This window comes from Rahnella sp. CG8, assembly GCF_023701875.1.
Lineage (GTDB): Bacteria > Pseudomonadota > Gammaproteobacteria > Enterobacterales > Enterobacteriaceae > Rahnella > Rahnella aceris.
Genome location: NZ_JABAED010000008.1, coordinates 57,672 through 115,342, shown reverse-complemented (window position 1 = coordinate 115,342; position 57,671 = coordinate 57,672). Strand labels below are relative to the sequence as shown.

Here is a 57,671-nt window from a genome sequence, read left to right as displayed (position 1 = left end):
CAGCGGTTCTATGAAGAATGGCTTGTCGGCGACGACCACGAAATCGATCCAGTCGCCCGGAATATCGACGCGCGGCAGATCGGTGTCTTCTTCAACCAGTTCGTTGACCTGCGCAATCACGATACCGTTTTTGAAGGCTGCGGCTTCGACCAGCGCCGGGGTGTCTTCGGTGCTTGCGCCGGTATACAGATTGCCTTTGCGGTCAGCTTTGAAACCGGCGATCAGTGCGATGTTCGGCACCAGATCGACGTAAAGACGGGAATACAGTTCGATATAGGTGTGGATCGCACCGATTTCCATCTGACCGTCTTCCAGCAACTGCGCGATGCGCAGGCTTTGCGGACCGGAGAACGCAAAATCGAGCTTACGGGCGATGCCACGTTCAAAGAGATCCAGATGTTCAGCGCGGCTGACGCTCGGCATGATCATATGTAAATCATGCAGCTTTTCAGGATTCACTTTCGCCAGTGATCGGGAAAGGAAGTCAGCTTGTTTTTGGTTGTTACCCTCCATCACCACGCGGTCGCCGGAGGCAATCAGCGTTTCGAGGATGGGGATAATTTTATCTGTGGGTAAAACTTTACCCTCTGCCACGGAACGGACACTGTCGATACGCCGTTGTTTTTCATTGCGGCGGGTGTCCCACACTTTCGTGGTCTGCGGATGTTGCGGCATGCCAAACCTCCCTGGGTTGAGCTTGCTGAATCTTTCCCGGCGTGATGAAACAAGAGGCATCGGGAAGTTCAGTCAAGTGGCGGTTGCATCACATTTGACCTGTTTTGATAGCCTGCTAAGTGTAAGCAGCGAAGAATATTGCATCAATTAAGCGTCCGGACACTTCGTTACGCTGAGAGTAACGATCTGACGTATTTCTTTAAAAACAAATTGATACAGAACAAAGAAAGAGAAGGAGCGCACAGAAAACGGGAATAAAAAAGGGATGCACAAAGGCATCCCGGGGTTCAGAGCAGCATAAAAGCGATTATTTGAAGACTTCAGCCGTTGCGGTGATTTTCTTCTTCTCCTGAGCCGCAATCACCACATAGTATTTGCCGCCCTTTTCATCAGCCAGTTTGGACAATTCTTCTTTCGCATCCATTGGCGCAGTGTATTCATTGCTGGTCGTGACCACGCCCAGACTGGTGTAACCCTTATCTTTGGCTTCTTCTTTCGAGATCATCTCTGCCGCCATCGCGTTGAGTGAGAATAACCCTGTCAGAATTGCCGCAACGATAATTTTGTTTGATTTCATGACATTACCTCTAAATTGGATGAATAGTTCTCAAAGAAAGCAGTCAGGATATGAACAGCGGGTGTATCTGCGCTGGCATGACCTTCATGGTTAAACGCCAGTAAACTCCCCAGAGACGCAAACAGGCTCGCGTAACAACTTACGCCCACCTTTCACCCCGTCATCATCGGCTTAAGTATTAGTCACCCTTGAGAATTAGCCAGAAAATTGAAAAAAATATTTACATTGGCTTGCAGTCTGCAATCAGGAAACGCTCGACAAGTTCACAAAACCTATCAGGGTGGGAGATAAACGGCGCATGTGCAGCCTTTTCAACGACTTCCGAACAGGAATCGGGCAGAATCGCATCCATCAGCGGCACCATTTTTCTCGGTACCAGCCCGTCGAGCGCACCGTAAATACGCAGGACTGGCAAGGTCAGTTGCGTCACCGGCTGGCGCAAATCCACGTTGCGTAAAATCTCCAGCCCGCCATTGAGCACGGCCACCGGCGGCATCGGCAGATTCAGGACGATCGATTTAAGCAGCCGCGCATCCTGACGGGCGCTGTCGCTGCCCAGCGTCTGCAGCGCCAGAAAACGCTCAACCGTGCGCTGGAAATCTTCACTTAACTGATGCTGAAAACCCTGTAATACGTCCGGGCGGATCCCCGGCCAGTTTTCATGGGCTGCAAAACAGGGCGATGATGCCACGGTAATCAGTTTTTCCACGCGCTGCGGCGCACTCAGGGCTATCTGGCTGGCCACCAGGCCGCCCAGCGACCAGCCAAGTAATGCGCTTTTCTCCGGCATTGCGGCAAGCACGGTTTCCGCCATCTCTTCCAGCGTCATCGCCCCGAAACCCTCACTGCGGCCATAGCCCGGCAGATCAATCAGATGCAGACAAAATTGCGGCGCAAGTCGCTCTGCCGTGTAACGCCACACTTCGGCATTCAGCCCCCATCCGTGAAGCAGCACAAGATGGCGATCTCCTTCGCCGATAGTCTCCCGGTAAAGCGTATTCATAGCGTATTGTCCGTGTCTGTCTGATTGGCAAAAGGAACCCGCCGCTATGCTAACAATTGCCAGCCGCTGTTGGCTATGCCAGTGTCCGCTGCATCTCCCGGTTCAGGGCATTTGCAGTTTGTGCATGAAACATCTGCCGGTCGCACCGCCCTGCTGCCTGCGCTGCGGATTGCCCTCTTCCGGGGGCCATGCCAATTGCGGACGTTGTCTGTTAAAACCCCCACAGTGGGACGCGATGATCTTCGCCAGCCCTTATGAAATGCCGGTGAGCGGGCTGGTTCTGCGGTTCAAATTCTCCAGGCAACCGGAACTCGACACCACACTTGCCCGTTTACTTTTTCTGCGCTGGCAGGAACGCTACCGGATGAGCAATCTGCCCAGACCCGACGTGCTTCTCAGCGTGCCGCTGCATCAGAAGCGCTATTTCTCGCGCGGGTATAATCAGAGTGAATTGCTCGCGAAGCCGCTGGCACGCTGGCTGCATTGCCAATATCTGCCCGATGCCCTGAGCCGCAACCGGCGCACGCCGCCGCAGCAAAGTCTGACCGAGCACGAGAGAAAGTGGAATCTGCGCAAAGCCTTCACCTGCCATGCCAGCCTGCGCGATAAGCACGTGATGTTGCTCGATGATGTGGTCACGACCGGCAGTACTGTCAGGGAAATCAGCAAGATTCTGCGTAATCAGGGCGTTGCTTCGCTGCAAATTGCCTGTATTTGCCGGACTTTACAGGCGTAAGCACGTGCTGCTAACACACTGGCAACGTGAAGGGTGACGGGTAAAAACAAAGGGCGTATTATAACCAACTAGAGTAGTCAACTATTGAGCGAATGTTATGATCCTTATTACCGATGCTGCCCAAGAGCACTTTGCCAAATTGCTGGCAAGCCAGGAAGAAGGCACCCAAATCCGCGTATTCGTGATCAATCCCGGTACGCCAACCGCAGAATGCGGTGTCTCCTATTGCCCACCTGACGCCGTAGAAGCGACGGATACCGAACTCAAGTTCGAGAAACTGTCTGCTTTCATTGATGAATTAAGCGCGCCTTATCTGCAAGACGCCGTGATCGACTTCGTCACCGATCAGCTCGGTTCCCAGCTCACGCTGAAAGCCCCGAACGCCAAAATGCGTAAAGTCTCTGACGATGCGCCGCTGATGGAACGTGTTGAATATCAGTTGCAGTCGCAGATTAACCCGCAGTTAGCCAGCCACGGTGGTCGTGTTTCCCTGATGGAAATCACCGACGACGGCATCGCTATCCTGCAATTCGGCGGCGGTTGCAACGGCTGTTCGATGATTGATGTCACCCTGAAAGACGGCATCGAGAAAGAACTGCTGCAAAACTTCCCTGAGCTGAAAGGCGTGCGCGACCTGACCGAGCACCAGCGCGGCGAACACTCCTTCTACTGATCACCTGCTGATCAGCCAGAACATAAAAAGCACCCTTCCGTTGGGTGCTTTTTTTATGCCTGCCTGCGCTGGTTTAAATCACTGAGCAGCGCATCAATATGCTCATCAGCAAACATGTCCTCCAGGGTTCGCGTCAGTTTGCGCCGCCAGTTGGGGTATTCGGTATTGGTGCCCGGCACATTCACCGGCAAATCCATGTCCAGCCAGTCTTCCGGTTGCAAACCCAGCAACGCGCTGGCACTGCCCGCCAGATAACGTTGCAAACCCAGGTTCAGCAGCGGCGTCATCGGCATGTTTTCAGCACTGCGGCTGATCGATTTCGGCACACACTGTGTCAGATGCAGCGCATTAAGAAGCCCCTGCTTGCTACGTTCACGTTCCCCGCGCAGTTTTTCCAGCACCTGCGGATCAGGATAAACGCCCAGCGACGCTCCGAGCGTTAAATCGCCCCCTTCCCAGTAGCCCCGCAACGTCGGTAAATCATGGGTGGTGACCGTTGCCATCGCTTGTGAAACATAATCTTCCGGCGGCCGGTAAAGGAAGTGTTTATCGTGCTCGAAATACAGCACTTTGTAGGAATACACCCCGCTGTCACGCAGGCTGGCGAGGATTTCTTTCGGCACGGTACCGAGATCTTCACCAATCACCATGCACTGATGCCGCTGACTTTCCAAAGCCAGCACACCGAGTAAATCCTCCAGCGGATAACGGACATACGCGCCGCTGCCCGCGTCCTGTTCGGCGGGTATCCACCACAAACGCAGCAACCCCATGACGTGATCGATACGCAGTGCACCGCATTCCGCCATGTTTGCACGCAGCAAATCTATGAACGGCTGATAGGCACGGGCTTTCATTTCGTGTGGATCAATGGGCGGAAGCCCCCAGTTTTGTCCCTGCGGCCCGAGAATATCTGGCGGCGCACCGATGGTAGCATTCAGGCAATACAGCGCCGGATCGGACCAGGTTTCCGCGCCGCCTTGCGCTACGCCAACCGCCAGATCACGATACACGCCGATCGGCATCTTCAGCTCAACACTGCGCTGATAACATGCGGAAAACTGCATCTGCGCCAGCCATTGCTGCCACTGATAAAATTCAATTTCACCGGCGTAACGCTCGCTGAATTCCCGCACTTGTGCACTTTTCGCATCACGATAGACTTCCGGCCATACCGGCCAGCCCCACTGGCCTAAATCCAGATCGCGCAGATGCGTATGCAGTGCGTCGAACAACGCCTGCTGTCGCAGGCTGTCGCCACCAAGTGCGACGAAACGGCGAAAATCCTGCTTACGCGGGCTGTCTTCCGGCAACTCGCAAAACAGCGGCCAGGCCAGTTTCAGCGCCGCCGATTTCAACGCCATCACCAGCGGATAATCGACAAACTCCGTGCTGCGTGCCTGCAATAACGCCTCGCGCGTCTCTGTCGAATGCCACCAGTCTTGCGCCTCGCGACTGGCGGTAAACTCCTCCACGGCATTCACATCAATGTAGGTCAGATTCAGCCAGCGGCGCGACGACGGACTGTAAGGGCTGGCACTTTGCGGATTCGCCGGATAGAGCGCGTGTATCGGATTCAGCCCGACGAACGCCCCGCCGCGTTTCCCAACTTCTTCGACCATTTTTTTCAGGTCACCGAAGTCGCCTGCGCCCCAGTTATTCTCCGAGCGCAGCGTGTAAAGCTGAACCGTCGCGCCCCACAGTTTTTCCCCTGCCAGCAATGCCTCCGGCTCATAACAGCGCGGCGGCGCGACGATGATCCGGCAAGGCCAGACGTTATCATTTTGCGATAACGTCAACTGGTGATAGCCGGCAGGCAGCGCAGCCCCGAGGTTCAACACGTTGCCTGTCAGGATTTCGCCCTGCGTCTGGCTGCCATTTTCCTGCGTCAGTTGCCATTGAAATGCGCCACTGCCTTCCGGCGTGAGCCACACTTTTTTGCCTTGTGTAAACACTTTGACCGGCGGCACGGGCGTAATTTCCGGCACGTCAGCCGGATCACGCCCCATCGCCGCCAGCAAGGCGACGCGCGTGCCATCTGACACCGTTTCCACGTCATCCGTCATATTAATGAAACTGTCTACAATGCCTGCCCGGCGCGCGGCCTCAGCAAGTTGCTTGTCCTCCATGTCGGCTCCTATCGTTTGGCCTGCCAGATGCGCTGCTGATAATCGCGGATGGAACGGTCAGCGCTGAACATGCCTACACGGGCCGTGTTGAGCAAGGTACGGCGGGTCCATTCATCGGCATTACGGTAAAGCGCATCGACCTGTTTTTGCGCCTCGCAATAGGTGGCAAAATCCGCCAGCACCAGATACGGATCACCGCCATCGAGCAGACTGTTGAGCATCAGATCGAAGGCCTTTTTGTCACCACTGGCATAAAAACCGCTGGCCAGTTCGTCGAGAATGGCTTTGAGATGTTTGTCCTTTTTCACCAGCGCTTTCGGCTTGTAGCCTTTTTTCAGCTGCGCTTTGACTTCATCGACGGTCAGTCCAAAGATAAAGATGTTGTCCTCGCCGACTTGTTCGGCAATTTCGACGTTGGCACCATCCAGCGTGCCGACGGTCAGTGCACCGTTCAGCGCCAGTTTCATATTGCCGGTACCGGAAGCCTCTTTCCCGGCGGTAGAAATCTGCTCCGACACATCCGCCGCCGGGATCATCAGTTCTGCCACCGACACACAATAATCGGGAATGAACACCACTTTGAGACGATCGGCGACGATCGGATCGTTGTTGATCTTCTCCGCCACCTGATTGATCGCATAAATAATATTTTTGGCGAGGTAATAACCGGGCGCGGCTTTGGCGCCGAACAGGAAAACACGCGGCACGATGTCGAGTTTCGGGTTATCGCGGATCTGGCGGTACAGGGAAAGAATATGCAGCAGATTGAGATGCTGACGTTTGTATTCATGCAGGCGTTTAATCTGTACATCGAAAATCGCGTCAGGATTAAGCCGGATCCCCATGCGCTGCCAGACGTATTCCGCCAGCCGCACTTTGTTATCGTGTTTGATTTTGCGGTACTGTTTGCAGAATTTTTTGTCTTTAACGCCGTCTTCCAGACCTTTCAGCAGGTCCAGATTATTGACCCAACTGTCGGTTTTCAGCCGTTCATCAATCAGTGCCGACAGCGCCGGATTACATTGTTTAAGCCAGCGGCGCGGCGTGATGCCGTTAGTCACGTTATGGAATTTTTCCGGCCACAACTGGTGATACTCCGGGAACAGATCTTTGACCACCAGATCGGAATGCAGCGCCGCCACGCCGTTAACCGCAAAACCCGCGACCACGCAGAGGTTCGCCATACGCACCTGTTTGTCGTGATGCACGGCAAGTTTCGCCCAGACCGCCTCATCACCCGGCCATTCTTTGCTGACCCGTTTCTTAAAGTTGGCGTTGATCTGTTTAATGATCTGGAAATGACGCGGCAACAGGCTGCGCACCAGTCGCTCGTCCCAGGTTTCCAGCGCTTCCGGCATTAACGTGTGGTTGGTGTACGCGAAGGTGCGGCTGGTGATGTGCCACGCGTCATCCCAGCTCAACTGATGCTCGTCGAGCAGCACGCGCAGCATTTCAGGAATAGCGATGGTCGGGTGCGTATCGTTGAGCTGGATGACTTCATAATCCGGCAGTTCGCTGATTTTGCGGCCAAGGAAATGATGACGCCGCAGGATATCGGCCACCGAGCAGGCGCACTGAAAATACTGCTGCATCAGGCGCAGGCGTTTACCGGCCTGATGGTTGTCGTTCGGATACAACACTTTGGTGAGTTTGGCGGCGTCGATACCCTGTTGTTCGGCTTTCAGAAACTCGCCGTCATTAAACTTTTCGAGATCAAACGGATGCGGATGCGTGGCTTCCCATAAGCGCAACGGTTGCGTGATACCGTTGCGGTAACCCATTACCGGTAAATCCCAGGCTTCGCCACGCAGGGTAAATTCCGGTTCCCAGCGTGAAACGCCCTGCTCATTTTTCACGATTTTACCGCCAATACCGACGCTGACCGCCAGCGAACTGTTGTGGCGGAACCACGGATATTCGCTGCGGTGCCAGTCGTCCGGCGACTCTTTCTGTTTGCCGTCAACAAAACGCTGGCGGAATAAACCGTACTGATAATTCAGGCCGTAACCGATGCCGGGCTGCCCGACGGAAGCCATCGCATCGAGATAACAGGCCGCCAGCCGTCCCAGCCCGCCATTGCCCAGCGCCGGATCAATTTCTTCTTCCAGCAGGTCGGTCAGGTTGATATCAAATTGTTCCAGCGCAGCGGCAATTTTTTCGTACCAGCCGAGATTAATCAGATTGTTACCGGTGAGACGCCCGACCAGAAATTCCATCGAGATATAGTTAACGTGGCGGATAATTTTTTTGCTTTTACTGCTGACCGGCTCATTTTGCGGGGGAATTTGTTCCGCGACGGCGGCGCTGACCGCATGCCACCACTGGTGCCGGGTCATATCTGAAGCTGAAGTGAGTCCGAACGCTTGCCACTGGCGGGTGAGCGCCGCCAAAAAAACATCCTGCTTGAACGTGATCTTCGACATAGGGCAGTCTCTTTTCAGTCTGAGGGGACGGAATGCTTCCGTGAGAAAAAGTGTGATCGCGATATCTATGTATAAACCCTATGCTGGAAAAATGCTCACTGCGGGGATGAGGAAAAATGCATGAAATCATGTCGAAGGGATGCCGGAGATGCCATTAAAACCCCGCCCCAACCCTCACCTTCGCAGGGGAGGGGTTTTAATGGCATCTCAATAGCTATTATTTCTGCCCGTAATACGCATCCGGCCCGTGCTTGCGGCTGAAGTGCTTGTGCAGCAAATAATCGTCCATCGGGGTTTGGTCACGCCGGATTGAACCGGTGATCCACGCCATTTTCGCGACTTCTTCCAGCACCACCGCGTTGTGTACCGCCTGTTCCGGCGTGATTCCCCAGCAGAACGGGCCATGCTGGGCGACCAGAATACCCGGCATATGCAGCGGATCGATGCCGGTCAGCGACGCGGCGATAACTTTGCCGGTTTCCAGTTCGTACTCTCCGCTGACTTCCTGACGCGATAAAGGCCGGGTGCAGGGAATGGCACCGGCAAAATAATCCGCGTGTGTGGTGCCGAGTGGCGGGATGGCGACGCCGGCCTGCGCCCATGAGGTCGCATAGGTCGAATGGGTATGCACGATGCCACCAAGCTGCGGGAAACGGGCGTAAAGTTCGAGATGCGTGGCGGTATCTGAAGAGGGTTTGTAATGCCCTTCCACGACGTCGCCTTGCAGGTTCAGCACGACCATATCGCTGACCTGCATTTTCTCGTATTCCACGCCGCTCGGTTTGATCACAACAATACCGCGCTCGCGATCAATACCGCTGACATTCCCCCACGTGAAGGTCACCAGACCAAAAGCGGGCAGCGCCATGTTGGCTTCAAATACGCGTTGTTTCAGTGCATCCGTCATCGGGTTTCCTCCATGTTAAGCCCGGCTTTCTGCATTTTATCGACCACCCAGGCGCGGGCGTTGCGCACTTCCTGCATCGGATCGGCGGCGGTTTCGCTCCACATTTCGATCAGGTACGGCCCGCGATAACCGCTTTTTTGCAGCGTGGCAAAGCAACGCTCGAACTCCACCACGCCGTTGCCAAAGGGGACGTTTTTGAATACGCCGGGCTGTGTGTCTTTAACATGCACAGCGACGATATGCCCTGCGCCGCTTGCCAGTTCCATCTGCACGTCGTTATCCCATGCCGATAAATTGCCGATATCCGGATAAAGCTGGAACCACGGATTGTTCAGGTAATGACTGTAACCCAGCGCTTTGCTGATCGAATTCATCAGCGGGTAATCCATGATTTCCATCGCCAGCGTGACCTGCGCACGACTGGCCATTTCGACGGACTCCTGCAAGCCATCGCGAAAACGCTCGCGGGTATTTTCATTGGCCTGCTGGTAATACACGTCATAACCGGCAAGCTGGATCACGCGAATGCCGAGATCCTGCGCCAGCACGATGGCCTTGCGCATGATTTCCAGACCCTGATTGCGGGTTTCATCATCTTCTGCACCAAGCGGGAACCGCCGGTGCGCGCTCAGGCACATGGACGGAATGCGGATGCCGGTGCGCGATATTGCATCAACTACCCGCAAACGTTGCTCGCGTGACCAGTCCAGCCGCGCCAGCCGGTTGTCGGTTTCATCCACCGACATTTCAACGAAATCGAAGCCCAGCTCTTTCGCCAGTGTCAGGCGCATCAGCCAGTCTTCGCCCGCAGGCAGGGCTTTTTCATAGATACCGAGTGGAACGGCTTTATGCATCATTCGGTGTTCCTTAGCCCCAGAGCTGGCGAATGGATTTTTTGAACTGACGTGCTGCGTCAACCGGATCTTTGGCGTCGCGGATACTACGTCCGGCGATAAAGACGTGCACCGGAATGTCTTTAAATAGCGGCAAATCTTCCAGCGCCAGTCCGCCGGTAATGGTCACTTTAAAACCCATGGCGGAAAGGCGTTTAATCGCCGAGATATCGGCATCGCTCCACGCCACCCCGGCGGCCTGCGCGTCGCGGCTGCGGTGATAAACCACCTGCCCGATGCCTGCGTCGTGCCATTCCTGCGCCTGTTCCCACGTCCAGTAACCGGTCAGCTCAATCTGCACGTCGCCGTTAAATTCTTTCGCCACTTCCAGCGCACCTTTGGTGGTGTTGATGTCGGCACAGCAAATCACCGTCACCCAGTCAGCATGGGCTTCGAAACACATGCGCGAGAGGATTTTTCCGGCATCGGCGATTTTGGCATCGGCCAGCACAATTTTTTCCGGATACAGCGCCTTAAGGTCACGCACCGCGCGCACACCTTCTGCGACACACAAAATAGTGCCGACTTCGATAATGTCGACTTCGCTGGCGATCAGACGCGTGGTTTTGTAAGCGTCGTCCATCGACTGGTTATCCAGCGCCACCTGCAACATCGGTAATGAATGAGACATAATATATTCCTTCTCTGCTAACGAATTAGTGAACCGCCGTGGCGGAGGTCAGGTCGATCAGATCCAGCACCTGTTGCGCCGTGGTGCAGGCACGCAGGCGGTCAAAATTGGCTTCATCATCAAACAGGTTCACCACCTGCATGATGCCGATTTCCTGATGCGCATTGGCATCCACCGCCGCCAGCGTGATGAGGATATCCACCGGATCGTTATCTTCATGATTGAACACCAGCGGTTTTTTCAGCGTCACCAGCGCAAAACCGGTTTTCAGCACACCTTCTTCCGGACGGCCATGCGGCATGGCAAGCCCGGGCGCGATCACGAAATACGGCCCGAAACGTTCGACGCCGTCCAGAATCGCCTGGTAATAACGCGGCTCTACCACTCCGGCTTCTACCAGCATATCGACGCCAATTTTCACTGCGCCCTGCCAGGTTTCTGCTTCTGCGTTGAGGCGAATCGAGTTGTTTTCAGCCAGCGAATCTCGCAGTTTCATACATCGCTCCTTACTTTTTCAGGTCTGCGGAAAAGTGCGCGTTAATCACTTCCATCACTTTCGGACCGAAGTCCGCCGCCGACAGCATGTTGCGCACGCCGACCACGTATTTGTTGCCGCTGACGGTGATTTCATCCGCCACGTGCGTGGAGGCGACAATAATGTCAGCCCCGCTCAGCTCGGATTTGTATTCCCCCACCGCGCAGCTATTCATGGTGTGATCCACGCCTTCCTGCGTCAGAAACTGGCCGATTTTCATCTTCATGATCATCGAACTGCCTTGCCCGCAACCGCATACCGCCAGAATTCGTACTGTCATGGGAACCTCTTTGTTTGGTGAGAAGTTATTTGTGAGAAGTCATTAGTGAACAGTCATTAGTGAACAGTCATTAGTGAGAAACGGACTGATTAAGCGCCTGTTTTTCAGCATCTTCTTCGGCCCGCAATGCGCGACCCGCGAAGAACATGTAGAGCAGCACAATCACCGCAATGACGCCCATAAAGGCCATACCGATGCTGAAGAAGCCCTGCATCATTGGCGGTGCCAGAATCGACCAGTCTGCCATGCCCATCCAGGCGCTCAGGCCGGTGAGTTTGATGGCCCAGACGCAGCCGAAGATTTCGATCATCCCCATTACCAGACAGATTTTCAGCGCCGCGCGCCAGCCGCCGAAGTGATTGGCAAACACGCCGATGGTGGCGTTAGAGAAGAACATCGGGATAAAGCCGGGGATGATCATGATGGAAGAGCCCATGCCAAACAGAATGGCGACAGCAATCAGCTGGCCGATGGTGCCCCACATAAAGCCCCAGACCACGGCGTTCGGCGCAAAGCTGTAAATAGCCGCGCAGTCGATGGCCAGCACGGCACCCGGGATCAGGCGTTGGGAGATGCCGTTAAAGGCTTCGGTCAGTTCAGCAACGAACATACGCACGCCCTGAATAATGATGAAAATCGCCACTGCAAACATCAGACCGGTTTGCAGGATGTAAATCGTCCAGTGGGTTTTTCCGGCCATTTGCTGCAGGGTGTCGAGGCCGAAGGAACACAGAATGATGCCGAAGAACACGGTCATCACGATGGCGGTAGACACGATATTGTCATGGAAAATATTCAGCCAGCCCGGCAGTTTGAGATCTTCAACACTGTCTTCTTTCTTGCCGAGATACGGCGCGATTTTATAAGCGATCCACGAGGCAAATTGCTGCTGGTGACCAATCGAGAAGCCGCTGTTTTCGGTCACGGCCTGCGTCGGTTTGTACATCATGTTCGAGGTAATGCCCCAGTACAGGGATACCAGAATTGCGGTTGACCAGATGGTGGTCCACATCGGATAGCCCATGATGAAGAAGAACACCGCAATCAGCCCCGCCTGCTGGAACATGATATGGCCGGTCAGCATGATGGTGCGAATGCCGGTAATGCGGCGAAATACCACCATCAGGATATTCAGCGCCAGGGCGATCAGCACCGCGTAACCGACCCAGCTATAGGCCTCGCCCATGCGCTCCACCGTGGCCATCATTGAGGCATAGGTATCTGATATTGCACCGTTAATGCCATACACTTCTGAAAGTTTTGCCACCACCGGTTTGAAGGTACCGGTCAGAATGCCGGACCCCGCCTGCAGTAACATAAAGCCGATAATGGTTTTGATGGTGCCCTTGATAATCACCGTCGCGCTCTTCCTGAGCAGGATGTAACCGAGCATGGTCACAATACCCAGCAGCAACGGTGCGTTAGTCATTACCTGATTAAAAAATACGGTGAAGATGGTGTAGAGGAATTCCATAAGACTCTCCGTCTGACCTTGTTTGATCTCTTCAACGCACTTGAACATAACCGCTGCGCTAAAAAGTGAGGAACAAACGCACTCTAATGCTCACATCGAATCAAATAAAGATTCGCAATGATTATTTGTGAGCAGTCTCGCAAGATATCGTCATCGGCAGAATGAGCTAACAAACTAAATCACTCTGTTTTTATGATAAATATCAGCCATATACTACAAAAAAAGGCATGTGAAAACCGCCTGAAATCCTCCCGTCCTCCTTTGTCACCCCCTGCTTAATGCTAAAAATCGCTCGTTTATAATCATTGTCATTATGAATTTTCGATGATAACTTCTCACAAACAAATCACATGTAATCACTAAATGATTTATTGTGACTCTATTTCAAAGCCAACTCAGATGAGGGAATACTATGAGCAAAGTAGAAACAATCAGCCGCGAATCCTGGATCCTCAGCACTTTCCCGGAATGGGGCACCTGGTTAAACGAAGAGATCGAGCAGGAAAAGGTCGCGCCGGGCACCTTTGCCATGTGGTGGCTGGGCTGTACGGGGATCTGGCTGAAGTCTGAGGGCGGCGCGAATATTTGTGTCGATTTCTGGTGTGGCGTCGGCAAGCAAAATCACAGCAGCCCGCTGATGAAAACCGGCCACCAGATGCAGCGCATGGCCGGTGTAAAGAAGCTCCAGCCGAATCTGCGCACCACACCGTTTGTGCTCGATCCCTTTGCGATCAGGGAGATCGACGCGGTGTTATCCACCCACGATCATAACGATCATATCGATGTGAACGTGGCCGCCGCGGTCATGCAAAACTGTGCTGCTGACGTGCCCTTTATCGGCCCGCAAACCTGTGTGGATTTGTGGATGAGCTGGGGCGTGCCCGCCAGTCGTTGCATCGTGATGACGCCGGGCAAAGTGGTGAGGATCAAAGACGTGGAAATTCACGCACTGGATTCTTTCGACCGCACGGTGCTGATCACCCTGCCCGCAGACCAGAAAGCCGCAGGGGTATTGCCGGATATGATGGATCAGCGCGCGGTGAATTATTTGTTCAAAACGCCGGGCGGTAACCTGTATCACAGCGGCGATTCGCACTATTCCAACTACTACGCCAAACACGGTAACGAATATCAGATAGACGTGGCGCTCGGCTCTTATGGCGAAAACCCGCGTGGTGTGACCGACAAAATGACCAGCGTCGATATGCTGCGCATGGCGGAATCCCTCAACACCAAAGTCGTTATTCCGTTCCACCATGATATCTGGTCGAATTTCCAGGCCGATCCGCAGGAAATCCGCGTGCTGTGGGAGATGAAAAAAGATCGCCTGAAATACGGCTTCAAGCCGTTTATCTGGCAGGTCGGCGGTAAATTCACGTATCCGGATGATAAGGATAATTTCGAATATCATTATCCGCGTGGCTTTGACGACTGCTTTACTACCGAGACTGATCTGCCATTCAAGTCTTTCTTATAAAGTATGTTATGAACAGGCGGAGGCAGCAAACTCCGCTTTTTTATAAACCATGTAATTGCCATTACTGCTCGTTTATAATCACGCGGTAATCACCTATTTACCTGCGGAGCCACCATGACTGAGCCACAACGCCACAACGCTATTCTCGATCTGCTGCAACGTCAGGGGCAGATTTCCGTCGCTGATGTGATTGATCAGTTTGATATTTCACCCGCTACGGCGCGTCGTGACATCACCAAGCTCAACGAACTGGGCAAACTGCGGAAAGTGCGCAATGGCGCTGAAGCCGTGAATCAGCCACGCCAGAACTGGACACCGCTGAATATCCATCAGACGCACAATCTCAACGAGAAAATGCGCATCGCCAAAGCGGCATCCGAACTGTGCCAGCCGGGTGAAAGCGTGGTGATAAACTGCGGTTCGACGGCGTTTCTGCTCGGCCGTGAAATGTGCGGAAAAGACATTCAGGTCATTACCAATTATCTGCCGCTGGCCAATTATCTGATTGAACAGGAGCACGACAGCGTGGTGATCATGGGCGGTCAGTACAATAAAAGTCAGTCAATTACGCTGGCACCACAAGACGGCGATGCCAGCCTGTATGCCGGGCACTGGATGTTCACCAGCGGCGCGGGGCTGACCGCCGATGGCCTGTACAAAACCGATATGCTGACCGCGATGGCCGAGCAGAAGATGTTGAATTATGTTGGGAATTTGGCGGTACTGGTCGACAGCAGCAAAATCGGCCAGCGCGCGGGCATGCTGTTCAGCCGCACCGAACAAATCGATGTGCTGATCACCGGCAAAGAAGCGAATGATGAAATCATCGGGCAATTACGTCAGAAAGGCGTGCAGGTGATCCTGGTTTAGCCTTTATCCCTGTATTTCGTCTGGTCTTAGTTGTGCAATTATTGGGTAGAATGGCGGCATAACCTTTTATGAGGCAAGACCAGAATGGAACAATTTGAAGCAATCAGCGTTGAACAAGCACATTCCCGCCTGACCTCAGGCGAAGCCGTGATGGTCGATATTCGTGACCCGCAAAGCTTCGGCGCAGCACATGCACCTGGCGCTTATCACCTGAGCAACGACAGCCTGCCTGCGTTTATCCAGCAGGCCGATGCCAAAACACCGGTACTGGTGATGTGCTATCACGGCATCAGCAGCCGCGGTGCCGCGCAATTTCTGATTTCTCAGGGTTTCGAATCGGTCTACAGCGTTGACGGCGGTTTCGAAGCCTGGTCGCAAACCTTCCCGCAAGATATTGAAGCCTGACCCCTCTTTATTGACGCCGGCGCACGCTATAGTCTTTATAACCAGGCTAATGAGTTTGCGCCGAAAATGTTCTTAAGCTGAAAAAGCTACCTTTCTCCAGTGTTGATATAATTTCCGCCTACTATCGACAGGATTCCAAGATGAAAAAACTGAACACTTCACGTTCTTTAGGGATGCGTACGCTCGCTGTTCATGGCGGACAGCAGCCCGATGCCCTGACCGGCGCGATTGCGACACCTATCACCGCCGCATCGGCATTTTCATACCCGGATTTTGACAGCGGCGCACGCCGTTTCAGTGGTGAAGAACCGGGTTATATTTACAGCCGTTTCGCCAATCCGACGGTGGCCGTTTTTGAACAGAAACTGGCGGCGCTTGAAGGCGCAGAAACCGCCGTTGCCTGCGCAAGTGGCATGGCAGCGATCAGCGCCACGTTGTTTGCCCTGCTGGTTCCCGGCGATGAAATCATTCATATCGGCACGCTGTATGGCGGCACTGAAGGCGTGGTGCGTAACCTGCTGCCACGTTATGGCATAAAACCGGTTCACGTTACCCATGTGAGCGAACTGGAAGCGGCATTCACAAAAAACACCAAAGTGGTGCTGGTGGAAACCCCGGCTAACCCGGGACTGGATATCGCCGATCTGGCTGAAGTCGCCCGTCTGTCGAAAGCCGCCGGTGCAGTCAGTGTGGCGGATAATACCTTTGCCACACCGTACCTGACGCGCCCGCTGGAACTGGGAATTGATATCGTTCTGCATTCCGCGACCAAATACATCAGCGGCCACGGCGATGCGACCGGTGGCGTAGTGGCCGGTTCGGCGGCATTAATCACGCCAATCCGCACCCTGAGTCTGAAGCAGTTCGGCGGCAACCTGAGCCCGTTCGAAGCCAGTTTGCTGATCCGCGGCCTGAAAACTCTGCCGCTGCGCGTCGAAGCCAGTTCGCTGAGCGCACAGGCGGTGGCGGAATTCCTCGACGGCCACAGCGCGGTAGACACCGTGTTCTATCCGGGGCTGAAGCAGCATCCGGGACATGCCACCGCCTCAAAACAAATGAAACTGTTTGGCGGGATTATGGCCATTGAGCTGAAAGGCGGCCTCAACGCCGCACGGACGTTCCTCGATAAGCTGAGCATCATCACGCAGGCGGTATCGCTCGGCGACACCGATTCGCTGGCCTGCCATCCGGCATCGACAACGCACAGCGCCGTCGCGCCGGAAGTTCGCCGCCAGAGCGGTATCACCGACGGACTGGTGCGCATCAGCATCGGTATCGAAGATACCGAAGACCTGATTGCTGATCTGCAACAGGCGCTGGAAGGGCTTTAAGCAGATCTGAAATCACGCTCAGCATCACATCTCCTGCATGCTAAAGTGTAATTATTATGGCGATATAGAGCATATATCGCCATAATACTTTCAGTTTACACTTCAAATTGGCTGCTACCATGCCCCGAAAAACATCGCCCTTGCTTCCGGCAACTGAATCGCTATTAACTGAGTTTGGCGATCGTCTTCGTCTGGCGAGGTTGCGCCGCAAACTGACGGCAGCACAGGTCGCAGAACGGGCAGGTATGGTTCCCATGACATTGCGCAATCTTGAACGCGGCAACACAGGCGTCACTCTCGGTGCCTGTCTGGCGGTAATGCAGGTTCTGGGCGTAGAACAAGATCTCAATTTGTTGCTCAAAGATGATCCGTTCGGCCGCCAGTTGCAGGACGCTACATTAATTCCCCGTAAACCCACCTCACGCAACTCCCGTTCAAAACGGACGCCTTCCTCTGTGTCCTCAGATAATACTCTTTTAAAACAAGATGAACCGGATACAGAAAGTGACTGGGCTAAGGATGATTTTTTAAGTGCGGGTTCATTAGCGTCACTGCTTCAAGGTGGTGAAAATACCGGTAAAAAAACCCATAAAAGGACGAAGAAATGACGGTAAGGATTGCCGTGTATGCCGACTGGGCGCCCCTCCCATCGCCTTTGCGCATCGGTTATCTCAATGTGCATCAGGCTGCAGGTCGCGAAATTTTTGCCTTTGAATATGATCAGGCTGCGCTGGAACATCCTGATTTTGCCCATCTTCAGCTTGATCCACGAATAGGGTTATTCACTGGCCCCCAATATCCGGCACAAAGGCAGGATATTTTTGGTGCCTTTGCGGATACCAGTCCGGATCGCTGGGGACGGTTGTTGATGAAAAGACGGCTGGAACGTGAAAAACGGGCAGGTGTGGCCTCTGCAAGCCAGCGTCTTTATGAATCTGATTACCTGCTGGGCGTGCATGACAGTTTTCGTATCGGCGCGCTGCGGTTTCGGCTCAATGATGAAGGCAATTTTCTGGATGACCGTCATGATGTCGCTGCTCCTCCTTTCATTCAAATTCGTGAACTCGAAGCCGCCAGCCGGGCGCTGGAAAAGGACCGTGAAAATCAGGATGCCGCAGGAGATGAATGGTTACGTTTACTGATTGCACCAGGCGGATCGCTTGGCGGCGCCCGCCCAAAAGCCAGCGTCAGCGCACCAGATGGTCATCTGTGGATAGCAAAATTTCCCAGCATTAATGACGAATATGATATCGGTGCATGGGAGCTGGTCGTCAATACGCTGGCAAAAGCCTGTGGTCTGAATGTGCCTGAAAGCCTTGCCCGCCGCTACGCCAATCCTCATCATTGTTTTTTAGTGAAGCGTTTTGACCGGACGACAGAGGGTCAGCGTAAACACTTTGCCTCGGCGATGACGCTGACCGGCCATCAGGATGGCGACGACGCCTCTTCAGGTATCAGCTACCTTGAGCTGGCGGCGGTAATTATTAATCAGGGCGCGCAGCCAAATCAGGATTTACGCGAACTCTGGTCGCGTATCGTGTTCAATTTGCTGGTATCCAATACCGACGATCATCTGCGCAATCACGGTTTTCTACTGGAACCGGGAAAAGGATGGCGTCTTTCACCCGCCTATGACATGAATCCGGTGGCGCAAAGCACAGGATTAAAACTGAATATCAGCGAATCCGATAATGCGATGGATCTCGATTTAGCGCTTTCTGTCGCGCCGGTGTTTAGGATTTCAAACAGCGATGCGCTGGATATCATCCGTCGCTGCCAGCAAATCGTCAGACAGTGGCCAACGATTGCCAGCAAAATTGGCCTCTCTGTACGCGAGCAAAATGCGATGTCATCAGCATTTAGGTTAGCATGACCCTGTTAACCAGAAGCCTGCTGACAGATAATCAGGCGATACCATTATCGCCTGTCTACATAACAATGAATTACCGCAGTCAAACAATTAGGGAAACCGCTAAACGCTATGGTGCGCATTCTTAACCTGAACAACCCCCGCCTGGCTCAGGCTTTTGTCGATTACATGGCAACCCAGGGTTTTACGCTGACGATGAAACACGAAAGTCAGGAAGTGCAGCTCTGGCTGGAAGATGAATCCCGTCTGGAAGAGGCCGAGAAGCAGGTGGCGCTGTTTGTGCGCGATCCCCTGCATCCACGCTATCAGGAAGCAAGCTGGAAAACCGGCAAGGCACAGCCACATTTAAAGATGTCGCACACGCCCTTCCTGAAAACCCTGCGCAGCCGCGCCGGGCCGCTGACGATAGGCATGATTGTGCTGAGTCTGGCGGTGTTTATCCTGCAACAGATGGTCGGCGACGAACTGGTGATGAGCTGGCTCGCCTGGCCGGACAGTTCGCGCGTTTTCCAGTTATGGCGCTGGTTCACCCCGGCTCTGATGAATTTCTCCTTTATTGCCTTGCTGATTAATCTGGCATGGTGGTGGTATCTCGCCAGCCAGATTGAGATGCATCTGGGCAGCGGCAAACTGTTCACCGTGACACTCATTTCGGCCCTGATCAGCGGCTGGGGCCAGTCGATGGTCAGCGGTTCGTGGTTCGGCGGATTATCCGGTGTGGTGTACGCGCTGATGGGTTACGCCTGGCTGACCGGCCAGCTGAAACCGGAAAGTCGTCTGTATGTGCCCGGCGGATTACTGGTCATTTCGCTGATTTTTATGTTCATTGGCTATGCTACGGGCGGCGCGGCCGTGTCGAATGCCGCGCATGCGTTTGGTCTGGGTCTCGGCCTGGTCATGGCATTTGTTGACACGCGCACTCCGCGCAACAAAAAAAATAAGTAGGGGATTCGGGTGAAACAAACACAACGCCATGATGCGATTATCGATTTAGTCCGCCAGCAGGGGTATGTCAGCACCGAAGAGCTGGTGGAGCATTTTGCAGTCAGCCCGCAAACTATCCGCCGTGATCTGAATGATCTGGCGGAACAGAATAAAATTCACCGTCACCATGGTGGGGCAGCCTTGCCGTCCAGCTCGGTGAATGCGGCATACAACGACCGTAAAGTGATGTGGTCGGAAGCGAAAGCGCGTATCGCCGAACGAGTCGCCAGCCAGATCCCTGACGGTTCAACGCTGTTTATTGATATCGGCACCACGCCGGAAGCCGTGGCGCATGCGCTGCTTAACCATAAAAATCTGCGCATCGTGACCAACAACCTGAACGTCGCGACGCTGCTGACAGCCAAAGAGGATTTTCGTTTGTTCCTCGCAGGCGGTGAAGTGCGCGCCCGCGACGGCGGCATCATGGGCGAGGCAACGCTCGATTTCATCTCTCAGTTCCGCCTTGATTACGGCATTCTCGGCATCAGCGGCATCGATATGGACGGTTCGCTGCTCGAATTCGACTATCACGAAGCCCGTACCAAACGCGCGATTATCGAAAACTCCCGCTGCGTGATGCTGGTGACGGACCACTCCAAATTTGGCCGAAACGCGATGGTCAACCTTGGCAAAATGGATCTGATTCATTATCTGTTCACTGATAAACAGCCGCCGGACAGCGTGAAGCAAATCATCGACAAGTACGACGTGCATCTCGAACTGTGCTGATTTGCCTGCATTTAAGGAGCGCTGCGGCTGGCGCTCCTGCTTTTCCTCCCTCCGCCCTGCCCGGCAAAACGAACAATTTCGAAAAATTCCACGCGTAGCAGCGTTCGGTTTCGTCCCCTCCTTGCTATTTTGCTCGAAACCGACACAAAAATGTTACCTTCATCACGCATAATTGTTTTTATTTGGTTAACTCTTGGCTTGTTTGTCGATTCTCGATTACAATCGTGAGCGAAAACGAACATAAAAGAGCTATTGCGAACATCTGGAGGAAGATGACGTGGAAACCAAAGACTTGATCGTAATTGGTGGCGGTATTAATGGTACCGGCATCGCAGTCGACGCAGCTGGCCGCGGGCTGTCTGTTCTGCTGCTTGAAGCGCAAGACTTGGCCTGCGCGACCTCTTCGGCCAGTTCTAAACTGATCCACGGTGGCCTGCGCTATCTGGAACATTACGAATTCCGTCTGGTCAGCGAAGCGCTGGCTGAACGTGAAGTGCTGTTGAAAATGGCACCGCATATTGCTTTCCCGATGCGTTTCCGTTTACCGCATCAGCCGCATTTGCGCCCGGCCTGGATGATCCGCGCCGGTTTGTTCCTGTACGACCATCTGGGCAAACGCACCAGCCTGCCGGCCAGTAAAGGTCTGAAATTCGGCAGCGAGTCCGTGCTGAAACCAGAACTGACCAAAGGTTTTGAATACTCGGATTGCTGGGTCGACGATGCGCGTTTAGTGGTCGTCAATGCACAGGAAGTGGAAGAACGTGGCGGCGAAGTTCGTACCCGCACCCGCGTGACCCGCGCATGGCGTGAGGACGGCATGTGGATGGTGGAAGCCGAAGATATCGACACCGGCAAAACCTTCACCTGGCGCGCCAAAGGTCTGGTGAACGCTACCGGTCCGTGGGTAAAACATTTCTTCGACGACGGCCTGAAGCTGAAATCGCCATACGGCATCCGTCTGATCAAAGGCAGCCATATTGTGGTGCCCCGTGCACACAATCAGCCGCAGGCCTACATTCTGCAAAACGAAGATCATCGCATTGTTTTCGTGATCCCGTGGATGGATGAATTCTCCATCATCGGCACCACCGACGTGGAATATCACGGCGATCCGAAAGACGTGAAAATCGATGATAAAGAAATCGGTTATCTGCTGAAAGTGTATAACGACCACTTTAAGAAACAGCTGACCACCGAAGACATCGTCTGGACTTATTCCGGCGTGCGCCCGCTGTGCGATGACGAATCAGATTCACCACAGGCGGTGACCCGCGATTACACGCTCGACGTTCACGATCAGGATGGCAAAGCGCCGCTGCTTTCTGTATTCGGCGGCAAGCTGACCACCTACCGTAAGCTGGCGGAACATGCGCTGGAAAAACTGGTGAAGTACTATCCGAAAGCCGGCCCGGCGTGGACCAAAACTGCCGTGCTGCCTGGCGGGAAACTGAACGGAGACCGTGATACCTACAGCGCCAATCTGCGTTCCCGCTTCAAATGGTTACCGGAATCACTGGCACGCCGTTATGCGCGTACGTACGGCAGCCAGACGGAGTTATTCCTGAATGACGCGACCAGCCTTGAATCGCTGGGCGAAGATTTCGGTCACGGATTCTACGAAGCTGAACTGCGTTATCTGGTGGAAAAAGAGTGGGTTTCACAGCTTGATGATGCCATCTGGCGTCGTACCAAACTCGGTATGTGGCTGGATAAAACCCAGCAACAACGCGTCACCGAGTGGCTGGAAACGCACAAACAGCAGAAGAAACATCTGTCGCTGGCGTCTTGATTTAGTTAGCTCCTCCCCCTGCGAAGGGGGAGGCCGGGAGGGGGTTTAACAGACAAAACAAGTGCTTATGCACACTTAACATCTTGTTTTTGACCTTAATACCCCACCCCAACCCTCCCCTTCGCAGGGGAGGGAGCGACTCCTCTACAACTTCACCGGCTTAATGTTCCAGATCTCATCGGCGTATTCCTGAATGGTACGGTCCGAGGAGAAATAGCCCATGTTGGCGATGTTATGCAGCGTGCGGCGCGTCCATTCTTCCGGCAGTTTATACAGCTCATCGACTTTATCCTGCGTATCGACATAACTGCGGTAATCCGCCAGCACCTGATAGTGATCGCCGAGATTGACCAGCGTATCGAACAGGTTGGTGTAGCGCTTCGGCTCGCCTGGGCTGAAGACCCCGGTGGCGATTTGCGTCAGCACCTGATGCAGCTCGGCGTCCTGCTCGAAGTAAGTATGCGGGTTGTAGCCTTTGCGGCGTAATTCCTCGACCTGCGGCGTGGTATTGCCAAAGATAAAGATATTCTCCTCGCCCACGTGTTCGAGCATTTCGACGTTGGCACCGTCAAGCGTACCGATAGTCAGCGCGCCATTGAGAGCAAATTTCATGTTACTGGTGCCGGAGGCTTCGGTACCGGCCAGAGAGATTTGCTCGGAAAGATCTGCCGCCGGAATGATCAGTTGCGCCAGGCTGACACTGTAGTTCGGAATGAAAACGATCTTCAGCTTGTTGCCAATACGCGGATCGTTGTTGATCACCGCCGCCACATCGTTGATCAGCCGGATGATCTGCTTCGCCGCATAATACGCCGAGGCCGCTTTGCCGGCGAAAATCACTGTGCGTGGCACCCATTCGGCATCTGGCTCTTCGAGAATGCGGTTATAACGGGTGATGACGTGCAGCACATTCATTAGCTGACGTTTATATTCGTGGATACGCTTAATCTGCACGTCGAACAGGCTTTTCGGATCCACCACAATATTCAGCTTCTGGGCGATATACAGCGCCAGCCGTTTTTTGTTGTCCAGCTTGGCCTTGCGGATTGCCTGCAGGAAGCTCAGGTAATCCAGATTCTGTTTCAGTTCCGCCAGCTGGCTGAGATCAGAACGCCAGGTCTGGCCGATGGCATCGTCAATTACCGCTGACAGCGGTTTGTTGGCCAGTGCCAGCCAGCGGCGCGGCGTCACGCCGTTGGTTTTATTACAGAAACGGTCCGGATAAATACGGGCGAAATCAGCAAACAACGACTGCACCATCAGCTCGGAATGCAGCTCAGACACACCGTTAACTTTGTGGCTGGCGATCACCGCAAGCCATGCCATCCGCACTTTGCGGCCATTGCCTTCATCGATAATCGAGACACGCGACAGCAGGCCATTATCATTGGGGATCTTTTCCGCCACTTCTTTCAGGAAGTGATCGTTAATCTGGAAAATAATCTCCAGATGACGCGGCAGGATTTTGCCGATCATGTCTACCGGCCAGGTTTCCAGCGCTTCGCTCATCAGCGTGTGGTTGGTGTAAGAGAACACGCTGCATACGGTTTGCCACGCGGCTTGCCACTCGAATTTATGCTCGTCGATTAACAGGCGCATCAGCTCAGGGATCGACAATACCGGGTGCGTGTCGTTGAGGTGGATGGCGATTTTATCGGCCAGATTGTCGTAAGTATGGTGCGTGGTGTAATGCCGGTTGAGAATATCCTGCACGGTCGCCGACACCAGAAAATATTCCTGACGCAACCGCAGCTCGCGGCCAGAATAAGTTGAGTCATCGGGATACAACACGCGGGACACGTTCTCAGAATGGTTTTTATCTTCCACCGCCGCGAAGTAATCGCCCTGATTAAATTTCCCCAGATTGATTTCGTTACTGGCCTGCGCGCCCCACAAGCGCAGCGTGTTGGTCGCGTCGGTGTCGTAGCCGGGAATGACCTGATCATAGGCGCAGGCGATGACCTCCTCGGTTTCCAGCCAGCGGGTTTTGATGCCTTCATGCTGCACCCGTCCGCCGAAACGCACTTTATAACGGGTATTGTAACGCTGGAATTCCCACGGGTTACCGTATTCCAGCCAGTAATCCGGCGCTTCTTTTTGCTCACCGTTGATGATGCTTTGCGCAAACATACCGTATTCATACCGGATGCCGTAACCGCGCCCCGGCAGCGCCAGCGTCGCCAGCGAATCAAGGAAACAGGCCGCCAGTCGTCCGAGACCGCCGTTGCCTAAACCAGGGTCATTTTCTTCACCGATCAGTTCTTCGAGATCAAAGCCCATTTCATCAAGCGCGCTTTTCAGGTCGTCGTAAATACCCATCGCCAGCAACGCATTGGAAAGCGTCCGTCCAATCAGAAACTCCATCGACAGGTAATAAACCTGCCGGACGTCCTGTGAGGTTTGCGCCCGGTTAGAACGCAACCAGCGTTCCACCATGCGATCGCGCACCGCAAACAATGTGGCGTTCAGCCAGTCGTGTTGTGTCGCAATAGACGGATCCTTGCCGATGATAAACATCAGTTTATAGGCAATAGAATGCTTAAGCGCTTCGACACTGACTGTCGGTGAGTTGTAATTAAACGGTGAAGTCATAGCGTTACATTCCCGATCAAGTTAGCTACGTTCAGGGTCAGGACAGCAGGCGGTTATACAGGGTGATATATTCCTGCGCAGCCACCTTCCAGCCAAAATCAATACCCATGGCGTGTTGTTGGACGTGTCGCCAGTGTTTCGGTCGGCTCCACAAAACAAATGCCCGGCGGATCGCATTTCCCAGCGATTTCCCCGTTGCTTCTTCAAAGACAAAACCACTGGCTGTTCCGTCGGCCAGATTTTCCAGTGCACAATCGACCACCGTGTCGGCCAGCCCGCCGGTGCGGCGCACCAGCGGCAACGTACCGTATTTGAGGCCATATAATTGGGTTAATCCGCAAGGCTCAAAACGGCTCGGCACCATAATGACATCCGCCCCGCCGATAATGCGATGGGAAAACGCTTCGTGATAGCCGAGCTGCACGCCGACCTGGCCAGGGTTGTCCGCCGCGGCTGCCAGAAATGCCTGTTGCAGCACCGCGTCACCCGCGCCCAGCAGCGCCAGCTGACCGCCGCGTTCGAGTAAATCCGGCAAGGCTTCCAGCACCAGATCCAGCCCTTTCTGGCTGGTCAGGCGACTGACAACAGCAAATACCAGCCGCGAATCATCCACATCCAGCCCCATCGCCCGTTGCAGATAGGCTTTATTGACCGCTTTCGAGCGTAAATCCTCCGCGTCGTAACGCGCTGACAGCAGCACGTCATCACGCGGCTGCCAGATAGCGTCATCGACGCCGTTAAGGATCCCCGTCAGCCGCCCTTGCATTTCACGTTCCAGCAGCAGCGATTCCATGCCATAGCCAAATTCCGGACGGGTGATTTCTTTCGCGTACGTTGGGCTGACGGTGGTCACGTGGTCGGAATAGAACAGACCGGCTTTCAGGAAAGATATCTGGCCGTAGAATTCCAGCCCGTGCATCTGAAAGAACTCGCGCGGGATATACAGCTCATCGAGATGATGCGCGCCAAACAATCCCTGAAACGCCAGATTATGTACGGTGAAAACCGTCCGCACCGGCGCATTACGGGCGCGGATATACGCGGAACATAGACCGGCGTGCCAGTCATGAGAGTGGACGATATCGGGTTGCCAGTGTGGATCGAAATTCAGTGCCAGTTCGCAGGCCATCCAGCTCAGCAACGCAAAGCGCAGATGGTTATCCGGATAGGCAAACGACGATTGATCGTGATACGGGCTGCCGGGACGGTCATACAATCCCGGCACATCAATCAGATAAATACCCACGCCATCAAAGTAACCCAGTGAAAGGGTGACATGCCCGGCAAAAGTTGCCAGCGTGCCAATCACCTGTGTTTCCCCCAGTCCTTTTTTGACGTCAGGGAAAGCCGGAATGAGCACGCGGACATCCGCGCCTTCCGCAATCTGAGCGGCGGGTAATGCACCGGCGACATCCGCAAGGCCGCCCGTTTTTAACAGCGGAAACAGCTCAGAACAAACATGTAAAACCTGCATTCGCGCTCCTGATTATCCCGGTCATCCCGGCGTTCACCGGGATGACGAAAAGTCGTACTTCTATCGTCTGTTTATAGTTTCGCCAGCATTGCGCGGGTCACCAGCACCACGCCACCTTCCGAACGGTAGAAACGGCGGCTGTCTTCATCGGCATTCTCACCAATCACCATGCCTTCAGGGATCTGACAAGCGCGGTCAATGACGCATTTGCGCAGACGGCATGAACGCCCCACATTCACATCCGGCAGGATGATGGCCGAATCGATATTGCAGAAAGAGTTGACACGTACCCGCGGGAACAGCACGGAATGCACCACCACCGAACCGGAAACAATCACGCCACCGGCCACCAGCGAATTCATGGTCATGCCGTGGCTGCCTGAGCGATCCTGTACAAATTTGGCGGGCGGAAGCGGCTCCATGTGGGTACGGATCGGCCAGTCGCGGTCGTACATATCCAGCTCCGGCGTGACAGAAGCCAGATCCAGATTAGCGCGCCAGTAGGCATCGAGCGTGCCGACATCACGCCAGTACGGCGGCGCTTCATCGTTTTGCGTGACGCAGGAAAGACCAAACGGATGCGCGCGGGCAACGCCCTGACGGGTCAGTTTCGGGATCAGGTCTTTGCCGAAATCGTGGCTCGACTCTTCACTCGCCATGTCTTCTTCGAGCATGCGAAACAGATAGTCTGCATTAAAAATGTAGATGCCCATGCTCGCCAGCGCCATATCGGGATTGCCGGGCATCGGCGGCGGGTCTTTGGGTTTTTCGACGAAACTGGTGATGTGATAATCCTCAGTGACGCCGATAACACCGAATTCACTGGCCTCGGTGCGCGGCACTTCCAGGCAGGCGACGGTACATTCACCGCCCTTCTGCACGTGGTCGATCAGCATCCGCGAGTAGTCCATCTTGTAGATATGATCACCCGCCAGGATCACCACAAACTCGGCGTTATAGCGGCGGATGATATCCAGATTCTGATAAACCGCATCGGCGGTACCTTTGTACCAGTGCTCGGTGCTGTGGCGTTGCTGCGCCGGAAGTAAATCCACGAATTCGTTCATTTCTTCGTTAAGGAAAGACCAGCCGCGCTGGATATGCTGAACCAGCGTGTGTGACTGATATTGTGTAATCACGCCGATGCGACGAATGCCGGAGTTCAGGCAATTTGACAGGGCGAAATCAATGATGCGGAATTTTCCGCCAAAGTGAACGGCGGGTTTTGCCCGGGTTGCGGTTAAATCTTTCAGTCTTGAACCACGGCCCCCGGCAAGGATTAATGCCACGGATTTCAGCGGCAACTGCCTTGCCAGCATGACCGGGTCCCGGTTATCTAATGTCGCCATATCTGACTCCTTTGTTTTTATAATGACCGGCTCTGTGAAGTGAAATCTTGTAGGACACAGAGGGTTTTTGCTGCTGCCCGCCATTGCGAGCCTTCCATGACACGCCGGGGTTCCTCATCAAAAAGCACGCTGTTGAACGGTGCCACTGGCTGCCAGTTTCCCGGCGGCAGGTGCAAATCCACCTCGTGCAGTGAGGCATTAACGATCACCAACCAGCGCTGTGACAGGCAGATTTGCAGCCACTGCTGCGGCCCCTGCTCCCAGTCGCCGGGGCTCATCGGTTGCCCCTGTTGATTCAGCCATTGCACGTCATCGCTGCCTTCCTGCCACCAGCGGTTTTGCGTCAGTGCCGGAATTTTCCGGCGCAGCGCAATCAGCGCGCAGGTATAGGCTGTCAGGCTTTCATCGGCGTTCTCCCAGTCCAGCCAGGTCAGCGGATTGTCCTGACAGTAGGCATTGTTGTTGCCCGACTGGCTGTTGCCGAGTTCATCACCGGCCAGCAACATCGGCGTGCCCTGTGACAAACAGAGCGTCGCCAGCAAGGCACGCTGGCTGAGACGGCGCTGCTGTAATACGCCTTCAGACGCCGCAAGCCCTTCTTCACCGTGGTTTTGGCTGAAATTTTCGTTATGGCCGTCGCGATTTTCTTCACCGTTGGCCTGGTTATGTTTCTGGTTAAAACTGACGAGATCGCGCAACGTGAAGCCGTCGTGCGCCGTCAGCATGTTGATGCAGGCGTAAGGCTCACGCTGCGCGGGATTGAACTTGTCGGCGGAGGCGGCAAAACGCCCGGCAAACTGCCCCAGAGAAAGATCGCCATGCAGCCAGAACTGGCGCATATCGTCGCGCCACACATCACTCCATTCGGCAAAGGGTGCGGGGAAATTTCCGAGCTGATAGCCCCCGGCCCCGATATCCCACGGCTCGGCAATCAGTTTGATTTTCGAGAGGATGTCATCGTGTTTAATGGCCAGGAACAACGGCGATTGTGCGGTGAATTCCGGCGTTCTGCCGAGAACTGTCGCTAAATCAAAACGGAAGCCGTCAACATGACATTCACGTACCCAGTAATGCAGGCAATCGAGGGTCCAGGCGATCATGTCCTCGTCCATCAGCCGTATCGTGTTGCCGCAGCCGGTCATGTTGTTGTCGGAACCGTCGTCGTTAAGCCAGTACCCGCTGGCGTTATCAATGCCACGAAACGAAATAAACGGCCCGTCGATATCCAGCTCAGCGCTGTGGTTGAACACCACATCGAGGATCACTTCAATACCCGCCTGATGCAGTGCTTTAACCGCCGATTTAAATTCATTCAGCGCCGATACACCGCCCAGCCCGCTGGCGTAACGCGGTTCAACCGCGCACGGTGCCAGCACGTTGTAGCCCCAGTAATTACTCAGTCCAAGGTGTTGCAGGCGTGGTTCGTCGGCATGATGCTGCACCGGCAAAAGTTCTATCGCGGTGACGCCCAGATGCTGCAAATATTCAAGCATCACCGGATGCGCCAGCCCGGCATAGGTGCCGCGAAGGGCTGCCGGAATATGGGGATGCTGGCGAGTGAGGCCGCGCACATGCGCCTCGTAAATCACCGTTTCACCCCAGGGTTTCGCGGGCGGTTGATCATCACCCCAGTCGAAATTTCCGGCGACCACCACGGATTTCGGCGCAACCACGGCGCTGTCTTTATCGTCGGGCGCATCGGTGCCGCCGGTGAACCGTGCGTTGTCGAGCAGTACGCCGTCAATCGCACGTGCGCTTGGGTCGATCAGCACTTTCTTCGGGTTAAACCGGTGACCCTTTTTCGGGTCGAACGGTCCGTAAACCCGGTAGCCGTAGCGTTGTCCGGCTTTCAGCCCCGGCACAAACCCATGCCAGAGATGGCCGGTGCGCCCGGTCAAAGGCAAATGTTGCTCGCTGCCGGTCTCATCAAAAAGACAGAGTTCCACTTTTTCCGCATGTGCAGAGTACAGGCAAAAATTGACGCCACTATCTCTGAGATGCGCACCAAAAGGTGCGGGCAGACCGGGACCGAGCTGTTTCATTACGCCTCCCTTCGCAAATAAACCGTCGCCAGCGGCGGAATAGTCACGCTGATCGAATGGTCACGCTGATGATGGCCAATATTTTCACTGTAAATATCGCAACCGTTGCCGACATTACTGCCACGGTAGAAATGCGAATCGGTATTGAGGATTTCGTGATAACGCCCAGGCTGACTGATGCCTATGCGATAATGCTCACGCGGAACCGGCGTAAAGTTACTGATGACGATCACTTCACCGCCATTTTCGTCACGGCGGGCAAAGGCGAAAATCGAGTTTTCGTGATCGTCGACCACCAGCCATTCGAAACCGCGCGGGTTGTAATCGAGCTCATACAACGGCGCATTGGCCTGATAGGTCTGGTTCAGGTCGCGTACCAGATGTTGTACACCGCTGTGCCAGCCGCTTGGATCGTCAAGCAGATGCCAGTCGAGGCTGGCGTCAAAATTCCACTCACGCCCCTGCGCAAATTCATTGCCCATAAACAGCAATTTCTTGCCCGGATGTGCCCACATAAAGCCGTAGTAGGCGCGCAGGTTGGCGAACTTCTGCCACACATCGCCGGGCATTTTATCCAGTAAAGATTTTTTACCGTGTACCACTTCATCGTGGGACAGCGGCAATATGAAGTTCTCGCTGTAAGCGTAAAGCACGCCGAATGTCATGAGGTTGTGATGATATTTGCGGTGAACCGGATCAAGCTGCATATAGGTCAGGGAATCGTGCATCCAGCCCATATTCCACTTGTAATGGAAACCCAGCCCGTTAGCATCCGGCGGCATGGTGACGCCAGGATAATCGGTCGATTCTTCCGCCAGCGTCACCGCACCGCCGAGTTCACGACCAATGGTCTGGTTGGTGTATTTCAGGAAGGAAATGGCTTCGAGGTTTTCGCGGCCACCGTAATAATTCGGGATCCACTCCCCGGCTTTACGGCTGTAATCGCGGTAAATCATGGAAGCCACCGCATCGACACGCAGGCCGTCAATGCCAAACCGTTCAATCCAGTAAAAACCATTTCCTGCCAGATAGTTACGCACTTCATGGCGGCCATAGTTATAAATCAGCGTGTTCCAGTCCTGATGATAACCTTCACGGGGATCGGCATATTCGTACAGCGCGGTGCCGTCAAACTGCGCTAAACCATAGGTGTCGCTCGGAAAATGTCCCGGCACCCAGTCGAGAATGACGTTCAGCCCGGCGTTATGCGCGGCATCAACAAAGGCTTTGAATTCCATCGGCGTGCCGAAACGACGGGTCGGCGCATACATGCCAAGCGGCTGATAACCCCAGCTCCCGTCGAACGGATGTTCGTTGACCGGCATCAGTTCGATGTGCGTAAAACCCATCCATTTGGCATATGAGACTAATTGCTCGGCCAGTTCACCATAGCTGAGCCAGAAATTATCATCGGTATGACGACGCCAGGAACCCAGGTGCACTTCATACACGGAAACCGGCTGATTCAGCGCATTGGCTTTCTTTCGGCTTTCTGAATGCGGCACAACATCCGGTAATTTACGCACGCACGAGGCAGTATCCGGACGCATCTGCGCCTCAAAAGCATAAGGGTCGGCGCGCAGGCTGACATGCCCGCGGCAGTCGATAATTTCGAATTTATACAGTTGACCTTCGCGGACGGCGGGAATAAAGAGTTCCCAGATACCATTTTCACGGCGCTGACGCATCGGGTGTCGGCGGCCGTCCCAGAAGTTGAATTCACCCACGACGGAAACCCGCGTGGCGTTCGGTGCCCAGACGGCAAAACTGACACCCTCGACGTCATCCAGCGTTTGCAGATGTGCGCCGAGTTTTTCGTATGGCCGCAGGTGCGTGCCTTCTGCCAGCAACCAGATATCCAGTTCCTGCAACAATGTGCCGAACCGGTACGGATCGTCAATCACATGCAGATTCTCGCCCCAGCGGACTTCCAGCTTGTAACGAAAGGCATTTTTACGCCGCGGGATCAGGCCGACAAAGAAACCGCGATCATCGTAACGACGCAGTTCCGCCACCTGTTTACCTTTTTCTACATCAATAACCCAGACCTGATCCGCATCCGGCAACAGGGCACGCACTTCCAGCCCGGCGGCCACAGAATGCATACCCAAAAGAGAAAAAGGATCAGCGTAGTGGCCAGATATAATTTGGTTAATGACGTGCTGATCGGGAAGTACAGACATGTATTTCGTCCTATGATTAATTAAATCAATAAATCCAATAAAATCATTCAGGTATTCAATACGAAACGTGATCCCAGTGTGCTCCCCTTTTTATCGCCGCTTTGTGATCCGGCTGTGTTTCGGTTTTGCCAAAAAGTGCGCGATGACGCTTACGCTCACAATTTCCAAATAAGTGCTTATTTCAGCTTCTCAAAGAGGCATAGCTCTTCTACTAAGCATAGACAAAGGTTCGAAAAATCAGCGGGAAGAAACCGATGAATTTTTCGCAAAATGAAATACAGAGAGTTGCGCTGGAAAAAGGCGGATAAACGGTGAAGTGATTGATGACAGAATCAAAAACGGGACACCGTGCTGGTGTCCCGCAGGGAAATCTTTACAAAGAAAACGGGGCAGTTTTCAATATTGCATCGCGTTAGAGAAGAATACGCAGCATGCGGTGTAAAGGCTCTGCCGCGCCCCACAGCAGCTGATCACCCACGGTGAATGCAGACAGATATTGCGGGCCCATATTCAGTTTACGCAGACGGCCGACCGGTGTATTCATGGTGCCGGTGACAGCCGCTGGCGTCAGTTCACGCATCGACAGTTCGCGGTCATTTGGGATCACGCGAACCCAGTCATTATGCGAAGCCAGCATCTGTTCGATTTCCGGAATTGACACGTCTTGTTTCAATTTCAGCGTGAAAGCCTGGCTGTGACAACGCAGCGCGCCGATACGAACACACAAGCCATCCACCGGAATAATGCTGGAAGTGCCGAGAATTTTGTTGGTTTCCGCCTGACCTTTCCATTCTTCTTTGGTCTGGCCGTTATCGAGCTGTTTGTCGATCCACGGGATCAGACCGCCCGCCAGCGGAACACCGAAGTTATCGGTTGGCAACGTACCGCTGCGGGTCAGCGCGGTCACTTTACGTTCGATGTCCAGAATGGCGGACGCCGGGTTTTCCAGCTCTTTCGCCACGCTGCTATGCAGCATACCCATCTGGGTCAGCAGTTCACGCATATGACGCGCGCCGCCACCGGAAGCTGCCTGGTACGTGGCAACAGACGCCCACTCGATCAGGTCATTCGCAAACAGGCCGCCGAGCGACATCAGCATCAGGCTGACGGTACAGTTACCGCCCACAAAGGTTTTAATGCCTTTGTCGATGCCCTGATGGATCACTGCGCTGTTCACCGGGTCAAGGATGATTATCGCGTCATCTTCCATTCTCAGAGAGGATGCTGCGTCAATCCAGTAGCCAGACCAACCGATTTCACGCAGCTTAGGATAGATTTCATTGGTATAATCGCCGCCCTGACAGGTGATGATAATGTCCAGCGCGCTCAGAGCGTCCAGATCATAGGCATCCTGCAAGGTTCCGGACTGACCCGTGAAAGAAGGCGCGGCCTGACCGTGCTGAGAGGTGGAGAAGAATACCGGACGGATAGCGTCGAAATCGCGTTCTTCAATCATGCGTTGCATGAGTACAGAACCGACCATCCCGCGCCAGCCAACGAAACCTACATTTTTCATAATATCTGTCCTGCCCTGAGGGTGATAACTGCTTAAAACGGCTTGAACGCGCGTTTGCACTAAGTTAGTGCCTGTTTTGATGCACTGTGCCCCGTTAACGCGCTGGTCTACCACCTTACAAAATGTAGTAGAAGTGGCAAGTGAATTTAATCAATAGTGCAGCTTTTAATAGCAGCGCAACTTATAACAGGCATTTTTTCTGAGGTAGTCATGACCGAAATGATTTCAGCAACCATTTTGCTGTTTTTAATTATGGATCCGCTGGGCAACTTACCGATTTTTATGTCGGTTTTAAAACATCTCGACCCGAAACGTCGCCGGGTCGTGTTAATCCGCGAAATGCTGATCGCACTGATCCTGATGCTGATCTTCCTGTTCGCCGGGGAAAAAATCCTGTCGTTCCTGAATTTACGTACCGAAACCGTGTCGATTTCCGGCGGTATTATTCTGTTCCTGATTGCTATCAAAATGATTTTCCCGTCAGAAGAGAAAAGCAGCAGCGGCCTGCCAGCCGGTGAAGAACCCTTCCTCGTACCGATGGCCATCCCGCTGGTTGCTGGCCCGTCGATTCTCGCCACGCTGATGCTGCTTTCGCACCAGTATCCGAATCAGATGAGTCATCTCACGCTGGCGCTGTTTATCGCCTGGGGCATGTCGATGGCGATCCTTCTGCTGTCGAACCTGTTCCTGCGCCTGCTCGGCGACAAAGGCGTCAGCGCCCTCGAACGCCTGATGGGCCTGATTCTGGTGATGCTCTCAACACAGATGTTCCTTGATGGGATCAGGGCGTATCTGAAGATTTAGCAGCAGAAAAAACGAAAAAGGCGAGCCACGCGGCTCGCCTTTTTTACATCTGTTTTAAATCGTTTTAAGCGTCTGGATGATTTGCGGATTCAGTTCGAGCATTTTCAATAATTTCAGCGCGGCGCCATTCGGCAAACGCTTTTGTTGTTCCCACGCCTGCACCAGCGAAGGAGATACACCGAGCAGTCGGGCAAATTCATCCTGCTTAATTCCCGCCTTTGTACGGATTTGTTTTACTTCGGGCATGGCAACACGCGTGATATGCGCAGGTGTCATTTCGCCTTTATGGATAGCGACCATCTCTTCAGCGGATTGTCGCAATTCTTCAAAGAATTCTTTCGTCATGGTCTATCTCCTGTGTCACGACAGACTTCGTACAATGTTTTTCAAAATCAATTTTTCGCTTTCCGTCAGTGAGTCTTTCTCACTCTTCGGATAAACCAGCAGCATGAAAATCTGACCGTCAGCGCACAGGTAATAATAAATCGCCCGCACACCCGCACTTTTTCCACGCCTTTGATGACCCCAGCGGATTTTTCTGCATCCACCTGTGCCGACAATCAAAGCCCCTGCGTCGGGATAATGGGTGAGGTATTCCTGAAACTGGCGATATTCCTCCTCAGTCAGCAGCTCTTTGCATTTGCGGCTAAAGGTCGGGGTTTCGATAAACTCCAGATATTCCATATGACTCATTCCATGACTCAAGATGGCTGAATAATACTCTCACAGGGTAAGAGTTCAACGCGAGGTTTTTCACGTCAGAAACGAAAAAGGCGAGCCACACGGCTCGCCTTTTATATGCTAACAATTTGTCGTCAGACGACCATCGACAACAGCAGACATCCCGCCAGACCGCACAGGGAAATGATGGTTTCCAGCACAGACCAGGATTTGAAGGTTTCGACAATGCTCAGGTTGAAATATTCCTTGAACAACCAGAAGCCCGGATCGTTGACGTGCGAGAAAATCACGCTGCCGGAACCGACGGCGATCACCATCAGTTCAGGGCTGACGCCCGTGGTGGCGATCAGTGGCGCGGCAATACCGCCCGCAGTAATCGCTGCCACGGTAGCAGACCCCAATGCGATACGCAGAACCGCCGCAATGGACCAGGCCAGCAGGATTGGCGAGAGCGTGCTGCCGTCCATCAGAGCTGCAATGTATTTTTCAATACCGCTGTCCACCAGCACCTGTTTAAACGCACCGCCACCGCCGATGATTAACAACATCATCGCGATGATTTTGATGGAATCGGTCACAGTTGCCATCACATCTTCCATCTTACGGCCACGGTTCAGACCGAAAGTGAAGATAGCGATCAGCACCGCAATCAGCGTTGCCATCACCGGGTCGCCGAAGAATTCAGCATACGCCAGCACCGGATGCCCTTTCGGCAGGATCATTTCGCAAAGTGCGCGGAATGCCATCAGAATAACCGGCACCAGTGAAGTCGCGACGCTGACGCCAAAGCCCGGCATCTCTTCTTCCGTGAAGGTTTTCGGGTTAAACAGACCTTCAGGCACCGGTTTGTCGATACCTTTCAGGAAGCGCGCATACACCGGCCCTGCCAGAATCACCGTCGGCACCGCCAGCAGTGAACCAAACAGCAGTGTTTTACCCATATCCGCATGGAAAATCGTCGCAATCGCCGTCGGACCAGGGTGCGGAGGCAGGAACCCGTGTGTAACGGATAACGCAGCCGCCATCGGAACCCCGACATACAGCAATGGCAAACGCGCCGCCGCGGCCACAGTGAAGACCAGTGGCAACATCAGCACGAAACCGACTTCATAGAACAGGGCAAACCCGACGATGAAACCTGTCAGCACGATCGCCCACTGAATGTGCTCACGGCCAAACTTTTCGATAAGGGTGGTCGCGATACGTTGTGCGCCACCGCAATCCGCCAGCATTTTACCGAGCATGGCACCGAAGCCCATGATCAGCGCAAGACTGCCAAGCGTCCCACCCACCCCGTTTTTGATCGAGGTGATGACTTTATCGACCGGCATTCCCTGCATAATCCCCACCGCCAGCGCGACAAGAATCAGTGCAATGAAGCCATTAAGCTTAAATCGGATCATAAGTAACAACAGCAGTGCGACACCCACCGCTACAATAACTAATGGCATATTCTTCCCCTCACGCTGTCACCCGGGTATGACTAAAAACCGGGTGAAGCATTGTTTTTAATTTTCAAGATGTTGTAGGAATTAACAGTGCTACGGGTACAGACCGCGACCGCTAAAACAGCAGTGCATTCCTTTGTGATATTAGTCACATCTCCATTTGTTACCGGTATCATGATACCGGTAACATGGTAATATTAGGACTCACTACGCAGTCAAAATGTTCATTTTGGGATAGAGATCATACTTATGGCAGGACAAAGCATCATTCTGATGGGCGTGTCAGGCAGCGGTAAATCCACCGTCGGCGCGGCACTGGCCCGTGAAATTAACGCGAAATTTATCGACGGCGATGATCTTCATCCCCGCGCCAATATTCAAAAGATGGCCAGCGGCACGCCACTGAACGACGATGACCGCGCGCCGTGGTTATTGCGTCTCAACGACGCGGCTTACAGCCTGCGCCATAAAAATGAAACCGGCATCATTGTCTGTTCTGCACTGAAGCGTCGCTACCGTGACGCCCTGCGTAAAGACAACGAAGGCATGGTATTCATCTACATGAAAGGCAGTTTTGAAGTGATTGCCGAGCGCCTTAAAGCGCGTGCCGGACATTTCATGCCGACCGATTTACTGCGCAGCCAGTTCGATGCGCTCGAAGAACCGGGCGAAGACGAACCGGATGTGTTGCGCGTGAATATCGATCACAAGTTTGAAGGTGTGGTAGATCGCTGTATCGCGGCTTTGAAGACGGTACAGAAGTAAGACTTTAAAAAGCCACAGGTGAGCCGTCGGTGGCGCAGCCAATTTGGATTCGGATGGAGCACAGGCCCCGGAGCGTACACGTAGTACGTGAGGAGGACGAGCACCACCCGGATTCAAAGTGGCAAGTAAACCAGGCTCAACAAATCAAATACTTCCACCCGCAGAAATCGTAAACCCGACATCCACCATTCTCGGCACCACTTCTTCGCCGCGAAGTCTCGCCAGCAGACGTTCGGCGGAGATTTGCCCCATTCTTTCGCGCGGTGTCAGCACGCTGGCGAGTGGTGGCTCCATCGCCTGCCCCATGTTGTGCCCATGAAAACCGGCAATCGCCATTTGTGAAGGGATTTTCAGCCCCTGGCGCTGACATTCAAAAAATGCGCCCGCCGCGAGGTCATCGTTGGTACAGAAAATACTGTCGATTTGTGGCCAGTCTTTTTGCGCCTGACGCAGTAATTCCGCGCCGCCACTGTAACTGGAAGAACGGCTGGTCATCACACTGTAAGGCTCCAGACCGGATTCACGCATCGCCTGCTCGTAACCCTGCTGTTTGATAATGGTTCGCTCATCCTGACGAGCGCCGAAATACACCACATGACGATGGCCGCGCGCGATAATTTGTTGCGTCATCTGCCGCGCGGCTTCGAAGTTGTTGAAGCCGACCGCCAGATCCACACACGGCGACACACAGTCCATCATCTCCACCACCGGAATACCGGCCACTTCAATCATCTTCAGCGTACGCGCGGTGTGATGGCGTTCGGACAAAATCAGTCCGTCGATATTGTAGGAAAGCAGTGAAGTCAGACGCTGTTCTTCGCGCTCCTGGCTGTAGCCGTAGTGCGCCAGCATGGTCTGATAACCGTGGATATCAGTCACGCTTTCGATGCCGCGCAGCACTTCCGCAAACACCTGGTTGGTCAGCGACGGCAGCAGCACACCGATGGCGCGGCTTTTAGCGTTAGAAAGAATATCCGGTGCGCGGTTGGGGATGTAGCCCAGCTCGTCGAGCGCCGCAGAGATTTTTTCCTGCAACGCGCCGGAAACCTGTTCAGGGTTACGCAAATAACGGCTGACCGTCATTTTGGTGACGCCCACCTTGTCGGCAACATCCTGGAGTACGGGTCTTTTTTTCTTCATATTCATCAAAGAGATGGGCCGCTGAAAAGGTTAAGGGATCAGAGAGTGATGTTAGCAAACAATCGCGCAGGCGGATATCCGTTGCTGCGCGACATGAGAGGTTTATCAGGAAGGTAACGAAAGCTGGCCGCGAACCGGTGCGCTGGGATTGGCGGAGAACTGGCCGGTCAGCAGCGCCATCGCGCGTTGTGCCAGGGTTTCCAGCGGATAGGCAATCGCCGGAACAGCAGACACGCCCGGAGGCAGCGTACTGTCGAGACTGAACACCATCACATTTTCAGGCACGGCGCGCCCGTGCAGGGCGAGCTGACGGAGTGCATCCTGCGCGGTGGCATCGTCCGGCACCAGCAGCGCATTGAACGGCACGTTCTGTGCCAGCAGTTTCGTCAGCGCATCTGCGCCGCTGTGCTCCAGCCGCCGGTCGTAAGGCAGCAGGAACTTCTCCAGTGCCAGATGATATCCCTGCAAGATTTGTCCGGCGGTTTCGCTGTTTTCCGCGTTGATCAGGGCAATCTGCCGGCGCCCTTGTTTGAGCACATACTGGCAGGCAGTTTCGGCGGCAAAGCTGCGGTCAAAGTGAATGCTGCGTGCTGAATCCGCATCCAGACAATCAATGGTGATCACGTTTTCAGGAAGTTTCGGCAAAGGAAAGCGCGCACCGATCACAATCATCGCATCGCACAGACCACGGCCAATTTCAGCTACGGAATGCGTCAGGCTCGCTGCGTCGGTGGCAAAGCGCAGCAGCAGATACTTCTGATTCAGCCGCAACTCTTTTTCCAGCGCGTGGAGATAACCGGTGGACTGATTGATGTTTTCGGTCGCACAAATCACGCCGATACAACCGGTAGACTGCGTGGACAGCGACTGCGCAATCACGCTCGGTTTATATTGCAGTGTTTCCACCGCCTGCATCACAGCCAGGCGGCTTTCTTCTTTGACACCGCGGCTGCCACTCAGGACACGGGACACCGTCGCTTTCGACACCTTCGCCAGCCGCGAAACGTCGTTAATGTTTGCCATGTCTTTCCTTGTGTTAATCGAAACCGTTATTTTTAGACACCGCCGCGAACCATTCGCCGCTTTTCTTCACCGTACGCTTCTGCGTTTCCAGATCCAGCTGGATGAAACCATACCGGTTTTTATAGGCATTCATCCATGACCAGCAATCAATAAATGTCCACATGTGATAACCCAGGCAACCACTGCCTTCCTGCAAGGCGCGGTGCAGCCATTTCAGGTGCCCGCTGACAAACTCGATGCGGTAATCATCATCAATCCGCCCCGCCTGTTCAAAGCGCAGTTCATTTTCCACACCCATGCCGTTTTCGGAAATGAAACAGCGCGGATTACCGTAGTTTTCACGCAGATTGGTCAGAATATCGTAAATGCCCTGCTCGTAGATTTCCCAGCCACGGTGCGGGTTCATTTTACGTCCCGGCATGACATAGTTATCGAAGAACCATTCCGGCATAAACGGACTTTCCGGATTAACCATACTGTCGCGGCACTGAATACGGCGCGGCTGGTAATAGTTGATGCCGAGTAAATCCACCACACCCTGTTGCAGCAGTGCTTTATCGCCCTGCTGGCAGGCCGGAAGCTGATCGTATTTGTTCAGCAATTCCACCAGTTCCTGCGGATATTCACCGCGCAGCGCCGGATCGAGGAAGCTGCGGTTAAACATCAGGTCCGCAATGTTAGCGGCTTTCAGGTCAGCCGGATTCTGTGACCGCGGATAAGACGGCGTAAGGTTAAGAATAATGCCGATTTCACCGCCAGAATTGCGGGCGCGATAGGCCTTCACTGCCAGCGAATGGGCCAGCATAGTGTGATACGCCACGGTGGCAGCCCGTTTGAAATCCACCACGTTCGGGTAATGGAAATCATACAAATAACCGCCTTCCACCGGCACCACCGGTTCGTTGAACGTAAACCAATGCTTCACGCGGTCACCGAACAGCTCGAAACAGGTATCGGCGTATTTTGCGTAAGCCTGCACGACGTCCCGGTTTTCCCAGCCGCCGAGTTCCTGCATCGCCATCGGCATATCAAAGTGGAACAGATTGATAAACGGCTGTACGCCCTGCGCCAGCATTTCGTCGATCACCTGGTTATAAAACGTGACCGCTTCCTGATTCACTTCACCACGCCCGTTGGGGATCAAACGCGCCCAGGAAATCGAGGTGCGGAAGGTGTTGTGATTGAGCTGTTTCAGCAGCGCGATATCTTCGCGCCAGTTTTTGTAAAACGTCGAGGTATCCTGCGGACCGACGTCATTGTGAAAGCGCGTCGGCTGTTGTGAATACCAGTGATCCCACACCGTCGCGCTTTTTCCGTGGCTCAGGGTTTCACCTTCCGTCTGCGGCGCTGAACTGGCACTGCCCCACCAGAATTCTTTTGGAAATGCGTATTTCATCGTCATCCTCGCTGTCCGTTAGCTTTACGTTTTTAACTGAATTATTTGACTGTTTAACTGTTTGCCGGCACGGCATTGCCCGCCGTCTGTGCCAGGGCTTTTTCCGCTTCCTGTTTCAGCAACGTACGTTCATAGGCTTTCAGGAACGGATAGTACATAACGGCTGATAACACCATACAGAACAGGCACATAATTACCGGGCTGAATGCCCAGTTTGCGGCCCATGACGCACCGATTGGCGCAGGCGTTGTCCAGGGTGTGAGCGAGACCACCTGCGCGACCCAGCCGAGTTTGGTGGCGGTGTAAGCAAAAATAGCGTTCAGCATCGGCACCAGCGTAAACGGCAGGAAGAATACCGGATTCATGATAATTGGCGTGCCAAACAGGATCGGTTCATTGATGTTAAAGAAGCTCGGCACCACCCCCATCCGGCCAATGGTGCGCAGGTGCACGGCCTTGCTGCACAGCAATAAAATCGCCAGCGGTAAGGTCGACCCCACGCCGCCAATTAACAGATAGTGATCCCAGAATCCTTGCAGATAAATGTGTGGCAATGGCGCACCGGCCTGCAACGCCGTCTGGTTGAGCGCCAGATTGGTCATCCAGAACGGGTTCATGATGCCGGTGACAATCAGCGCGCCATGAATCCCCGCAAACCACAGTACCTGACAGATAAACACTGAAATCAAAATCGCTGGCAGGGAATCCGACGCAGAAACCAGCGGTGCCAGCAAATGCATGATGGCTTCAGGAATTATCATGCCGGTGGTGGACTGAATAAACAGGTTCAGCGGGTGCAGCGTGGCGACAATCGCCACCACCGGGATCAGAATTTCAAACGAGCGCGCCACGCCGGTCGGCACTTCTTTCGGCAGGCGGATGGTGATATTGCGGCGTTTGAGCAGCGCATACACTTCGGCGGCATAAATCGCCGTCAGGATCGCGGTGAAAATGCCTTCGCCGGAGAAATACTGCGTCGAGATTTGTTTGTCATGATACGGCGCGGCCACCAGCAGAAACGCCATAAACGCCAGTAAACCAGTCATGATCGGATCAAGCTTGTAATGTTTGCCGAGGCTTGCGCCAATGCCTACCGAAATAAAAAACGTCATCACGCCCATGCTCAGATACCACGGCAACATCAGCTGCTCGCGGTATTTCAGCGACAGATCCAGCCACCCGCGCGCAAATCCCATGGTGGTATCCGGCGAGAATGGCGGGAAAATAAAGACCAGCATGAACGAACCGATAATCATAAAAGGCAGCGCAGCGATAAAGCCGTCGCGGATGGCGATCACATGCCGCTGCTGGCCAACGCTGCCCGCCAGGGGCGTGATGTGTTTTTCGATGACGTTAACCATCGCCTGATAAAGGCCACTCATACGCGGCTTCCTTCCTGTGCGATCAGGCCATAAGCGAAGTCGAGCACGTTGTCACCGCGCTGCATGCCGTAATCCATCATGTTGATGGTTTCGACCGGAATGTTGAATTCTGCCGCTCTGGCAGATAAATCAGCCTGCATGTAACGCACCTGAGGTCCGAGCAGTACCACCTGATAATCACGGAATTTTTCATCAAACTCGCTGGCACCGAATGCATCAATCTGCACCTCTTCTCCGCGTTCCGCCGCCACTTCTTTCATCTTGCGCACCAACAAACTGGTCGACATCCCCGCCGAACAACAAAGCATGATTCTTTTCATTTTGCTTCACTCCGAGATGATTAATGTTCTGCCCTTTTTAGCCTGTTGAGGGTATTTGAGGCTTTATGGAAACCGGTTTCCATGGCTTCAGGGAAAATGTGCGAACCTGTTCATAAAATTTCACGGTGATTGTCCGGCAATGTGAAACGTTTCACATTTTGCGCATTTTTCATTCGCGCAGTAAGAAACTCACGCTACAGGAAAAACCAGATAACAATTATCACGGAGGGATTAAATTACTCATCAGCAGGATATTTAAAACCGTCAAAAATCAAAATAAGACCTGATTAATATCACGCACTATGTGATGTTAAAAATTGATATGGAATGATTTTGTCGGTGGGAAATTAATCAATACATTGTCCGGCATTCACCGCTTATTATCTTTAAGGAATGCCTGATGCCGGCGTTTAACACCTGTAAAATTACACGATGTATTCTGCTGGCGTGTTGCCTGCCCAATATTGCCGTCATGAGCGCCAGTGCGGCAAATTACACCCTGCCACTGCTGCTGACGAACAATCAAAAGCTGACCTTATCCACCAAGGATAACGAAAATATTGTCGCCGATAACCCGTTGATAAAATATGGCATTATGGTCAATAACGGCGCAGAACTGACGTTCCTGGCTAACACGTTCAACGCTTCCGGCAGCCAGCTTGGCTCCTCGCTTGTCGCGCAAAATGGCGGTGTCATTAATATCGGGAAAGATTCCGTGATTAATCACAACAGTCAATCCGGGGAAATTTCCCATGCGGTGACGATACAAGATGCAGGCAGTGTTTTAAATATCAACGACGCGACCCTTAATTCTAACAGTGCGGCAGTGGTGATTAATAATAACGCCACCGCGAATATGATTAATACCACAATTAACGCCAATAATGCGGATAATGCCGTTGAGGTGAATAATGGCGCCACGCTGAATGCCACCGGGCTGACTGTTAATCATCTTTCGGGAATGTCCAGCAGTTCGGCAATAGCCATCAACAATGCCGATGCCACATTACTGAATACGTCAATTTTATCTCAGGTTCGCCAGGGGATAAGTATCGACGGGTCCGCTGACCGCTTCTCAAATGTCACTTATGATCGCGGAACCATCATCACAGAGAAAGATCAGAGCAATGCCGTGATATTGTCGTTCGGTAATTTACAAATGAAGAATGTCGACATCCACACCTCCGGGCAATATGGCAACGGCGTGATGCTGGAAAACGACAGCAATGTACGGATCAACGGCGGATCCATTACCACGAAGGCGACGTCCACTAACGGCATAACATTCCTCGGCGCTAACAACCTGATTCTGGAAAATGAACTGCTTATTTCCACACCGGGCAATGACTCCGTCGGCCTGTCACTGAGCGGCGCCCCCATGACAGACGATCAGTGGCAAAACGTTCGCATTGATAACGCGACCATAAACAGCGGCAATATCGGCATCAGCAAGATTTACAACGGTAATGCGCAAGTGATCATCGAAAACGCCGCCCGCATTGTCGGTATTAACGCGGCCATGACCTTTGCCGATAACGGCATCAGTACGGTGAATGTCAGCGGCAAAAGCCAGATTATCGGCAATATTATCAATGCGACGACGGCGAAAACCGATGTCACACTGGATGCCTCCGTGCTGACCGGCTCGGTGCAAAACCTCAATTCACTGGCGCTGAATAATCAGTCGGTGTGGAATCTGACTGGCGATTCCGTGCTCGGGGATTTATCGCTCGATAACAGCCTGATGAACTTCACCCAACCGCAGCAGGGGGCATTCCACACACTTACCGCCAGCACGCTTTCCGGCAACGGTGCCCTGAATTTCAACACGCAACTGGGCAGCGATAATTCCCCCACCGATTTACTGCATGTTCAGGGTAACGCCAGCGGCAATTTTGGGGTGCTGGTGCGCAATGCCGGGGGCAATGGTGCGCTGACGACAGGCGACGGGATCCGTCTGGTGCAGGTGGATGGGGATGACACATCGTCGCTGAAATTGCTGAGAAAAGTCAGTGCGGGGGCATACGATTATTATCTCTATAAAGGCGGCAGTACGTCGCCAAAAGACTGGTATCTGCGCACCTGGCTCGAGCCGGTGCCGCCGCCGGAACCAGTGCCCGATCCTGACCCGACCCCTAACCCGACACCGGAGCCCACACCGCAACCTGCACCCACACCTAAACCGGTGATCGCCTACCGGACGGATGTCGTGGGTTACATTGCCGCGCCCTTCCTTAACCGGCAGTACGGCTTTAGCTCAATGGGGTCTTATCACGAACGTACCGGCGATAGCGTCAAACGTGCTCAGGATGGCACATGGGCACGCGTCGGCGGATCGCATGATAATTATGATGTAGGTCGCTTCAGTTTTGACAGCGACATTCGTTATATCCAGATCGGCAAGGATTTGTATCAGGATGAGACACCGCGCGGGAATAATGTGCATGCCGGGGTGATGATTTCGCTGGGGGATCAGAAAACCAGCAGCTCGGACAGCGCCCGCGGGCTGGTCGGTGAATCCACCGATACCGGAGATGTGTCTACCGATGCTTACGGCATTGGCGGCTATTACACCGTGAAGACCGACAGCGGCGCGTATCTGGATTTCGTCGGGCAAGTCACCGATTACCACACCGAATTCCAGAGTGAAACGGAAGCTAAACAGGACGGCTACGGCGTGGCGCTTTCAGCGGAAAGCGGCATTCCCTTTGCAATAACCCAAAGCTGGAGGCTCGAACCCCAGGCGCAGGTGATTTATCAGTATCTGCATATGAGAGGGTTCAATGACGGTATTGCCGCGGTAGCGAAAACCGCCGACAACAGCGTACAGGCACGCGGCGGTTTGCGGCTTTCTCATCAGCCTCAGGTAGATCAGCCCAACATTACGCCATACCTGAATATCGACGCAGTATCGACGCTCAGCGATGCGCCCGCCGTCACCATCGGCAGCACTGAGATTTCGCCTGATTTCTCGCAAAGCGCCTGGAAAGCAGGTGGCGGGATCACAGCACCATTGAGTAAAAATGCATCGTTTTACACCAGCGTGAATTATCAGCGTGGCTTTGACGGAAAACAGGAAGGTTACCGGGGCAATATCGGTATTAATGTCAGCTTCAAATGACGAATGAATGATGCAAAAAAAGGCGATGCCGGAGCACCGCCTTTTGCTTTTGACTTCACCATGATCAGACTGGCGGCAGGTCAAACAGCAGAATTTCGCTGTCTTCCTCTGCGTGAACGGACAATGCCGTTTCATCCCAGATCGCCAGCGCATCACTCTGCCCGGCTTTCTTACCGTTGATGGACACGGTGCCTTTTACCACCTGGATCCACACGCGGCGGTCAGCCTGAATCTGATAAACCGACTGTTCATCTTTTTTCAGCGCCCAGCGGGACAACTCCATATCCTGGAACACTTTCAGCGAACCGTCGCGGGCATCCGGTGAAAGCACTAACTGGCGCCCCTGCGGCGCATCGAACATACGCTGTTCGTAACGCGGTTCCAGCCCTTTTTGATTCGGGATAATCCAGATCTGATAAAGGTGCAGTTTACGGTCGCTGTTACCGTTGTATTCAGAGTGTGTCACCCCGGTCCCGGCGCTCATAATCTGGAATTCCCCCGCCTGGATCTGTTCTTTATTGCCCATGCTGTCCTGATGTTCCACGGTGCCTTCCAGCACATAGGTCAGAATTTCCATGTCTTTATGCGGATGCTTACCAAAACCCTGTCCTTCATCGATAAAGTCTTCATTGATCACCCGCAGTGCGGAGAATCCCATGAATTGTGCATCGTAATAATCGGCGAAAGAGAAGGTGTGCCAGCTTTCCAGCCAGCCGTGACTGGCGTGACCGCGTTCTTGTGCCTGACGTAAATAGATCATGTTCAACTCTCCTCAATGTTTTCTCTAGTCTAGTCAACGCCTGAGAATAAGAAAGCGTAAAAACTTCACCCCTCTGTTCAAAAAATATGAACAAATGCAGGTGACTCAATCCAAAGGATTTGAGGAAGGTTGAGGTAAATTGTTCTTGTACAGGTTGCTTAATTACCCATCGGTACAATACTCAAAGAAGAAACTCCTTAAGGTAAATTAATGTGACATCTGTTTCCGGAAATTATCATGATTAACCGCCGCGAGTTGATCGCGGGAATAACCGGTGGTGTAGTGTCGGCGGGATTATTTAAAGCCGTTGAAATTAATCCGGATAAAATGATTAGCGCGAGCAACATTATGGCGTTAAGAAACCTCCCTGCGCCTGCTGACCGGACCTGCGCGATGGTTTTGGGATATTACTTTGCCGGAGATGGTGCGCCAAAACTGGTTTACTGGGATGCGAACAGTGAGAAAGAGGCCAATCAGGGCACCGTTATTTCCTCGTTAAAATCCGCTAAAGGCCGCTGGTTGCAATTACATAACGGCGTCATGGATTTTCGTCAGTTTGGTATAGTTAACCGACAAAATGCTGCAGATGCGGCACTGAAGGCGATGATCAGTGATCCGCTTATTCACCGGATTGAAGCACATACCTCGCTGAATTTCATGTCGCGCCATCGCTTTAACCGTTCAAATATCACCCTCGATTTTAATGGCCAGACAGTGACCGCGACAGGACTGGAAACCCTGGCAGATGCCAAAAATAATTACCTCTCCGCTATTTTCTTTTTCAGGGGAATAGCAGAAGAAAAAACATCAATATCCCTTCTCAGGGATCCTTTGCCTTTATTGTCAGAAATCTATCCGGTAGATGACAGCAGCTTATATCCTGTCGGCCAGTGGTATTGCCTGGAATCGGACAAAGTCTCCGGCCACTGGGAACGCAAAATACAACGACTGGTGCAGGTGACAGAACAGATTGATGAAACGCATATCCGGCTCAATTACAGAAGCGGCTGGGCGCTGGACGCCCAAAGCCAACTGCACTGGCGCAAAGTCACGCCGGTTGAGAATGTCTGTATTCAGAACATGCAATATGTCGCAGAGGGGCAGCTGGCTAATAGCAGTTCCCAGCCGGTCGCCTTCGAATATGCCATTTATTGCGATGTTCTGAATGTTCATGCTCAGGGGACATTCTGGTCAGTCATTTTCCGTCGCTGGAATACCTTCTTTCGCACCGAACAATGCTCGCTGACTAATCCACCTTCGGTTTCCTGGGGCGGCGCAGGCTATCTGACTCAGCAAATTTACTGTCAGTATGGCGTGATTACGGACTGTACGGCATCCAATGCCCGGCATCTTAACGATTTCACCGCCAGCTCTTCCTGCGTGGTAAAGCACTGTCACAGCAACGGTGACAGTTCCGGTGCTTTCGTCACGCACGGTCAGTATGAACATGATCTGCATTTTACGGCCAACTCCGGCATCCTGACACTGGCCAATTCCGGCAAACCCTGGGGACAGTCGGCGGCACGTATTGTCATCAACCAGCACCATTGTTCTATGCTGACAGCCGACACGCACGTTACTGATCTGACCTTAACGGATGTGCACATTTACCGGAGTGTGGAACAGGATAATCTCGGCATATTGCGCCTGAATTGCGACGGACTGACGGTGCAAAACTGCAGCCTCAGCGGAGAACTGACATTACTGCAAAACAGTCAGCGCAGTATCAAAATGAACGTATTCGAAAACTGCGGGTTCGTACTGGATCCTCGCCATGATTCCACTATCAGTAACCTCGCGCCGGATGACCCGTTTATTGTTTCCCATCCGGCGGCCGAAGCCCGAAATTCCATTAATGGCCATTCGCTGCTGTATTTTTCCCATTGCCAGTTTAAAGGAACGGACAAAGATGTTTCGCTGTTAATTAAAAATAAAGAAGTTAACTTTAACGCCTGCCGTCTTGAAAATGTGTCCCTTATATTAACGGCGGATGAACCTCAGAAAATCGTTATTAATGGTGATTCCACACTGTCCAGCGATCAGGCCTCCCGGCCTTTACTTTCACGGACCGGCGAACATCCTGTGACCTGGCGATTAGGCCCAATGCAAACTGAAGTGACCGGTGACGATCAGCTTCATATTCACATTACCGCCGGCATTAATCATTATCAGGCGCATCACGTGACATTCACGCACGGTAAGCGGTTATTCACAGATAAGGCATTTTCCCGTCCGTCTTATTTTATTGAACAGAACAATATCATGATAAATACCCGATCCGTTGTGCCAGCCAGTACAGGGCCGCATATTGTGGTTGAAAATACGGAGATATAACAAAATAAAGTGGCTCACCTCTGAGCCTTAAAAGGATTCACCATGAAAACGTTCAATTCTGTATCCGCGCTGAAGAATCATAAAATACGTCTGGATCATAATGTCTTCGTTAATGGTTATTTTCAGGCCGGTGACGGCGGCGGCGGTCATTATCACTGGGACAAAAACTGCGTTCTGCCCGCCAATAACGGCACAGTCATCCCTTCTGACCACTCGGACACCGGACGCTGGCTGCTTATCCATCAGGGCGTGGGCGATTTCCGCACTTTCGGTATTCTCAATGCTGAGCAACCCGCCGACGATGCGCTGGATGCATTAGTCAATGACCCGGCTATCAGCCAGATCTTCGCTTTTTCAGATTTGCTTTTTCAGCGCCGCCATCGTTTCTCACGCTCAGACATCACCCTGGATTTCCAGAACAACCGGGTTTTCACCACCGGCATTGCCAGCGCACCGGTCAATGACCCGTTTGCCGCCGTACTGTTCTTCCGGGGCACGGTGACCGGCACCCCCGTCTCCTTCACGCTGACTGAAACGTTGCAGGAGCAAACGGATATTTTCCCGGTCGCGGATTCGTCACTGTTCAGCGTGGGCGACTGGTATGCAGTGCAGGTTGCACCGGTGAAAGGCGCGGCGGAACGCGAGCTGCAAAAGCTGGTGGAAATCATCGCGATTCCTGACAGCACGCATATTCAGATTGGCTATTACAACGGCTGGGAACTGCTGGCTGGCAGGGTGATCAGCTGGCAGAAAGTCGAACCGGTCGCATTCGTCACCATCAAAAATATGCAGTTCTTCGGGGCGGGGGCTGATCAGATCAGCGGCAGCCATCCGGTGGCGTTCGAATACGGTGTTTACACCAATGTCGAAGGGATCCATTCGACGGGCTCGTTCTGGCCGGTGGTGATGCGCCGCTGGAATACCCATTATCTGACGCAGCAGTGCTCTCTCATTAATCCGCCGAACACCGCCTTTGGCGGTGCCGGATATCTGACACAGCAAATCTATTGTCTGTATGGACATGTCAGTGATTGCAGCGTGGCGAACGCGCGGCATTTAAATGATTTCACGGCGTCGGCATATTGCCTGGTCGAGAATTGTCACGCCAGCGGACAGAGCGCGGAAAAAGGCCCGTTCGTGACTCACGGTCAGTACGAACATGATCTCACCTATACCGGCAATTCCGGCCTGATGACCTTTGCCAATTCCGGTGCCACCTGGGGAGGCAGCGCCAAACGTATCAATGTACGTAAGCACGTCTGTCCGTGGTTTGTCGCCCGCTCCGGCGTGAGTGAACTGACGCTGGAAGATCTGGTGGTGATCACCAACGAGACTATCCCGCAGTCCGGGATGTTGTGGGTGAATGCCGACGGTTTGCAGATGACCGGCTGTACCGCTGACCGCACCCTGATTATCAGCCAGGCATCGCAACGCGCTGCGCGCCCGAACGTTATTCGTCAGTGTCAGTTTTCCCTGCAGGAGGACGGCGCGCCGGTAGTACAAAGCAACGTCACTGCCGCCATCACCTTTACCGATACGGTATTTAATGACATCAACGGGCATTCATTTGACAGCACGGCGCCGGTGAATTTTGTCCGCTGTACGTTTAATGCCACCACCGAATTTGCACCGCTCACGCTGAAATCCTCCACACTGTCGGTTCAGGCATCGCAGTTTAATCAGGTCGGCTTCACGCTTTCCGGCACTGCGCCAAAGCAAATCGATATTCTTTCCTCAACCCTGACGCAGGCAACGTTCGACTTCACCGACGTCGCCGCACAACCCGCCAGTTCACTGATGTTCCTTAATAACCGTTTATCCGGCAGCACCGTCATCGCCCAACCACCCGCCGGAGATCGGGTGATATGGCAGCAGAATATGAGTTTTCCCTGAAGCAGGATTTTTCGAAAGAATGTGAGTCGCAGGAACGCGGCCAGCGAGCGACCCCATAATATGAAAGGAAGTTTTTTCGAAATAGTTTGAGTGACAGGAAGGCGGCAAGCGAGCGAATACCCGGGAGCATAGATTACTATGTGACCGGGTTGAGCGAACGCAGCCAACGCATCTGCCGCTCAAAATATGAAGAAAAAAAAGCCAGCACCCGGCTGGCTAAGTAATACTGGAAGCAATGTGAGCAATGTCGTGCATTCATGGGGACCCGTTTGACCTTGGTGTGAGGCCATCCCCGGAACGCATGGCAATAATAATCATTATCATTCGCACTTGTAAAGCGTTTTTTTCACCAAACATTCGATTGACAGTTTTCCTATTCCTGATAAATGTAGAGGATATTCAAACAGTAACCACAAAAAGAGGAGTGTCGCCATGAGCGAAATAGTCATTCGTCACGCTGAAGCCGCAGATGCAGAGGCGCTTCAACACCTATACGCTCAGGTTCCTGTTTACAGCGACACCCTGCAACTCCCTTATCCACCCGCCACGCTATGGGAAGATCGCCTTGCCAATGCCGCACCCGGCCGGTTCGCGCTGGTTGCGTGTATCGACGGCAAACTGGTGGGCAATCTCACCCTGATGGTTGAGCAGCCGTGGCGACGCCGTCATGTAGCGACTTTCGGTATTGGTGTGGATACGCAATTTCAGGGAAGAGGCGTCGGCAGTCAGCTGATCGCTGCTGCCCTTGAGTTGTGTGACAAATGGTTGCACGTGATCCGCGTCGAGCTGACGGTTTATGCCGATAATGATGCCGCAATCGGGCTGTACAAAAAGTTCGGTTTCAGCGTTGAAGGCCTCAGCCCGAGCTACGCAATGCGCGACGGCGAGCTGGTGGATACGCTGCATATGGGCCGCATCCGTGGCGAACGGCAACCGGTTTAATCAGCACTGACGGAGGCGCTGGTTTCAGCCGGAGGCTGACGTAACAGCAACCGGACGACCAGCGCCAGCGCCATCAGCACCAGCAGCGCCGAGCCAAGATAAATCGCATCAATGCCAGCCTGCGCCATCAGCACACCGGCCAGCGGGCCGGTAATCCCCAGAGATAAATCAAGGAATGCCGAATAGGTCGCCAGCGCGCTGCCCTGATTTTCCTGCGGCAACTTTTTGACTGCCACCACGCCCAGCGCCGGATAGACCAGCGAGAAACCCACACCGGTAATGAAAGCACCGGCCATTGCTGCCCACGCCGTCGGGGCGAAAAACACCATAATCAGCCCGGCAATCTCCACCACAAAACAGGCCAGCGCCACACGCAATCCGCCAAAACGGTTGATGCTGTTGGGCAATAACAGCCGCATGCCGACAAAGGCCACACTGAAGAATGTCAGGGAAAATGCCGCGCCCGGCCAGCCTTTCGCGGCATAAAACAGGGTGATGAAGGTGGCAATCACCCCAAAACCGGTGGACGCCAGCGCCAGCATCATGCCGTAAGGCAATATTTTCCCCAGCACCTGGCGGAACGGGATTTGCGCCGGGGCTTTTGTGACCACCGGCGGCTTGCGCCACGCGGTGATGAGCGCCGTCAGCGCCACCAAAATGATGCACACCGACAACAGCGTCAGGCCGCCGAAACTGAAAATCAGCACACCGAGTGGCGCACCGATCGCCATCGCACCGTAAGTTACCACCCCGCTCCATGAAATCACTTTGCCGATATGCAGGGAGCCGACCACGCTGATGCCCCACAGCGTCGAACCGGTTCCGGCAAAACTTTGCCCGGCACCAAGCATCACGCGCCCGAGACATAACAACGCCAGACTGACCGCCGGTGTGGCGTCAAATCCCAGTGCCAGCAGATAGAACACACCGCTGAGCAGGCAGCCGCTCAGCCCGAATATCACCACCCTTTTTGGCCCGACTTTATCCGCATAACGCCCGGCATAAGGGCGGCTCAGCAGCGTCGCGAAATATTGCAGGCTGATGACCAGTCCCGCCCAGAAAGCACTGTAGCCGAGATGCTCATGTACATAACCCGGCAGGATCGCCAGTGGCAGGCCGATGGTCAGATAGTTGGCAAAATTGAACACCAGAATCGAGAGAATTCGCAGCGTGGTCTTTGACGGACTGGTGGCAGTCAGGTCGGGCGAAGCAGCGTCAGGCATGGAAAGTCGCGTCTCACAAAAAAGGGTTCTGGCATGTTACGAAGCCGTAAATGAGTGTTTGACTTTATTAGCAATGGCTTGCTTTCGCAACAAATTGAACCGTTGTTTTACTCAGGCTTCCCCGTACTGCCATCAAAGTGACACATCACTGTCATGCGCGCTGATTATGGTCGGGAGACTTCAACCGGAGGACATCCTATGTTCAGCATGGATACCCTGTTTCAGGATCTCGACCCGCAGCAGAAAACCCCTTCCTGGCAACGCAAACTGTTAAAAATCCTGTTCCGCGAAAAAGAGTTTCACCGTTTCGCCGATCAGTATCCGCACCTGAAAGGCATTGATATGGCCGAGCAGGTACTTGAACATTTTAATATCCGCTGTGAACTGACCGAGCGCGACCGGGAGCAAATCCCGAGCTACGGCCCGGTAGTTATCGTAGCGAATCATCCGATTGGCACGCTGGACGGGCTGGCGATATTACATGCGGTGGCGTCGGTACGTCCGGATGTCAAAGTGGTGGCGAATCAGTTGCTGTCGCTGGTGTCTTCGCTCGGCAGCCTGATGATCCCGGTGGATAATATGGGCAACCGCACGCGGCGCAATCAGGTCACACAGATGCAGGAACATCTGGAGAATCAGGGCGTGCTGATTGTGTTCCCCGCAGGTGAAGTATCCCGCATGAGTTCGAAAGGCGTGCGCGACGGAAAATGGCACACCGGATTTATCCGCCTCGCCGCCAAAGCCCGTGCACCGGTGGTGCCGGTACATATCAGTGGCAGCAACAGCGCGCTGTTTTATCTCAGTTCCATGATTTACCGCCCGCTCAGTACGCTTTTACTGGTACATGAAATGTTCGGCCAGCGCGGCAACAGCCTGACGCTTAAAATCGGTGCGCGCATTCCGTATACCAGCTGGCACGATGGACAAATGCAGGCGGGCGATCTGGCAGCGCGTTTTCGTAAACACCTTTACCGCCTCGGCGCTGGCAAGCCGGGTTTGTTCCACACCGAAACGTCGATTGCCCGTGCGGAAAACCGTGCGGTACTAAAACACGCGCTGGAAGCCAGCGAAGTGCTGGGCAACACGCCGGACGGCAAAATGATTTACCTCTATCGTCGTCACGGTGAAGACACTGTGCCGATTTTGCGCGAGCTGGGGCGTTTGCGCGAAATCGCGTTCCGCGCCGTGGGCGAAGGCAGTGGTCGCCGCCGTGATCTCGACGGCTATGACGATGATTATTATCACCTGGTTTTATGGGATCCGCAGGCGCTGGAAATTGTCGGTGCTTACCGGTTCATCCCGACCGCAGAACAAGTCGCCAGCAAAGGGCTGAACGGGATCTACAGCCAGAGCCTGTTCCACTATGGCCATCAGATGGACCCGATTCTGGCGCAGGGTGTCGAACTCGGGCGCAGCTTTATTCAGCCCGCCTACTGGGGAAAGCGCGGGCTGGATTATCTGTGGCTCGGCATCGGCGCGTATCTGGCGAAATATCCGCAGACCCGTTATCTGTTTGGTCCGGTGTCGATTTCCGGCGGAATGCCGCTGCCCGCCCGTGATTTACTGGTGGCGTTTTACCGCCTGTATTTCTCCCCGGCATTACCGCTGGCGACATCACGACGTCCGTATCCGGCTTCGCTGCCCGATGTGTTAGCACAGTTTTGCGGCGATGATTATCAGGAAGACTTGCAGCGCCTGAAACGCCTGCTGGCGAATCTCGGGTGCAGCATTCCGGCGTTGTATAAACAATATTCCGAGCTTTGCGAAACCGGTGGTGTGCAGTTTATTGATTTCGGCAGCGACCCTGAATTCAACAACTGCATCGACGGGTTAGTGCTGGTGGATCTCAGCCAGTTAAAACCGGCGAAGTTTGAGCGGTATATTGCAGTGCATCAGGCAGAATAGATCACCGGGCTTCTCCCTCTTTAACGGGGGAGGAGAAAAACGTCTCTTTCCCGCAGGTTGCCTTATAGTCATCCGCCATTGCCATTTTCAGCAGTAAATCATGACCAATGTAATTGCTCCAGTTGAAGGTATTCTGTAAAACCACTACCGCATTTTTATGCTTCTTATCAAAACCAATATAACTGGAATAGCCGCCGATATAACCGACCTGATAAGTAATAATCTGGCCATCTTTATAATCCGTGACCCAGGCAATATTGGCCGCTTCTATTTTTCGCTGGAAATAGATTTTTTCCGTCACCTGAATGGCGTCACTGAGATCGCCTGGTTGTGAATCATCAATATGCGCCCGCAGATATTTCAGCAAGTCATCAGCATTACTGTAAAGGCTGGCCGCCGCTACCATATTATTCGAGAAATGCCAGTCGGGAACGACCTCGCCACGGCGGATAAGTTTAGGCTGATCTCCCGCATGTCCAATCGCACGATACGGATAGGCTTTTAACTGGCTGGCATAAAAACTGGTGTTACCCATTTTTAAGGCATTAAAAATAAAGGCATAAGATAATTGCTGGATATCTTCACCAGTTTTCAATTTCAGAATATAACCGAGCAGTGCATACCCTAAATTAGAATATTGCGGCACAAGCAATAATGGCTTTTTAAATGACGACAGATTATCCACAACGGCGTCGCTGTCCAGTTCATGATAGAAGTTGTCGCCGGTATATAAATACCTGAGAAAACTTTCCAGCATATCTTTGGTCATTTTCTGACGGGGCAATCCCGAAGTATGCGTCGCCAGTTGCAGCAGAGTGATATTTTTAGCGTCTTCGCTCAGCGGAATATTTTTTGGCAGTAAATCTGCCAGTTTGTCATCCCACTTTAGCTGCCCTTTGTCGACCAGCCCCGCCACCACTTCTCCCGTCACGCCTTTACTGACCGAACCAAGCGCAAATAGCGTTTCGCCATCAATTTTGTAGCCGTTCACCGCGTTGGTATAGCCATAACCCCAGGTTCTGGCCGCGCCGTTATTTCTGATGATCCCGACCGCCATGCCGCTGGATTTTTCTCTGTGCAGATATCGCTGCGCGACGGTATCCACCATGTCGTCAAGATTTTGGCTACAGGCAAGCTGCTTCACTTCATGAGGATTTTCCTCCACCTGCATTTCAGAAAGTGTACCGCATGACGTCAGAAGCAGAGGAAGCATGATGCTTAAACCGGTAAATCGTCCCGTCATTCTTTTCATTTCATTGATTTATACAGCGCAATAGCACGGTAACAATTATGGGTAAACATCAGATGACCTTGTGACAGAGAAAGAGACATGCCGGATGGCGCAGTGCAGGCCGCAGACTGGGTTATTTCTTCGCGCTTTTCAATGAGAAATTGCTGTGTTCCTGATGTTCTTTTCAACAAACCTTCCTGCCCCTTCGGGAATAATTCAAAAACCGACTCAATGAGAATGAAAAATTTCTTTAAATGCATAAAAAATCACTTTAAACATTCACATCACGAACATTGAATTAACGTAAATTGTTGAATTAGATCAGTTTAATTAATGTTGATGCAACATTTGCCGATAACCTTGATTCACATCCTGCCGCTTTCCTGAAGGCGGGACTTTTAAAATCAGGGGAAAATATGAACATCACACAGCGTCTTTTACTGACGTTCTCGCTGCTTTCTGCGGCCCTTATCACAATGGGCATCGTCGCGATCATGTTGATTTCGGGTTTCCAGAACCGGTTTGAATATGTTCAGGTCAATACGATCCCTTCAATTAAGGATCTCAATAATCTTATTGATCAAAGCAATAAGCTTTCTCTCACCCTCTATAAACATCAGAGCCAGACTGATAACAGCAAAATGCCTGAAGTAGAAACCCGCATTCAGCAGCAGATTACCGGGTTAAAAACGCTGACAGATTATTATCTGCAGCACGACATCTCAGATGCTGAAGATGAAAGGCTGACGCACGTGGCTTTCGACAATATTCGTAAAGTGGAGGAGGCGCTTCCCGCCTTTCTGACCTCTTCACGGGCGCATCAGGACGAGGTCACTCTGGCAATGATTGAGGGCGATGACAGCATCGGCGGGGCTATCCGTCAGCTCATCTCCGATTACCGAAAGCAGCTTACCTTAAATATCAACATTGGTGAGGAGCTGCGGGCCACCAACCACAGCATTTTCAGCACCACACTGTGGGGAATGGGCGGCAGCGTAACGATCATTATCCTGCTGTTGGGATCCCTTGCACTGGCCACCATCCGTCGGGTACGAAAAAGCCTGCTGGACATCGGGGGGATTATGGCCGTTGCCAGCGAGCGGCTTGATCTGACAGTGAGCGCCGATGACAGCCGTCATGATGAAGTGGGCAACATGGCCCGCGCGTTCAACAACCTGATGCAACGCGTATCCGGAGCGCTGCTGTCTGTGAGCGCGGCTTCCCAGTCCGTCAGCAGCGCCTCGGCACAAATCGCGGCCGGTAACGAAGATCTCTCCTCGCGCACCGAGCAGCAAGCGGCCTCTCTGGAACAAACGGCCGCCAGCATGACCGAGCTCAGTGAAACGGTTCGCCAGACGGCTGACAACACGCGCCAGGCCAGCCAGCTGGCGGGTAACATGAATGCGCTGTCGGAGAAAAGTGCATCATCACTTGAGACGATGCTGGGTACGATGGGTGATATCCGCAGCAGTTCGCGCAAAGTCACTGAGATCATCACGCTTATCGAAGGCATCGCCTTCCAGACCAATATTCTGGCGTTAAATGCTGCCGTAGAAGCGGCACGAGCCGGTGAGCACGGTAAAGGCTTTGCTGTTGTTGCCGGTGAAGTCAGAAATCTTTCACAACGTTCGACCACCGCCGCGCGTGAGATAAAAGAACTGATCGACCTTTCCTACAGCCTGATCGAAGCCGGTGCCCATCAGGCGGGCGATGTCGGCGAGAACATGAACTCCATGGGTAATGCCATCCGTCAGGT

Annotated in this window: 48 protein-coding genes (2 of these 48 cut by a window edge); 19 read left to right on the top strand and 29 right to left on the bottom strand. The window is 53.4% G+C overall.

Annotated features, from left to right (window positions below; all coding sequences use genetic code 11):
- The 3 genes from mdcA to bioH form a co-directional block, all read right to left on the bottom strand.
- On the bottom strand, window positions 1-675 hold the start of the coding sequence (gene mdcA / locus HGO41_RS10015) for a malonate decarboxylase subunit alpha (RefSeq protein WP_250980998.1). The gene continues 987 nt to the left of window position 1, outside the view; 675 of the gene's 1,662 nt are visible here — the first part of the coding sequence; the start codon lies at window positions 673-675; its stop codon lies off the left edge, out of view.
- Between the two features lie 307 nt (window positions 676-982).
- A complete protein-coding gene (locus HGO41_RS10010; protein WP_014333504.1) occupies window positions 983-1,252 on the bottom strand; it encodes a YdgH/BhsA/McbA-like domain containing protein in 270 nt (89 codons plus the stop codon).
- A 220-nt stretch (window positions 1,253-1,472) separates the two neighbouring features.
- Window positions 1,473-2,255, bottom strand: a complete 783-nt coding sequence (gene bioH, locus HGO41_RS10005; RefSeq protein ID WP_013573575.1) for a pimeloyl-ACP methyl ester esterase BioH — start codon at window positions 2,253-2,255, stop codon at window positions 1,473-1,475.
- Window positions 2,256-2,301: 46 nt separating this feature from the next.
- Here bioH and gntX point away from each other — a divergent pair, with 46 nt between their 5' ends.
- Together gntX and nfuA are read left to right on the top strand one after the other, a co-directional pair.
- Window positions 2,302-2,991, top strand: a complete 690-nt coding sequence (gntX, locus tag HGO41_RS10000; RefSeq protein WP_250980997.1) for a DNA utilization protein GntX — start codon at window positions 2,302-2,304, stop codon at window positions 2,989-2,991.
- 97 nt (window positions 2,992-3,088) lie between these two features.
- Window positions 3,089-3,664: a Fe-S biogenesis protein NfuA gene (nfuA, locus tag HGO41_RS09995; RefSeq protein ID WP_013573573.1), complete on the top strand. Its 576-nt coding sequence runs from the start codon at window positions 3,089-3,091 to the stop codon at window positions 3,662-3,664.
- Between the two features lie 53 nt (window positions 3,665-3,717).
- On the opposite strand, the gene malQ is transcribed toward nfuA, so the two are convergent.
- From malQ to HGO41_RS09955, 8 genes are all read right to left on the bottom strand, one after another.
- Complete coding sequence (malQ, locus tag HGO41_RS09990) at window positions 3,718-5,793, bottom strand: 4-alpha-glucanotransferase (RefSeq protein WP_250980996.1); 2,076 nt, start codon at window positions 5,791-5,793, stop codon at window positions 3,718-3,720.
- A gap of 8 nt (window positions 5,794-5,801) precedes the next feature.
- Complete coding sequence (gene malP, locus HGO41_RS09985; protein ID WP_119261104.1) at window positions 5,802-8,216, bottom strand: maltodextrin phosphorylase; 2,415 nt, start codon at window positions 8,214-8,216, stop codon at window positions 5,802-5,804.
- Between the two features lie 217 nt (window positions 8,217-8,433).
- Complete coding sequence (locus HGO41_RS09980; RefSeq protein ID WP_013573569.1) at window positions 8,434-9,123, bottom strand: L-ribulose-5-phosphate 4-epimerase; 690 nt, start codon at window positions 9,121-9,123, stop codon at window positions 8,434-8,436.
- Window positions 9,120-9,980: an L-ribulose-5-phosphate 3-epimerase gene (locus HGO41_RS09975; RefSeq protein ID WP_013573568.1), complete on the bottom strand. Its 861-nt coding sequence runs from the start codon at window positions 9,978-9,980 to the stop codon at window positions 9,120-9,122. The genes HGO41_RS09980 and HGO41_RS09975 overlap by 4 nt, the downstream gene beginning before the upstream one ends.
- Window positions 9,981-9,990: 10 nt before the next feature.
- Window positions 9,991-10,647 (bottom strand): 3-keto-L-gulonate-6-phosphate decarboxylase UlaD, encoded by a 657-nt coding sequence (locus HGO41_RS09970; RefSeq protein WP_013573567.1) that lies wholly within the window; start codon window positions 10,645-10,647, stop codon window positions 9,991-9,993.
- Between the two features lie 25 nt (window positions 10,648-10,672).
- A complete protein-coding gene (gene ulaC, locus HGO41_RS09965; RefSeq protein ID WP_112151939.1) occupies window positions 10,673-11,143 on the bottom strand; it encodes a PTS ascorbate transporter subunit IIA in 471 nt (156 codons plus the stop codon).
- 10 nt (window positions 11,144-11,153) lie between these two features.
- Window positions 11,154-11,462 (bottom strand): PTS ascorbate transporter subunit IIB, encoded by a 309-nt coding sequence (gene ulaB / locus HGO41_RS09960; protein ID WP_013573565.1) that lies wholly within the window; start codon window positions 11,460-11,462, stop codon window positions 11,154-11,156.
- Between the two features lie 70 nt (window positions 11,463-11,532).
- Entirely contained in the window at window positions 11,533-12,936 is a 1,404-nt protein-coding gene (locus HGO41_RS09955; RefSeq protein ID WP_014411492.1) for a PTS ascorbate-specific subunit IIBC, read from the bottom strand.
- A gap of 412 nt (window positions 12,937-13,348) precedes the next feature.
- Here HGO41_RS09955 and ulaG point away from each other — a divergent pair, with 412 nt between their 5' ends.
- From ulaG to glpD, 9 genes are all read left to right on the top strand, one after another.
- Window positions 13,349-14,413: an L-ascorbate 6-phosphate lactonase gene (ulaG, locus tag HGO41_RS09950; protein WP_013573563.1), complete on the top strand. Its 1,065-nt coding sequence runs from the start codon at window positions 13,349-13,351 to the stop codon at window positions 14,411-14,413.
- A 114-nt stretch (window positions 14,414-14,527) separates the two neighbouring features.
- Complete coding sequence (gene ulaR / locus HGO41_RS09945; protein ID WP_013573562.1) at window positions 14,528-15,283, top strand: HTH-type transcriptional regulator UlaR; 756 nt, start codon at window positions 14,528-14,530, stop codon at window positions 15,281-15,283.
- A gap of 84 nt (window positions 15,284-15,367) precedes the next feature.
- Window positions 15,368-15,688 (top strand): thiosulfate sulfurtransferase GlpE, encoded by a 321-nt coding sequence (gene glpE, locus HGO41_RS09940; protein WP_037033715.1) that lies wholly within the window; start codon window positions 15,368-15,370, stop codon window positions 15,686-15,688.
- A gap of 140 nt (window positions 15,689-15,828) precedes the next feature.
- Window positions 15,829-17,019 (top strand): trans-sulfuration enzyme family protein, encoded by a 1,191-nt coding sequence (locus tag HGO41_RS09935; RefSeq protein WP_013573560.1) that lies wholly within the window; start codon window positions 15,829-15,831, stop codon window positions 17,017-17,019.
- A 119-nt stretch (window positions 17,020-17,138) separates the two neighbouring features.
- Window positions 17,139-17,627: a helix-turn-helix domain-containing protein gene (locus tag HGO41_RS09930; RefSeq protein ID WP_013573559.1), complete on the top strand. Its 489-nt coding sequence runs from the start codon at window positions 17,139-17,141 to the stop codon at window positions 17,625-17,627.
- Window positions 17,624-18,892, top strand: a complete 1,269-nt coding sequence (locus HGO41_RS09925) for a type II toxin-antitoxin system HipA family toxin (protein WP_013573558.1) — start codon at window positions 17,624-17,626, stop codon at window positions 18,890-18,892. Before HGO41_RS09930 ends, HGO41_RS09925 begins: the two co-directional genes overlap by 4 nt.
- 108 nt (window positions 18,893-19,000) lie before the next feature.
- Window positions 19,001-19,834 (top strand): rhomboid family intramembrane serine protease GlpG, encoded by an 834-nt coding sequence (gene glpG, locus HGO41_RS09920; protein ID WP_037033718.1) that lies wholly within the window; start codon window positions 19,001-19,003, stop codon window positions 19,832-19,834.
- 9 nt (window positions 19,835-19,843) lie between these two features.
- Entirely contained in the window at window positions 19,844-20,602 is a 759-nt protein-coding gene (locus HGO41_RS09915; protein ID WP_013573556.1) for a DeoR/GlpR family transcriptional regulator, read from the top strand.
- A gap of 277 nt (window positions 20,603-20,879) precedes the next feature.
- Window positions 20,880-22,391, top strand: a complete 1,512-nt coding sequence (gene glpD, locus HGO41_RS09910; protein WP_131638465.1) for a glycerol-3-phosphate dehydrogenase — start codon at window positions 20,880-20,882, stop codon at window positions 22,389-22,391.
- Window positions 22,392-22,535: 144 nt separating this feature from the next.
- Here the strand turns inward: glpD and glgP are convergent, their stop codons facing one another.
- The 6 genes from glgP to asd form a co-directional block, all read right to left on the bottom strand.
- Entirely contained in the window at window positions 22,536-24,983 is a 2,448-nt protein-coding gene (glgP, locus tag HGO41_RS09905) for a glycogen phosphorylase (RefSeq protein ID WP_014411488.1), read from the bottom strand.
- A gap of 37 nt (window positions 24,984-25,020) precedes the next feature.
- Window positions 25,021-26,457: a glycogen synthase GlgA gene (gene glgA, locus HGO41_RS09900; protein ID WP_013573553.1), complete on the bottom strand. Its 1,437-nt coding sequence runs from the start codon at window positions 26,455-26,457 to the stop codon at window positions 25,021-25,023.
- 71 nt (window positions 26,458-26,528) lie between these two features.
- On the bottom strand, window positions 26,529-27,806 hold the full coding sequence (gene glgC, locus HGO41_RS09895; protein WP_013573552.1) for a glucose-1-phosphate adenylyltransferase: 1,278 nt from the start codon (window positions 27,804-27,806) through the stop codon (window positions 26,529-26,531).
- A 17-nt stretch (window positions 27,807-27,823) separates the two neighbouring features.
- Window positions 27,824-29,848 (bottom strand): glycogen debranching protein GlgX, encoded by a 2,025-nt coding sequence (gene glgX, locus HGO41_RS09890; protein WP_112151943.1) that lies wholly within the window; start codon window positions 29,846-29,848, stop codon window positions 27,824-27,826.
- Window positions 29,848-32,031, bottom strand: coding sequence for a 1,4-alpha-glucan branching protein GlgB (glgB, locus tag HGO41_RS09885; RefSeq protein WP_013573550.1), 2,184 nt, complete (start codon window positions 32,029-32,031; stop codon window positions 29,848-29,850). The genes glgX and glgB overlap by 1 nt, the downstream gene beginning before the upstream one ends.
- Before the next feature lie 412 nt (window positions 32,032-32,443).
- Window positions 32,444-33,547, bottom strand: a complete 1,104-nt coding sequence (asd, locus tag HGO41_RS09880; protein WP_250980995.1) for an aspartate-semialdehyde dehydrogenase — start codon at window positions 33,545-33,547, stop codon at window positions 32,444-32,446.
- 210 nt (window positions 33,548-33,757) lie between these two features.
- On the opposite strand from asd, the gene HGO41_RS09875 reads away from it, so the two are divergent.
- Window positions 33,758-34,351 carry a YhgN family NAAT transporter gene (locus HGO41_RS09875; RefSeq protein ID WP_013573548.1) on the top strand — a complete coding sequence of 198 codons (594 nt, stop codon included), beginning with the start codon at window positions 33,758-33,760 and terminating at the stop codon, window positions 34,349-34,351.
- Between the two features lie 54 nt (window positions 34,352-34,405).
- On the opposite strand, the gene nadS is transcribed toward HGO41_RS09875, so the two are convergent.
- From nadS to gntT, 3 genes are all read right to left on the bottom strand, one after another.
- On the bottom strand, window positions 34,406-34,696 hold the full coding sequence (gene nadS, locus HGO41_RS09870; protein WP_013573547.1) for a NadS family protein: 291 nt from the start codon (window positions 34,694-34,696) through the stop codon (window positions 34,406-34,408).
- Between the two features lie 15 nt (window positions 34,697-34,711).
- A complete protein-coding gene (locus tag HGO41_RS09865) occupies window positions 34,712-35,035 on the bottom strand; it encodes a type II toxin-antitoxin system RelE/ParE family toxin (protein ID WP_014411485.1) in 324 nt (107 codons plus the stop codon).
- A 131-nt stretch (window positions 35,036-35,166) separates the two neighbouring features.
- Window positions 35,167-36,483: a gluconate transporter gene (gene gntT, locus HGO41_RS09860; RefSeq protein WP_013573545.1), complete on the bottom strand. Its 1,317-nt coding sequence runs from the start codon at window positions 36,481-36,483 to the stop codon at window positions 35,167-35,169.
- 246 nt (window positions 36,484-36,729) lie between these two features.
- Here gntT and HGO41_RS09855 point away from each other — a divergent pair, with 246 nt between their 5' ends.
- Complete coding sequence (locus HGO41_RS09855; RefSeq protein WP_013573544.1) at window positions 36,730-37,245, top strand: gluconokinase; 516 nt, start codon at window positions 36,730-36,732, stop codon at window positions 37,243-37,245.
- A 144-nt stretch (window positions 37,246-37,389) separates the two neighbouring features.
- Here the strand turns inward: HGO41_RS09855 and gntR are convergent, their stop codons facing one another.
- The 5 genes from gntR to HGO41_RS09830 form a co-directional block, all read right to left on the bottom strand.
- The gene (gene gntR / locus HGO41_RS09850; RefSeq protein ID WP_014411484.1) at window positions 37,390-38,385 is read right to left on the bottom strand and encodes a gluconate operon transcriptional repressor GntR; all 996 of its coding nucleotides are present in this window, start codon (window positions 38,383-38,385) and stop codon (window positions 37,390-37,392) included.
- A 105-nt stretch (window positions 38,386-38,490) separates the two neighbouring features.
- Window positions 38,491-39,408: a LacI family DNA-binding transcriptional regulator gene (locus HGO41_RS09845; protein ID WP_250980994.1), complete on the bottom strand. Its 918-nt coding sequence runs from the start codon at window positions 39,406-39,408 to the stop codon at window positions 38,491-38,493.
- 13 nt (window positions 39,409-39,421) lie between these two features.
- Complete coding sequence (gmuD, locus tag HGO41_RS09840; RefSeq protein ID WP_013573541.1) at window positions 39,422-40,804, bottom strand: 6-phospho-beta-glucosidase GmuD; 1,383 nt, start codon at window positions 40,802-40,804, stop codon at window positions 39,422-39,424.
- A gap of 53 nt (window positions 40,805-40,857) precedes the next feature.
- On the bottom strand, window positions 40,858-42,186 hold the full coding sequence (locus tag HGO41_RS09835) for a PTS cellobiose transporter subunit IIC (RefSeq protein WP_013573540.1): 1,329 nt from the start codon (window positions 42,184-42,186) through the stop codon (window positions 40,858-40,860).
- Window positions 42,183-42,506 (bottom strand): PTS sugar transporter subunit IIB, encoded by a 324-nt coding sequence (locus tag HGO41_RS09830; protein WP_013573539.1) that lies wholly within the window; start codon window positions 42,504-42,506, stop codon window positions 42,183-42,185. Before HGO41_RS09830 ends, HGO41_RS09835 begins: the two co-directional genes overlap by 4 nt.
- Before the next feature lie 400 nt (window positions 42,507-42,906).
- Here HGO41_RS09830 and HGO41_RS09825 point away from each other — a divergent pair, with 400 nt between their 5' ends.
- Window positions 42,907-45,627: an autotransporter family protein gene (locus HGO41_RS09825; protein ID WP_250980993.1), complete on the top strand. Its 2,721-nt coding sequence runs from the start codon at window positions 42,907-42,909 to the stop codon at window positions 45,625-45,627.
- 64 nt (window positions 45,628-45,691) lie between these two features.
- Here HGO41_RS09825 and HGO41_RS09820 read toward each other — a convergent pair whose 3' ends face one another.
- A complete protein-coding gene (locus HGO41_RS09820; protein WP_013573537.1) occupies window positions 45,692-46,387 on the bottom strand; it encodes a pirin family protein in 696 nt (231 codons plus the stop codon).
- A gap of 237 nt (window positions 46,388-46,624) precedes the next feature.
- Between HGO41_RS09820 and HGO41_RS09815 the strand changes: the two genes are divergently transcribed.
- The 3 genes from HGO41_RS09815 (at window position 46,625) to HGO41_RS09805 (ending at window position 51,556) form a co-directional block, all read left to right on the top strand.
- Window positions 46,625-48,721, top strand: coding sequence for a hypothetical protein (locus tag HGO41_RS09815; protein WP_250980992.1), 2,097 nt, complete (start codon window positions 46,625-46,627; stop codon window positions 48,719-48,721).
- Window positions 48,722-48,763: 42 nt separating this feature from the next.
- Window positions 48,764-50,614, top strand: coding sequence for a putative phage tail protein (locus tag HGO41_RS09810; protein WP_250980991.1), 1,851 nt, complete (start codon window positions 48,764-48,766; stop codon window positions 50,612-50,614).
- 432 nt (window positions 50,615-51,046) lie between these two features.
- The gene (locus HGO41_RS09805; protein WP_014411479.1) at window positions 51,047-51,556 is read left to right on the top strand and encodes a GNAT family N-acetyltransferase; all 510 of its coding nucleotides are present in this window, start codon (window positions 51,047-51,049) and stop codon (window positions 51,554-51,556) included.
- On the opposite strand, the gene HGO41_RS09800 is transcribed toward HGO41_RS09805, so the two are convergent.
- The gene (locus tag HGO41_RS09800) at window positions 51,553-52,779 is read right to left on the bottom strand and encodes an MFS transporter (RefSeq protein ID WP_013573533.1); all 1,227 of its coding nucleotides are present in this window, start codon (window positions 52,777-52,779) and stop codon (window positions 51,553-51,555) included. The genes HGO41_RS09805 and HGO41_RS09800 overlap by 4 nt on opposite strands.
- Window positions 52,780-52,977: 198 nt before the next feature.
- On the opposite strand from HGO41_RS09800, the gene olsF reads away from it, so the two are divergent.
- Window positions 52,978-54,684: a bifunctional ornithine lipid synthase OlsF gene (gene olsF, locus HGO41_RS09795; protein WP_013573532.1), complete on the top strand. Its 1,707-nt coding sequence runs from the start codon at window positions 52,978-52,980 to the stop codon at window positions 54,682-54,684.
- Window position 54,685: 1 nt separating this feature from the next.
- On the opposite strand, the gene HGO41_RS09790 is transcribed toward olsF, so the two are convergent.
- Both HGO41_RS09790 and HGO41_RS09785 read right to left on the bottom strand, forming a co-directional pair.
- A complete protein-coding gene (locus HGO41_RS09790; RefSeq protein WP_250980990.1) occupies window positions 54,686-55,897 on the bottom strand; it encodes a serine hydrolase domain-containing protein in 1,212 nt (403 codons plus the stop codon).
- 35 nt (window positions 55,898-55,932) lie between these two features.
- The gene (locus HGO41_RS09785) at window positions 55,933-56,175 is read right to left on the bottom strand and encodes a hypothetical protein (RefSeq protein ID WP_013573530.1); all 243 of its coding nucleotides are present in this window, start codon (window positions 56,173-56,175) and stop codon (window positions 55,933-55,935) included.
- A 156-nt stretch (window positions 56,176-56,331) separates the two neighbouring features.
- On the opposite strand from HGO41_RS09785, the gene HGO41_RS09780 reads away from it, so the two are divergent.
- Window positions 56,332-57,671: the 5' portion of a methyl-accepting chemotaxis protein gene (locus tag HGO41_RS09780; RefSeq protein ID WP_112151948.1), read on the top strand. 316 nt of this gene lie beyond the right edge of the window; 1,340 of the gene's 1,656 nt are visible here — the first part of the coding sequence; its start codon is at window positions 56,332-56,334; its stop codon lies off the right edge, out of view.

What these genes read in the sequence shown, in the direction of transcription:
- HGO41_RS10010 (WP_014333504.1), bottom strand. Translation starts at nt 1,252, where the DNA reads ATGAAATCAAACAAAATTATCGTTGCGGCAATTCTGACAGGGTTATTC.
- bioH (WP_013573575.1), bottom strand. Translation starts at nt 2,255, where the DNA reads ATGAATACGCTTTACCGGGAGACTATCGGCGAAGGAGATCGCCATCTT.
- gntX (WP_250980997.1), top strand. Translation starts at nt 2,302, where the DNA reads ATGCTAACAATTGCCAGCCGCTGTTGGCTATGCCAGTGTCCGCTGCAT.
- nfuA (WP_013573573.1), top strand. Translation starts at nt 3,089, where the DNA reads ATGATCCTTATTACCGATGCTGCCCAAGAGCACTTTGCCAAATTGCTG.
- malQ (WP_250980996.1), bottom strand. Translation starts at nt 5,793, where the DNA reads ATGGAGGACAAGCAACTTGCTGAGGCCGCGCGCCGGGCAGGCATTGTA.
- malP (WP_119261104.1), bottom strand. Translation starts at nt 8,216, where the DNA reads ATGTCGAAGATCACGTTCAAGCAGGATGTTTTTTTGGCGGCGCTCACC.
- HGO41_RS09980 (WP_013573569.1), bottom strand. Translation starts at nt 9,123, where the DNA reads ATGACGGATGCACTGAAACAACGCGTATTTGAAGCCAACATGGCGCTG.
- HGO41_RS09975 (WP_013573568.1), bottom strand. Translation starts at nt 9,980, where the DNA reads ATGATGCATAAAGCCGTTCCACTCGGTATCTATGAAAAAGCCCTGCCT.
- HGO41_RS09970 (WP_013573567.1), bottom strand. Translation starts at nt 10,647, where the DNA reads ATGTCTCATTCATTACCGATGTTGCAGGTGGCGCTGGATAACCAGTCG.
- ulaC (WP_112151939.1), bottom strand. Translation starts at nt 11,143, where the DNA reads ATGAAACTGCGAGATTCGCTGGCTGAAAACAACTCGATTCGCCTCAAC.
- ulaB (WP_013573565.1), bottom strand. Translation starts at nt 11,462, where the DNA reads ATGACAGTACGAATTCTGGCGGTATGCGGTTGCGGGCAAGGCAGTTCG.
- HGO41_RS09955 (WP_014411492.1), bottom strand. Translation starts at nt 12,936, where the DNA reads ATGGAATTCCTCTACACCATCTTCACCGTATTTTTTAATCAGGTAATG.
- ulaG (WP_013573563.1), top strand. Translation starts at nt 13,349, where the DNA reads ATGAGCAAAGTAGAAACAATCAGCCGCGAATCCTGGATCCTCAGCACT.
- ulaR (WP_013573562.1), top strand. Translation starts at nt 14,528, where the DNA reads ATGACTGAGCCACAACGCCACAACGCTATTCTCGATCTGCTGCAACGT.
- glpE (WP_037033715.1), top strand. Translation starts at nt 15,368, where the DNA reads ATGGAACAATTTGAAGCAATCAGCGTTGAACAAGCACATTCCCGCCTG.
- HGO41_RS09935 (WP_013573560.1), top strand. Translation starts at nt 15,829, where the DNA reads ATGAAAAAACTGAACACTTCACGTTCTTTAGGGATGCGTACGCTCGCT.
- HGO41_RS09930 (WP_013573559.1), top strand. Translation starts at nt 17,139, where the DNA reads ATGCCCCGAAAAACATCGCCCTTGCTTCCGGCAACTGAATCGCTATTA.
- HGO41_RS09925 (WP_013573558.1), top strand. Translation starts at nt 17,624, where the DNA reads ATGACGGTAAGGATTGCCGTGTATGCCGACTGGGCGCCCCTCCCATCG.
- glpG (WP_037033718.1), top strand. Translation starts at nt 19,001, where the DNA reads ATGGTGCGCATTCTTAACCTGAACAACCCCCGCCTGGCTCAGGCTTTT.
- glgP (WP_014411488.1), bottom strand. Translation starts at nt 24,983, where the DNA reads ATGACTTCACCGTTTAATTACAACTCACCGACAGTCAGTGTCGAAGCG.
- glgA (WP_013573553.1), bottom strand. Translation starts at nt 26,457, where the DNA reads ATGCAGGTTTTACATGTTTGTTCTGAGCTGTTTCCGCTGTTAAAAACG.
- glgC (WP_013573552.1), bottom strand. Translation starts at nt 27,806, where the DNA reads ATGGCGACATTAGATAACCGGGACCCGGTCATGCTGGCAAGGCAGTTG.
- glgX (WP_112151943.1), bottom strand. Translation starts at nt 29,848, where the DNA reads ATGAAACAGCTCGGTCCCGGTCTGCCCGCACCTTTTGGTGCGCATCTC.
- glgB (WP_013573550.1), bottom strand. Translation starts at nt 32,031, where the DNA reads ATGTCTGTACTTCCCGATCAGCACGTCATTAACCAAATTATATCTGGC.
- asd (WP_250980995.1), bottom strand. Translation starts at nt 33,547, where the DNA reads ATGAAAAATGTAGGTTTCGTTGGCTGGCGCGGGATGGTCGGTTCTGTA.
- HGO41_RS09875 (WP_013573548.1), top strand. Translation starts at nt 33,758, where the DNA reads ATGACCGAAATGATTTCAGCAACCATTTTGCTGTTTTTAATTATGGAT.
- nadS (WP_013573547.1), bottom strand. Translation starts at nt 34,696, where the DNA reads ATGACGAAAGAATTCTTTGAAGAATTGCGACAATCCGCTGAAGAGATG.
- HGO41_RS09865 (WP_014411485.1), bottom strand. Translation starts at nt 35,035, where the DNA reads ATGGAATATCTGGAGTTTATCGAAACCCCGACCTTTAGCCGCAAATGC.
- gntT (WP_013573545.1), bottom strand. Translation starts at nt 36,483, where the DNA reads ATGCCATTAGTTATTGTAGCGGTGGGTGTCGCACTGCTGTTGTTACTT.
- HGO41_RS09855 (WP_013573544.1), top strand. Translation starts at nt 36,730, where the DNA reads ATGGCAGGACAAAGCATCATTCTGATGGGCGTGTCAGGCAGCGGTAAA.
- gntR (WP_014411484.1), bottom strand. Translation starts at nt 38,385, where the DNA reads ATGAAGAAAAAAAGACCCGTACTCCAGGATGTTGCCGACAAGGTGGGC.
- HGO41_RS09845 (WP_250980994.1), bottom strand. Translation starts at nt 39,408, where the DNA reads ATGGCAAACATTAACGACGTTTCGCGGCTGGCGAAGGTGTCGAAAGCG.
- gmuD (WP_013573541.1), bottom strand. Translation starts at nt 40,804, where the DNA reads ATGAAATACGCATTTCCAAAAGAATTCTGGTGGGGCAGTGCCAGTTCA.
- HGO41_RS09835 (WP_013573540.1), bottom strand. Translation starts at nt 42,186, where the DNA reads ATGAGTGGCCTTTATCAGGCGATGGTTAACGTCATCGAAAAACACATC.
- HGO41_RS09830 (WP_013573539.1), bottom strand. Translation starts at nt 42,506, where the DNA reads ATGAAAAGAATCATGCTTTGTTGTTCGGCGGGGATGTCGACCAGTTTG.
- HGO41_RS09825 (WP_250980993.1), top strand. Translation starts at nt 42,907, where the DNA reads ATGCCGGCGTTTAACACCTGTAAAATTACACGATGTATTCTGCTGGCG.
- HGO41_RS09820 (WP_013573537.1), bottom strand. Translation starts at nt 46,387, where the DNA reads ATGATCTATTTACGTCAGGCACAAGAACGCGGTCACGCCAGTCACGGC.
- HGO41_RS09815 (WP_250980992.1), top strand. Translation starts at nt 46,625, where the DNA reads ATGATTAACCGCCGCGAGTTGATCGCGGGAATAACCGGTGGTGTAGTG.
- HGO41_RS09810 (WP_250980991.1), top strand. Translation starts at nt 48,764, where the DNA reads ATGAAAACGTTCAATTCTGTATCCGCGCTGAAGAATCATAAAATACGT.
- HGO41_RS09805 (WP_014411479.1), top strand. Translation starts at nt 51,047, where the DNA reads ATGAGCGAAATAGTCATTCGTCACGCTGAAGCCGCAGATGCAGAGGCG.
- HGO41_RS09800 (WP_013573533.1), bottom strand. Translation starts at nt 52,779, where the DNA reads ATGCCTGACGCTGCTTCGCCCGACCTGACTGCCACCAGTCCGTCAAAG.
- olsF (WP_013573532.1), top strand. Translation starts at nt 52,978, where the DNA reads ATGTTCAGCATGGATACCCTGTTTCAGGATCTCGACCCGCAGCAGAAA.
- HGO41_RS09790 (WP_250980990.1), bottom strand. Translation starts at nt 55,897, where the DNA reads ATGCTTCCTCTGCTTCTGACGTCATGCGGTACACTTTCTGAAATGCAG.
- HGO41_RS09785 (WP_013573530.1), bottom strand. Translation starts at nt 56,175, where the DNA reads ATGCATTTAAAGAAATTTTTCATTCTCATTGAGTCGGTTTTTGAATTA.